This is a genomic window from Glaciecola sp. XM2, assembly GCF_018595715.1.
Taxonomy (GTDB): Bacteria; Pseudomonadota; Gammaproteobacteria; order Enterobacterales; family Alteromonadaceae; genus Glaciecola.
Window position 1 is genome coordinate 1 of the sequence record NZ_JAHEOJ010000025.1, and the last position, 57,671, is coordinate 57,671.

Consider the following 57,671-nt stretch of genomic DNA (forward strand, 5'->3'; position numbering starts at 1 on the left):
CGTTGTGGCGATGTAGCAGTGTACCACCCTGACTGTAAACAGAATACGTGATTTTTGTACTGCCATTGCTACTCACAACTTGCTTAACGCGGCGTTTGTGGCCGTCGTAGAGGTAGTTAGATACACCTGAGCTATGCGTCATTTGGGTAGGTTGGTCGGAGGTATCGTAAACAAACGCAACCTTACCTGAATTGAGCGTGTTTCCACGCGTATCGTATTGATAGCTGGCGGTAAATGGGGCAGACGTAGCGGTAGGCACACCAACGCCGGTGCTGCTGGCAGATGACACTCTGTTTAAGCTGTTGTAATGAATATTGACCGTACGAGAGCCTAAGCGTTTTTGGCGAATGTTGCCCAAGGCATCATACTCAAACGAGGCATTGCCAAACGGCCCGGTTGCTGAGGTTAAACGGCTAAGGCCATCGTACCCAAAACTGCGGTTGTTGGCGCTGCTTAGACCGTCAATGATACTCGTAAGGTTACTGCGCTTATCATAACTATGCGTGTAATTGACAGCGCTCGGTTTGGAGGCATGGCTGGTCCATAACTGCCTTGGAAGTAAACGGGCATCCAGACTTTGATGCAATGTATGACCATTGCCATATCGCATTTGCGACCATGCGCCATTGGCATGATAAGCCATATTATTGGCATATACTTGGCCATTTGACGTTGCACTGAGCACTTGGCCTAAGCCATTGAGGCCATAATCTATTTTACGTCTTGAGGGCAATGTGACTGAGGTCATGTGCATGCTGTTATTATACGTATAGTCAGTTTGCCACGTGTATCCGTCTAGTCTTAGCGTTTCTTGTGTGAGGTTGTACATATTGTCATAAACGTACGTCCAATTTATCCCTGCTCTGTTTAAGGTCGCAAGGTTACCCACCGGACGGTAAGTGTAAGTAGTATCGGGGGTGCTAGGATCAGCATAATCGAGCAGGGTTAAGCGGTTGAGATTATCATAATACGACGTCACTGCTGTGTTACCAGTAGGTGAGCCGCAACCATTTAACGCGGGCAGTCCTCTGGCAACGGTTTTAGTATGGCCCGTGGGATAATAGCTATACGCGGTATCACCGGTCTCGGGTGTACGATGGCGGCAAAGGCGCATAGCATTGTCATAAAAATAATATTGGGTCTGGTCTACCGTGCGGTTATGCTGTGTGCCATGCTGACGAAGGGTCAGCATGTTGCCCCATATGGCATAGGTCATTTGTGTGGTGACGTTGTGCGGGCTTTCAATCTTGATAGTGTTTCCATCATCTGGGTTGCCGTAACCTGAGCGGTAAGTGTTAGTCACATAGTTGTCTGCATCGGTCGTTTGGGTTACGTTTCCTGCTAAGTAAGCAGTGCGGGTTTGTGCATAGGGTGCCATATTATCCTGAGTCATCGTGACTCTTCCTAGACCATCGTAATAAGTATATGACCCTAAAGACGGGCTTGCATGAGGCGCAGGCTGAGAGGCAAAATGCGTGCGACCTAATGCGTCAAACGTAGTTTTCACATAGGTCGTTTGCCCACCATTATACAAGGCCTCATTTTTCACTAATATTGGGCGCAATAAATGATCTAGCGTAGTGGTGGTGCGTTTAGCGCCAGTGGTGCTCATCTGCGTAAGCCCCTGACCTAAGTTACTATATGTAATGCTGGTATCGTGCCATGGCGCTGGCAGGTCAATATCGGTCAGCCGCCCCACCGAGTCGTAACTATATTCAATCGTCAAACCTTCTGCATCGGTCTGTGAGAGCATTTGTCCAAACACATCTATAACGCGCTCTACCGTATGCCTGTCGGCGCGAGTGACCAATTGTGGCGTGCCGCTTTGGTAATTATCATAGTAGGTTGTATTGCTTTGTGCGTCTGTGGCTGAGGCGAGTGTTCCATCCGAATGATAAGTATTTGTCACTGCCCGCACACCAAATCGGTTTAGCCATATATTGTTACCCTTTGGATCATAACCATAACGTTCAAATTCTTTACTATTTAAAATAGAGCGATCAGGGAGGGCAAGTTTCCATATCGACTTCATATGTTGATAAGTTCGCTGGGTGATTCTTCTAGGCGTTTGCAATGTCGAAAACTGTTCAATTTGTACAGGGTTGCCATATGAATACAAAGACGACGACAAATTGGTATTGTAGGTGTTAATGGTTTTATAGGTATTGCCACCTTGCGTGATATGCACTTCGGCTAGTAAATCAGCTCTAATGTCGCCGTATTCGGGATTTAAGAAACGAAAGGTGTCTCCCATTATCGGGCCATATATGTACTTATAATATTCGGTACGAAGCAGTCCTGTGGCGTCATACGTCCATGTGTATTTGGCTTGCCCCTCGCCTGCACCTGAGCTGTAAAACTCCTGAATGGTGCGCATGTTCATGGGGTCAGTGATGGTGACCCTTGTGCCGTTGTAAGCATAATGCCAAGTACTCGTAGGGATATCTGGCGCACTGATGGTTTTAGACGTGACACTCACCGTCTCATAAACGCTATGCCAGCCGCTAGTGTAAGCCCAATTGGTGCTTGTGGGGTCGTATCTACATCGACTGTTGACCGATGTACCCCCTAGTCGTGAGGGGGCAACTCTGATAGTTTCAGCCAAATCAAACTCGGCTCTAGCGCCATCAGGATGAGTGAGTGAAACGCTAAAGTCAGGGAGCTTACAGGCTTGGCCGGGCATCGCTTCCCAATACAAATTTTGTAAGTTAAAGGTCCATGACCGGTTGTCAGGTAAAGTAACTTCTTTAAGCACCGCTGGGCGAACCGCAGTAGCAGCGTGATAATCGTATTGCCACGTGCGACCATGAGCAACGACCCTGTCGATATTATTGTTGTTGTAATAAATATCAATTTTTCTGCCATCGTTTGCGTCAATTTTAGTGAGTTGACCATCATTGGTGTAATGATATTTCACCCAATTTCCGTTAACGTCTGTCACTTGCGTCGCCAACAGCGTCGCGTGACTTGCGCCAGTCACACTGTAAATACCTACATTACCGCCTACAGCCATCCCTTTGGGATATACCATAATATAAGGTGCTTGTTTATAAACGAGTTTGTCGAAGCGCCATCTATCCCCATTCGGAGCAATGGCAATAAAGCCCTCTCCACCGCCAGAAATATTGGCAATACATTCAAACTTCCAATGATTTTTGGTGACCTTTTTAGGCGAACCATTCCAAATATTACCGCGGGGGGTGTCGAGTATTTCTTGGCTCCCTTGCCCAGGAATAGAAAGATGTGTGCCATCGGCATAGGTATGCTCATCGTAGAACCACTCTGGCACAATAACGTATGTGTTCCAGTTTGGATTGCTGCCAGCGAAGCCGCCGCTCGATGTGATCCAACGGTTAGGCCGCTGATAGTACATACCTTCAACATCTTTGCTTGAACAACGATCGGCGCGCCAAGAAGGCTCATCTCGTCCAAACTGCGTCACGATATTGCCAATCTGCTCTGTATTAGCAAAACCACTAGAGCTATACCTGACCGGCTGCGCCACTTTACGATGAATACGCGGGACGGCGATTTCCCAGTCCCCGAAGCCGCGCGATTGCTGCGGGTGATAGGTTGTCGCTTGGCTAACGCTGCGCCTAATTGCGACCTCAAGGTGCGAGTTACCGGGTAGCGATACGTCAACATGCGAAAAAGACAAGCCGCCGGTATAAGTATCTATATTGTCACCAAAAATACCAAAATCATGGGCGCGAATACTGGCATCAGCGGCAACCGCATCAGATGATTTAGCAATATTGGCGGCTTCTGCCATGCTCGGCGAGCCAAAATCAAAATCGCCAAAGCCACCAAAGCTTTGGGTATCAGCACTCAGCGGCTTTCTTAATAGCTCAGGGGGTTCGTCTTTATTCTTGGGCTCCTCATCTGATGGCGTGCTTTTTGGCGCTTGAGGTGTTTCTTCAGTGGATTGACTGGTGGCTTCTGAATTGCCGCTAGGCTTGTATACTTGTGATGCGTTCGCGGTTGTCGCCGATAAATTAAGAACAAATAATAAGGCTACGGCCGAGTGCTTGAGTGCTTGAGTGCTTGAATGCTTGAATGCTTGAATGCTTGAATGCTTGAATGCTTGAATCATCGCTTTTCCTTGCTTTTGATAATTGTTTTACTTCCATGTGTTTAAAAAATTAACTGACCGGTATGTTTCTGTCAAGCACTTAGTGTTAGCAAAGCATTCGTTTACAAACTTTATTTTTCAAAGCCACTTCAATTACTTAGTTAAACCTTGTCAATTGCTACCTTTCATGATTGCTGTTTGAGAGATACTTTTTTGATGTACACTNNCCCCCCGCGCTCTTAAAACCTCTACTTTGATAAGCAAACCTCAGACAAACGAAACACTCGAATGTCAAAATCAGCCGTGCAGACCTCTAGGCCACGGTATAAAAGCGCTTTATTATGTTGGGATATGCGCCAATAAAAAGGTGTCATTTCAAGAAGCTGCGCACGCTCCTGTTCGCTATTTAAGGGTACAGAAAAGGTCAGTCGATGCCTATCAACCATACGAAATACAGATGATTCGTCTTCGGCAATAGCGTGAGGCTGAGGGTTGTCATAAACGTATTGTTTCAATTCAATTAGGTGGTCTTGCGCGGGATTGACGGTGATCAGCACTCCATTCTCAGACAACACACGAGCGACTTCCTCGAGGCGCGATGGTGAAAACACTTGAATAACTGCATCCTGACTTGCACTGGGTAAGGGGATATTGAAAGTACTGGCAACAGCAAAATATCCGTGTTTGTTGGCTTTTGCTGCTTTTTGTATGGCGGGTTTGGAAATATCAATACCGCTTATGCGGATGCGCTGGGAAACTTCGTGCCAAAGCGTGTCGATGGTTCTTGTATAGTATGCTTCCCCGCAGCCGGCATCAAATAGCCGAAAGGGCTTATCAGTGTTTAAATCAGTTGCATGCGCTAGCAACAATGACGATAGCTTATGTGCCAAAGGTTTATAGGCATCGGTTGCCAAAAATGCCCGCCTAGCAGCAATCATTTCCTTGCTATCTCCCGGGGACTGGCTGTTTTTGTGTTGAGCAAGGAGCAGGTTTACATAACCTTCTTTGGCGCAATCAAAACTATGTGCTTGCTCGCAGCGCCAAGTCTTGCCATCTAATGCTAGTGGGCTTTCACATACCGGGCATTGCCATGTAAATTCTGTCGTCAATGCGAATTTCCTTGCTTGCTGGCTTACAATAACCAATGCTGGTCAATGGTTACAAAAGAATTGGCCGCATTCATCAATGCTTGAGCAGTTAGCGCAGGTACACCATAGGCTGTGGTTTTAACACCGTACCGCTCGGAGATGGTATCTAGCAAAATAGCAAAGTCGCCATCGCCGCTTAGCAAAATCACTTCATCAACCTCAGGTGCGATGGTCATCACATCTATCGTGATACCCACATCCCAATCGCCCTTTGCAGTGCCGTCGCTTCGCTGAATAAACGGTTTAAGCTTTACGTCAAAGCCAATATGCCTAAGCGCACTTTGAAACTTACGCTGCTGCTCATCGGCTTTGTCTATTGCATAGGCATTGGCAACGACTATTTCGCTTGTTTGCGATAACACTCGCCAAAACTGACGATAATTAAATTGTCCACCAAGCGCCTGGCGCGTGGTGTAGTAGATGTTTTGCACATCTACAAACACCGCAACCTTATTCAGTGGGGCTCTCTCCCGATGATGCATCCTTGGTCGGCTCAAGGTTTTCAACTGGCGCTTTTTGGATGACTTCAATGCCGTCTACACGCTGTAAACCACGTGGTAGTTTATTCCCGCGACGACCGCGCTCACCATGATAGTGAGACAGGTCATTAGGTGTTAGGGTCATTACGCGTTTACCCGCAACGACTTTCACACTGGCTTGGTCTGGCACAACACTCAAATGGGTTAAATATTCTTCGCGTGATTTTGCCTTTGCACCCGGTATGTTCATCAGCTTGTTACCTTTACCCTTGCCTAATTTCGGCAAATCTCGCATAGGGAATAGCAACATCCTTCCCTGATTCGAAATACACAAACACCAGTCAGATTCAACAGAAACAAGCTCTTGAGGGCACATGATTTGAGCGCCGACCGGCAACGATACAAAGGCCTTACCCGCCTTGTTCTTGGTTAACATGTCATCAAATGTGCCAACAAAACCATATCCGGCATCAGAACCAATCAAATAACTTTGAGTAGGCTGCCCCATGATGACGTAGCGTGCTTTTTCGCCTCCAACAATGGAGAAGCGACCGGTAATCGGTTCTCCTTGGCTTCTAGCCGACGGCAAGCTGTGCGAATCACACGAAAAGGTACGACCCGATGAATCAAGGAATACAGCAGGCTGATTACTGCGCCCTTTTGCACTGTGCAGATACCCATCACCTGATTTATAGCTCAGCGCAGCACCATCAATGTCATGGCCTTTAGCACAGCGTGCCCAGCCCATTTTCGACAGCACAACCGTAACCGCTTCAGAGGGCATTAATTCTTTTTCGGTAAGCGCTTTAGCTTCGCCACGCTCGATAATCGGCGAGCGACGCTCATCGCCGTAGGTTTCAGCGTCTGCCAATATTTCTTTTTTGATCAGCGATTTGAGGCGTCGATCGGATCCTAGCAACAGCTGAAGACCATCTCGCTCTTTACTCAGTTCTTCTTGCTCACCTTTGATTTTCACTTCTTCTAGTTTTGCTAAGTGACGCAATTTAAGTTCTAAAATGGCCTCTGCTTGAGTATCGCTTAAACCAAAGCGCTCCATTAGCACTGGCTTTGGCTTATCTTCGTTGCGAATAATGGCGATGACTTCATCAATATTTAAGAAGGCAATTAGTAAGCCTTCTAGGATATGCAAGCGCGCCAATACTTTATCGAGTCGATATTGTAATCTTCGTGTGACCGTTTCTTTTCTAAATACCAACCACTCGCTCAAGATAGTCTTTAAATCTTTCACTTGAGGACGGCCGTCCAAACCAATCATGTTGATATTGACGCGATAGCTTTTTTCTAAGTCTGTCGTTGCGAACAAGTGTTGCATGACCTGTTGCACATCCACGCGATTTGAACGCGGAGTCACTACCAAGCGGGTAGGATTTTCATGATCAGATTCATCTCTTAAATCACTCACGAAAGGCAGTTTTTTAGCCTGCATCTGACCCGCGATTTGTTCTAAAATTTTCGCGCCCGATGCCTGATGTGGTAACGCAGTAATAACTACCTCACCATTTTCTTCATGGTATACAGCGCGCATCTTGATGCTGCCACGACCGGCTTCATAAATCTTTTGAATATCGGCTTTAGGGGTAATAATTTCGGCATCAGTGGGGTAATCTGGGCCCTGCACTATCTCGAGTAAATCAGATAGCTCTGTTCTGCTATTGTCTAATAGCATCGCACATGCAGATGCTAACTCCCTGACGTTATGGGGTGGAATGTCGGTTGCCATACCAACGGCAATGCCGGTCACGCCGTTAAGTAAAATATGAGGTAGACGCGCAGGTAATACTTTTGGCTCTTGCAAGGTGCCATCGAAGTTGGGCGACCAATCAGCGGTACCTTGACCAAGTTCAGTGAGCAGTACTTCAGAGAATTTCGATAAACGTGCTTCGGTATAACGCATCGCGGCAAACGATTTAGGATCGTCTGGAGCGCCCCAGTTTCCTTGCCCATCAACCAAAGGATAACGGTAAGAAAAGGGCTGCGCCATCAACACCATGGCTTCGTAACAAGCCGAATCACCATGGGGGTGAAACTTACCTAATACATCACCTACCGTACGAGCAGATTTCTTGTATTTTGCGTTGTTGCTTAGGCCAAGATCAGACATCGCGTAAATGATTCTTCGCTGCACGGGCTTTAACCCATCGCCAATATGTGGCAAAGCGCGATCCATAATCACATACATCGAATAATTTAAATAAGCGTCTTCGGTAAAACGCCCTAGGCCAAGTTGTTCTATTCCATCACTATTTATTGTTATTTCGTTATTCATAAGCTTCGGTTCAATTAATGAATTCGCCTTATATACTTATTGCTGTGGAGACTTTATATTAAGGGCATGGTATCGCATTTTTCACAAAAGCATAACGTCTCATTGAATAAAGTCTTTCACATTTTTGGTGTTTTTGGCTTGCTGACCTTGTTGTTTACGTCAAAGGCGTTTGCCAACGGCCCGTTTGAAATTAAGCAAAGCGCTGAGCCTGTGCTGCTGACCCCTATTTTCAAGGTGTATGAAAGCACTCCATCGGAGTTAAGTTTCGAAGATTTTCGTAAACAGCGAGCGCAACTTGCCTACACAAAAAGCGATGGTTCTAACTTTGGCCTATTCGAAAATGGCCTATGGTTTTATGGAGAGCTTAAAAACACCTCCGAGTTAGAGCAGTGGATATTGTCGATTCGCTTTTCTCAGCTTAACAATGTTCAGCTGTATCTGTTACGGCAAGGAGAAATCATTTTTGCCGGAAATGACGGTGGCGACAATAAGCAGTCTAGCTACGCATTCCCCACTTTTAATCTGTCTCTACCGCAAGGTGAAACATTAGAAGTTTACCTATACATAGAAGCGTCAAGCCTGTCATTGCTTGCACCCATTCATTTGTACACACCACAGCAACACACCAGCACCGACCAAGCTGACTTTTTACTATGGGGTGGGTTTTATGGCCTTATCCTTATCTTATTTTTCTATGCATTAAGCTTTACCATTAACTACCCTCGGTTAAGCAACTTTTTGTTCTTTGGGCATGTGGCCTTGATTTTTGCCTGGCAAGTGACATGGAGCGGACATAATTATCTTATTCAACCAGATGCTGCCGCCTTTTTCTCTTTGCTGTTGCCTGAAGAGCTTATTTTGCTGCTATGTATCTCCAGTTCGGTGTTCACCTTTTCTATTTTGCCCATCTCTCAGCTTGCGAACACATTATTGAGAGCCTACCTTTTCTTCTTCGCTACATGTTTTACGACCTTTATTGCGATGCTCTTGCCCATTTGGAGCGTTGAGTGGCGCTTAGATCTAATGTACTTATTTAGTTTTGCTTGTCTTTTTATAAACATTTACGCGACATTCTATGCGTATAAACACGATTTTAAGCCTGCCAGACCCATTTTGATTGGTTGGCTGACCATGCTCATCGGCACAGTATTGAGCGTCATGTATATTATCGGCTATTTACCGACTAACACCTTCAACTCGCAACTGTTTCAGTTAGCGCTGAGTTTGCAAGCCGGTGCGTTTTTGCTCTCGATTGTGTCTCGAACGCAGTACGAATTAGAAACCGATTTATTGCAGGCAAGGGCCGACGCTGAAAACAACTTTATTACCGTTGAAGAGCAAAACGTAGTATTAAATATTGCGCGAAGAGACGCCATCAAGGCCAGTGAGATAAAGTCTCAGTTTTTGGCCAACATGTCACACGAAATCAGAACGCCACTCAACGCCATTATTGGTTTTAGCAAGGAGTTGGAGTCGGGTAGCAACGTTGAAGAGCGCGACGAGCATGTCAAAATCATCAATTCCGCCGCGACTGACCTACTCACACTAGTTAACGACATTCTCGATTTTTCCAAAATGGAGGCCGGGCAGCTCACCCTCAACAACAAAACGTTCAAGCCCAAAGAACTCTTTGAAGACATCGCCGCCACTATGTCAAAAACCGCTCACTTGAAGCAGTTGGAATTTGTATATGACATTGACCCGTTGCCCGATTATTTGCTCGGTGACATTTTTCGATTAAAGCAGCTCATTACCAACCTGATCAGTAATGCCCTTAAGTTCACTAACTACGGGCATATTGCGCTGCGCGCTAAGTTATTGGAACAAGATGGCGAAAAATGTCTTATTCAAATTACCGTGGAAGACTCTGGGATAGGTATATCAAATGACGAAATTGATAATATTTTCAAAGCATTCCACCAACTAGATGACGAACTTAATCGCTCATACCAAGGCACTGGTCTTGGCCTTGTGATCTGTCAAGAAATTGTATATCTAATGAATGGCGAAATTCGTGTCACAAGTCAACCACAGGTTGGCAGCACCTTTACATCCACCATTCCATTTAAAATTCAGCATAGACAGGATAACCTGTTGCCCCAGCAGCCGTTTAAAGGTAAGCACGCTATCGTGTACGATAAGTGGGGGGAATCAAGGCGTAGTATTGTCAAGCAGTTACAAATAATGGGCTTTACCGTCAGTAGTTTTGAAACCCTTGAGTTAGCGCGCAAATATATTCAGCCAGATATGTATTTATTTGTTGTGTTAGCACTTAAAAATGCAAGCAAACGACCACAAGTCATTTCTCGTTTATCGGGTATTGCGCCAGTAAATACTGTTATCTTATTTTCTGGTGCGCCATTGCCAACGCCTTTACTAAGCTCGATGCCCGCATCGATGAAAACCATACGTTTACCGTTGACCGCAAGAAAACTTGCCGCCCTAAATGCGCCAAATGCTTCACCACAAGACTCGCAAGTACAACGACAAATCAAACAACTGCCGCGAGTGAGAGTATTAGCGGTGGATGATATGAAGCTTAATTTACGCTTGCTAGAAACTTGGCTTAAGAACTCGCCAATCACCCTAGATCTAGCTTTTGATGGCCCATCGGCTATTAGTAAGTGCGAGCAAGTCGCATATGACCTCATCTTAATGGATATTCAAATGCCCAACATGGATGGCATAGAAGCCACAAAAAACATTCGCAAAACTAAGCTTAATTTTGGTACGCCCATCATTGCGGTGAGCGCCCATGCCCTTGAGCAAGAAAAACAGCACTTTTTACAATCAGGTCTTGAAGACTTTTTATCTAAACCGATAAAAATGGAACGCTTGTTTGAGCTTATAAATGAATGGTGTGAATTAAGTGAAACCGATACGGTAAAGCTACCCGAAAGCATTGATTGGGAGTTAGCTTTAAGTCGCTCTAATCATAATGTGGAGCTCGCGATGTCGTTTATGAATGAGTTTGTTGAGCAATTGCCTGAGCATTTAAACGCTATTGAAGCAGCCTTCAAGGACGACGATGACACAGCCCTTTTAGGCAGTGTTCATAAGCTTCACGGTGCGTGTTGTTACACCGGCGTGCCAAGGCTACAGGCGATGTGTAAAAGCATTGAAGAGGGATTAAAAAGTGCGGCATCACCAAAGCAGCAGGTGAGTATTGAAGACCTTCTTACCGAGTTGCGCTTGCTGGTTGATGAGTGGCCATCTCGTCGTCAACGTTTGCTATAAAGCTTTGTTCAACTCTTGTTGGACCGATTCGTGACAATCGCGCACTAAATTCACAAACTCTTGTGCACTGCGGTCGAGTTCATTTACCGAGATAAATACGTCATATCCTAACCCAGACTGCAATTTGCGCATGCGATTGGCAAACATAGCGGTGATACCTCTTAACTCAACACCGTCAGTGGTTTGATATTTGCCATCTTCAATAAGATCATCGCCATAGCACTTTCCGGTGCCACAGCTAGCGCGCTCGGCCTGCGTTACAAGAGGACGCTGTTCCATCAGCAGATGTGTGATAAGTCTTGGTGAGATAGTCGACAAAAAAGCTTCTGGCTGCTTAAGACGAAAGCCAACCATTTCCAAATCAATGTGCTCTAATCCTGAATGGACCCTTGGCACATCAACGCGCTGAATGTTGTGCCAGTCAATATGCCATTTGCCTAGACGATGATGATAGGTCAGACGCTCTTTGGTGATTTCTAGGCTGTACTTTGGCTCCCTGATCTTAAAAAATCCCATGGTAAGCGCAATGATGCCTGCGGCAATGATCAAGATACCCGCCAGAAAAAACAGTTCGGGCAACAGTGAAATGGTCATTCCACCCAAAAAGACGGCAGCAGCACCAATTAACAGTGTGGTTATGCCATTGTGCGAAGATATGCCGCGAATAAATATAGTTTCTGAAGATTCATTGCCAGACATAAAAATAAAACACCATCATTAAAATAGCCCATATTATGATATACCGCGTTTGCCTACAAAAAGCACAATCGGTATGCCACCACTGCTTTAATTGTTGAATGCTTTTGTCATAAAAGCTTTGCGTTTTTCTCGAAGACGACATAAGGCAGCCACAATTGTTGGCGTAAATATTAATGAAAGTAGCACAGAAAATCCAACTCCCCCAGCTAAAACCACCGCAAGGGGTGGCCAAAAGCTCCCTTCACTAAATAACAGTAAAGGAATAAGGCCACCAACAGTGGTAAATGTGGTAGAAAGTATATGACGAGAGCAGCTCATTGTTTCGTCTACTATGGCGCCTGCTTCTCCTCGCATCGCCTTAGGGTTACTCGCAATAGAAGCGATGACCACAATCGAACCATTAATCGCCACGCCTATCAAACCTGCACTTCCCAACAGTGGGTTAAAGCCGATGGGCAATCCCGATAGCCATAAACTCAAAAATCCTAAACCAACGGATAACACCGCCACCATCACAATGACGCCGGCAAATCGTACGCTAGAAAAACTCAATATCAAAGAGGTGATCATCAACACCAAAAGAACCGGTGCATATGTTGCTAACTGGCCAAGCGCTTGTTGCTGTTCATCGGCGTCGCCGGCCATCTTCAATCGATACCCTGGGGGTAAATCAATACCGCCATTTTCTAAAATTTCGCGCAGTTTTTCACTGGCTGTAATGGCGGGAACATCTGGCAAAAGATACGCTTGTACGCGGTTTAACCGTTCGCCATTTTTTCGGGTAATGCCACTGATGCTCGACTCAAGTACAAAGTCTCCCAGCGAAGCGACACCCAAAGGACCCGTATTGCTTACCTGACGACTGATCAGCGGCAGGGCTTCCAATGCCATTACGTTTGCCCGCTGCATATTGTCGATGCGCACTCGGATGGGCAACTCTTCGGTTCCCTCTAATATTGAGCCCCCTGTTGCCCCTGCTAACGCAGTTTGAAGCTGCGCAGCAATTTCATTGAGCGATAGCTGCGCTAAATACGACTGGTTTTCGGAAACTTTGTACTTTAACTGAGCCTCGTTCATAGTGATGCTCGCGGTGGACTGCGTGACACCCTCCACCCTGCTCATGGCTTGTCTAATTTGTTGGCCAAGTTGGTCGAGCACTTCCAAATCGGGGCCAAAGACATCCACCTCAAGCGGCGCGGCAATGGGCGGACCTTGACCAAATTTTCGCACCACAATTTTACTTTCCGGGAAGGCGTCTTGCATCTCAAAGTTAAGCGCTTTTGCTAGACGCTCAGCCGCTGCGACACTTGGCGTAGTAATCACCGCGTTAGCAAATTCTGGACTGTTATCGCGCGTCATCACTTGGTTATAATAAATAGATGGCGTTGAGCCACCGACTAACCATGTGAGTTGCACAACATCGTCTTTTTCACGCAAATAAGCGTCTATTTCTTGAGTAAGCTCATAGGTACGTTCGATGTTTGAGCCACTTGGCATGAACACGTACATTTCAAACTGGTCGCGATCTGCACTTGGAAAAAACACGTTAGCTAAGCTACTAGAAAGTACAAAACCACTTAGGCAAAAAGTCACAATCACCGGCAAGACCAATACCGGTTTACTGACCAATTTTTTCAACAGATACGCAAACGCATTAGACACAGAGGGAAGCTGAAAGCCTCTTCTATACCAAGCATGATCGACCGAGCTATCCCGCGGCAAATAGCGTGCAGCTAGCGCAGCAATCAACGTCAGTGAGATGGCCAGTGAACCAATTAAGGCCATCACTACACTAATCGCAATACCCCCAATAAAATCACCAATATTACCTATCAGCAAAAACACCGGCATAAAACCTAAAATAGTGGTGAGCGTTGAGGCAAGCAAAGGCGAAAATAAGTGAGACACACTTTTTTGTAAAACCTCGATTCGCGTCAGACTAGTATCAAGCAAGTTCAGGCGAATTTCGTCGGTGATCACAATGGCATTGTCGATTAGTAATCCAATGGCGATGATGATCCCGAATATCGACATCTGATGAATTTGCTGATTGAAAAAGCTCAAACTGAAGATCGCAAATGCGGCGCAAAGCGGCAGCGCCAAGCCTACAATCCAAGCGGCTTTTGCGCCCATAAAAAAGAGCACGACAAACATCACCACTACCGAACCCATTAATAAATTCTGGCTCAGCTCTGATAAGCGCTGCTCGGTGTATTGGCTTTGTTCAAACACTAAATTTGCCGAGAAACTGCCTGCAAACTGTTGGTTATAGCTTTGCGCTTTATTTTTAATCGCTTCGGTCCACTGGTCAACGCGCACGGTGGTTTGCATGCGAGCCGCGACAAAAATCGTGCGCTTGCCGTCGAGCAGCGCAATTTCTTTTGGCGGGTTGAGCTGCGTACGGTTAATTTGCGCAATATCCTGCAGGCGCAAATAATCGCCTTGCTCGGTCAAAAGTGGCGTACTCGCCACCACCGCAACAGACTCAAGGGGCTGGGCAACCTGCACTCGAATATCCCGAGATGGATTGTTTAAAACACCCGCAGGCAGTTTGGCATCTGACTGGGCAATACGTTGACTCACGTCTTCTATACGCATTCCAGAAAGGGCCAGCTGCTGTGCATTGAGGGTGACGGTGATTTCTTCTGTAGGAGCGCCGTAAATTCGCACCAGCTCGGTGCCACTTACGTTACGTAACTGGTCGGCAAATTCATCGGCCATGCGGCCGCTTAGCGTCAAATCAGTATTGTCAGGTACGTCTGCTTGTATCGCATACAAAACTGTAAATGCTGTTGCGCCGCGCTTGTCTTCTAAAATAGGGGGTTGCGCGCCTTCGGGGAATCGCTGAGCGGCATTGTCTAGGGCGTCACGAATTTTTGAAATGATTTGCTGATTGTTGTTGTTATCAACAGAGTCTTGTAGTTCAACAAATAAAGATGAAAAACCTGCTTTTGAGGTAGAGTCAATTTCTTTTATCTCAAACAGTTGCCGCAGTTCATCTTCCAAAACGTCTGTCACGAGGGCTTCAACACGTTCAGCAGAAGCGCCAGGGAAACTTGTCAAGACGATGACGTTACGCAAGTCAATGCGAGGGTCTTCAAGTCGCGGCAGGCTTTGAATGGCCGATAGACCCGCCACGAGAATAATAATAATACTTAAGGCGAGTAAGTGCCCCTTTCGGAAAAAGGCGGTATACCACGGCGAGCCAGATTGAGTCTCAAAGGCACCATTGCTCATGCTATTGCCTCTGTATTTGTTGAAGCTGCGCCATCACAACCGGATCAATTTGCTCGACGTTTGCGGCTTTTTGCCCAGGCGTTAGCCTATGCGTTCCGGAGGCTACAAACAGCTCACCCTCTTTTAGTGCACCTGATACAAAAGCATACTCGCCATCTAGGTGCTCTACAGCTACAGAGCGAGGCTGGATAATTTGTGTTTGAGCATCATAGGTAAACACTGTCCACAGCCCCCTGACACCGCTAGAAAGAGCATCTACGGGGATCCAAACACCGCGTTTGTCCACCTCAAACCCCACGCTAATGCTGACCAAATTACCACTTACCAAAGTGCGTAGCTGCAGTGGCGATAGCTGCGATTGGTCGATAGAAAACAAAGCGTTTAGCGTTCTTGTTGCTAAGTTTCGCTGTCTCGACACAGATTTCACTCTGGCATTAAAGCGCTCCTCACCCATGTTTAATTCATATTCATCACCTGGGGCAATCGCAAAACCGGTATTGTCGGGCAAGCCAAAACGCGCTTCTAAAGAATCTTGGGCGAGAATAGAAAACACCGCTTGTCCATTATTGAGGACGGTACCTTCGTCGGTATACAAACGCACAATTTGCCCGTCAAAAGGGGCGCGCAATATTGATTTATCTAATTCTACTTTCAGGCTAGCCAAACGCGCTTTTATTTCGTTTACAAACGCGTCGGCAGCTTCGACTCGCGCTTTTGACTCATCGAGTAATTGTTGAGATTCAAGGTTTGCTGCAACTAAGTTTTTTATGCGTTGATTAGACACTGCGGCTAAACGTGCGTCGGCTTGTGCGCGCATCACAGCGGCTTTTAGCTCAGTCTGTTGAGCAAGTAATCTTGCAGTGTCTAGAGTGGCTAACACCTGACCTTGGCTCACAAGTTGTCCTTCGGTGATTGCAATGCTGGAGATTACGCCGGCGATATCAAAGCCTATGTCAGATTGTTTGGACGCTTCTATGGTTCCGTAAACAATGCGTTTTCGCTCAAAATTGGGTTGGATAACAACTTTGCTCACTTGGATTTTGGCATTTTGCATAACCATTAATTGCTCTTGCGCATATGCTTGACCACCGCTGTTACCTGAAAATATCATCAGCATTACCAGTAAGACAAAACATGCCCCCGACATGAGTAGCATCAGCGCTAGCCCTTTGCGATGGGATGCAAAATTTCCTGACATAAATATAATCCTAAGTAAGACGTAAATATGGCACACTGATATGCACATAAAACATTAAGTGAGTGACATGCTAGAATATAAATACTAGACCGTCCAGTCTATTAATGTTAAATTTTGTTTAAATGTCGCAAAAAGGTTTGTATGACAGCTAAGCCAACTGCCCTAGCAGGTAGACCCAAAAGTAAGAAAAAGCGCGCACAGATTTTAGAAAGTGCGGCTGAAATGTTTTTGGCACACGGTTATGAGCGCACATCGATGGACGCCGTAGCTAAGCATAGCGGTGTCTCAAAACAAACCGTGTATTCACATTTTAAAAATAAAGAAGCTTTGTACAGTGCGGTCATAGAGCAAAAATGTATTTCGTATCAACTGCAAGAGTCCAGTGTATATAAGGACGATATGTCACTTGAAGAAATCTTGGCTGGCTTTGCACGTAAGTTCATTCAACTGCTTACCGATCAACATGTCATCTCCATGTATAACGTCGTTATTGGTGAAGCCCAACAAAACTTACAAATCGCTGAACTGTTTCATGATGCTGGGCCGGTGCATAGCATCGGGCTGATTCAACAGTTATTAAAGACTCATCCATCTAGTCTGTTGAACGACGAAGACGCTTACGCTGCTGCAGTCGACTTTTTCAACCTTTTAAAAGGTGATTACCACATGCGCAGTCTGTTGCATCTTCCTTGTGAGATTGAACAAGGCGCTATTGATAAACTCTCCGCGCGCACGGCCAAGACGGTTATGATGATCATCACCGATGCACAACAAGACATGTAAGGGAATTAGCACACCATAATCGCGTGTTCGATGTCCTCTTTTCGATAAAGTTTGTTACAATGCGCAAACTTTAAATAGGGTGTGAATTCAATATGTCAGACTTTACCGGTCAACATATCCTCAGTGTGAATCAATTTGACCGTGCTTCCATTGAGCGAGTGTTTTCAGTGGCAGATACTATGCAGGCTTATGCCTTGCGTAAAAAGCGCACAACGGTGCTCGATGGTGCGATTTTAGGGAATCTGTTTTTTGAACCTAGCACCCGTACCCGTGTAAGTTTTGGCACGGCGTTTAATTTGCTTGGCGGCGAAGTGCGCGAGACCACTGGTATGAGTAATTCGGCCTTAGCAAAGGGTGAGTCACTTTACGACACCGCTAGGGTACTAAGCGGGTATAGCGATATTATTGCGATGCGCCATCCTGCGTCTGGCTCGGTCACCGAATTCGCTCAAGGCAGTCGTGTGCCAGTTATAAACGGTGGCGATGGTGCTAACGAGCACCCCACCCAAGCTTTGCTCGACTTGTATACCATTGCCAAAGAGCGTGCATTCCACGGTAGCGGTATTGATGGGCTGCATATTGCAATGATTGGGGATTTAAAATTTGGCCGCACAGTGCACTCGTTGGCAAAAATGTTAACCCTATTTAAGAATGTTAAGTTCACGCTTATCTCACCAAAAGAACTATCAATGCCCAGCTATATTTGCGATAGCATTACCAATGCCGGTCACGAACTTGTGATCAGCGAGCAGCTAGAAGGTCTAGTGGAAGCTGATATTTGCTATCAAACCCGTATTCAAGAAGAGCGTTTTACTTCGCAAGATGAAGCGAATAAATATCGCGGCAAATTTAGGCTTAACCAACAAATTTATACGCAACATTTTAAATCCCAGACGGTGATCATGCATCCGCTTCCCAGAGACTCTAGAGCCGAAGCGAATGAGCTAGACAACGATCTCAACTTACATCCTAATCTCGCTATTTTTAGACAAACCGACAACGGTGTTTTAGTTAGAATGGCACTTTTTGCGCTCACCCTTGGTGTTGCCGATAAAGTCGCCGATTTTGACCGCCCCGTACATTGGTTTAGCAACAAGAGTTCAACATAACATTATGACAAAATCTGAAATACTTTTTGAACGTGCCCAACGCACCATCCCAGGTGGCGTAAACTCTCCAGTAAGAGCCTTTAAGGCAGTTGGCGGCACTCCTCGATTTATTGAACGTACCGACGGACCTTATATGTGGGATGTTGATGGGAATCGATACATCGATTACATCCAGTCTTGGGGGCCGATGGTCCTTGGGCATAACAATGCCACTATTCGTGAAGCGGTTATCGCAGCGTCTGAATTTGGGCTGAGCTACGGCGCACCCACTGCTGCAGAAGTAGAGATGGCAGAACTGGTAAGCTCAATTGTGCCGTCGATGGAAATGGTCAGAATGGTAAATTCTGGTACCGAAGCGACCATGAGCGCCATTCGTCTTGCGCGCGGCTACACCAACAAAAATAAAATCTTAAAATTTGAAGGTTGCTATCATGGGCACGCCGATTCTTTATTGGTTAAAGCGGGCAGCGGAGCGCTCACACTAGGCGTGCCAAGCTCACCTGGCGTACCAGACGACTTTGCAAAACACACCTTAACGGTCGAATTCAACAATCTAGAATCTGTTAAACAAGCCTTTGTTGAGCACGGGGATGATATTGCTTGCATCATCGTTGAGCCGGTGGCCGGCAATATGAACTGCATTCCACCGGTGGAAGGGTTCTTAGAAGGACTACGTGAGATTTGCGATACTCACAACAGTGTATTAATTTTTGATGAAGTGATGACCGGCTTTCGCGTATCTCGCGGCGGCGCGCAAGAGCGATTCAACGTCATCCCTGATTTAACCTGCTTGGGTAAAGTCATTGGCGGCGGCATGCCGGTAGGCGCTTTTGGTGGTAAACGTAAAATACTGACCCACATTGCACCCACTGGCCCAATCTATCAAGCCGGTACATTGTCGGGCAACCCTGTTGCAATGGCAGCTGGACTGGCAGCCATAAAACAAATTGCGGTGGATGGGTTTTATGATTCCATTTTTGAAAACACGCAAAACTTAGCTGAAGGTATTCAAAAACTCGCACATAAACATGGCGTGCCTATGAGCATTAATGTTGCCGGTAGCATGTTTGGGATTTTCTTTACAGATGTAGAAAAAGTTACTAATTATCAACAAGCTATCTCGTGCAACACCCATCAGTTTAACCAGTTTTATCATGCGATGTTAGCCAATGGCGTATACTTAGCGCCTGCTTCGTATGAAGCGGGCTTTGTATCTAAGGCCCATACTTCTGCTATTGTAAAAGATACGTTAGCCGCAGCAGACAAAGCGTTTGCTCAGATAGATAAATAGGATATGTACTTGTTGGAGATTTTGTTAGGCGTTGTAACGCTTTATGCTATTGGCGTGACGATCATTCTTTTTCGCACGTCATCCGAGGCAGAGGATGCTAAACAAGATCAAAAGGCTGAGTACAGTCGTCGGCAGGCGCAGTTAGATGCAACGATAGAAGCAAAAGCAGATGAAGCTATGCGCTTGCATCAAACGTTTCAAAAGTTTGTACCGCGGCAATTTGTTGAGCATTTTGCTAAGTCTGGCTCCGAAAGTCTTGAGCTTGGGCGCGCTGACGAGGACAATGTTGCGGTGCTGTTTTGCGATATACGCGGTTTTACCTCGCTATCGGAGCGCCTATCTCCGCAAGAACTCATGCATTTTCTCAATTCTTATTTTTTAAGGATGAATGCACCTATTCATCAAAATCATGGCTTTATCGATAAATTTATCGGTGACGCCATTATGGCACTATTTGACAGCCCGCAAGGGGACGATGCTACTAAGGCATCGGATGCGGTAAACGCTGCCCTAGAAATACAAACCGCGTTAGCACTGTACAATGATCACCGAGCCAATAGCCACTACCCTCCAGTAAAGAACGGGATCGGTTTGCACTTCGGTGACGTTGTGCTAGGTACCATTGGCTCAGATGACCGAATGGATACCACTGTTATTGGCGACACGGTAAACGTTGCCCAACGTATTGAAAGCCTCTCAAGTTACTTCGATGCGGATATTCTCGCTAGCGAGACGACAATTGTATTAGCCAACACAAAACGGCCTTACGAGTATCGCTTACTTGATGTGGTTAGATTTAAAGGGAAGTCGATAAACGTGCCTTTAGTCGAGGTGCTTTCTCATTTGCCCGACGTTCAAAAGGCACAAAAACTCAAAGCTGCACAAGAAATACAAACCGGGATGGCCCTAAGAGACAAAGGCGAATTAGACAATGCACTTGCCCACTTCACGTCATGTTTAAACGACTTTCCAGGGGATCAAGCGATTGTTCATCATATAAAAATATGTGAACAGGCACTTGCCGATAAATCTTGGGATGGCTTAGTCAGAATCTAGCGTTTGTAAGCTGGCCGGTGGCGTGCACTACTCACTGTCTTCAACTTCTTGTTGATTATCGTGTTCTGTTACCAGCGCCTGTTGTTTGATAAACGCAATCGATGGCGCAAAAAAAGCAGCACCTGTCTCTGCATTAGAATAGTCTAACAAGCGGTCATAGTGCCCGTTCTGATCACCGTAAATACGGCTATGCAAAAGGTTCTTAAAGGCATTTGGATGGCTGGCACACGATACAAAATACAGCCCCTGCACACTCATATTCCCATACGGCATGCTCTGATTGAGCAAGATAGGGTATTCACCATTTGCGCCGGTAATACGGGTACGAAAACTATGAGACGACAAGCCTGAATCAACCACCGGTAAGTTATGCTCTTTCGTACGCCCCATAATATCCTGTTGGCGTTTTTCAGACAGCGCCTGCCAACGTGTCATATCATGCCGATAGCGCTGAACATGAATATAGCTACCACCGGCAAATGTCGGGTCATCATCACCTACCGTGGCAATTTCAAACTTTTTCATACCTCGGGGATTATCGTCAGCAACAATGAAGCCGGTGAGATCTCGCCCATCTAGATATCGAAAGGCACGAATTTGTTCGACTAATTCGGTATGTAGCTTGAGCAACTCCATTACCCTAATACCAATGGCGTGGCATATATCGAGCCGGTCAGCGCGAATTTGTATAAATAAATCACACGGAATAACTGGCGCACAGCGGTCTTCACTTTGCATATCTGGGAAAGGAGCAAGTGAGCGAGGGGTAGCTTGGGGATATAGCTCTGACCAAAAGTTACTGCCAATGCCTATCACGCCCGAGACCATGGCTTCATAATGCTCTTCATCGAAGTAATCAAATAAGTCTAAACAGGCGGACAACTTGCTACGTACTGCTGGCATATCGTCGTCCACCACGTTAAACAATAAAAATTGAGCGTGTAGATTAGGTTCGGCGCAAATACCTTTTTGTGTTTGCGTCATAAGCAATGTGGTCTATTCAATGAGATCAATATCCTGCGGCTTGACCGTCTTTTCTCGATTCTGAAGCCCCATAGTATACCTGATGTTTTTGATCAAAGAGAATAGCTTGGTATCCACCAAATGCTCCATTTGCATCTCGAAGCACATGTCCCTTATTCATCAGCTCTCTGCGTGTCTTTTGTGAGAAGCCTGATTCTAGGCTGATATAGCCACCATCGGTCATAATATCTCCCTCTGGCGTGCTAGAGCCTGAATGGAGTATACGCGGTGCATCGCCCGCTTCTTGTAGGTTCATCCCAAAATCAATCATGTTAATGATAATTTGCGCATGCATTTGTGGCTGAGTGCCACCGCCCATGACGCCAAAGCTCATTAGAGGCTCATTGTTACGTGTCACAAATGCAGGAATAATGGTATGGAAGGGGCGCTTATTTGGCTCGTATTTATTAAAGTGACCTTCTTGCAGCGCGAACATCTCACCACGATTTTGTAACACAAATCCAAGATCGGTTGGGATCATGCCAGAGCCCATTCCGCGATAATTACTTTGTATCAGCGAGACCATGTTGCCAAATTTGTCGGCCACGGTTAAATAGATAGTATCGCCATCGTTTTTCCCTGCATCCACTCTCTGTGCCGCTTGGGTTGGTGAAATCAACTGCTGGCGCTGTTTTGCATATTCTTTTGAAATTAACCAATCCACGGGAATTTCATTAAAATTCGGGTCAGCATAAAACTTGGCCCGGTCTTCAAAGGCGAGCTTTTTTGCTTCAACAAAGGTGTGTACATATTCAGCCGAATCATGTCCCATCCCTTCTAGATCATATAACTCTAGTACGTTGAGTATTTGCAGTGCCGCAATTCCCTGACCATTTGGCGGTAACTCCCAAACATCGTAGCCGCGATAGTTGCTCGAAACCGGTTCAATCCAGTCAGAGTAGTGCGCTGCCATATCTTCATAACTTAAGAAACCGCCCTGCTCTTGCATAAACGCACCAATGGTGCGCGCAATATCGCCCTTGTAAAAGGCGTCACGACCACCTGTGGCTATTTTTTCGTAGGTGGCAGCAAGTGCTGGGTTTCGAAAAATCTCGCCTTTTCTGGGGGTTTGCCCATTAATAGTAAAGGTCTCTTCAAAGCCCGGATAGTCGCCAATACGCTTTTGGTTCATCTCAAAATAGTATGCAATAAGCTCACTTACCGGAAACCCTTCTTTTGCATATTGAATAGAAGGAGCGAGCAACTCTTGCATCGATTTTGAGCCAAAACGCTCGCTGAGCATGAACCAGCCGTCTACTGCACCAGGCACAGACACCGGTAATGGACCGAATTTAGGAATTTTATCGAGACCTTTTTCTTTAAAGTGCTCCATGGTTAAGCTTTGTGGCGAACGTCCAGATGCATTTAAGCCATACAGCTTGCTCGTTTCAGCATCCCACACGATGGCAAACAAATCGCCACCAATCCCGCAGCCGGTTGGCTCAACAAGCCCAAGCATTGCATTTGCCGCAATGGCAGCATCTATTGCATTACCGCCTGCTTTAAGAATGTCTAGCGCAACTTGGGTTGCAAGGGGCTGAGACGTCGCTGCCATGCCATTTTGAGCAATGACCTCAGAGCGTGTCGCAAAAGGCTCGCCGGTGATGCGGTCGTATGCGGATGAGGTTGAAACGCTCGCTGCGAATATAATAGAAACGGATACTAATTTAAGGCTCTGTTTAAAGCAGTGCTTGATAGAGGTCATTGGAAGCTCACTAAATTGTTGTTATTTGAACTAGGTTTGAGGCTAGTAATAGATACCCAAAAAACAACTATTCAGTTTACCTACCCTCGCAGTAAACGCAATAAACGCGACCACTTTATAATTTTCAATTACAGCTTGGTGCATTCTGCCGATACATTGAAATACATAGTTAGTGCGCAAGACAGCGCGTTACTTTCAATTTTTGCATGATTGAGGGCCAATGCGCCCATACAATAGGCTTTTAAAAACATGAATGTATGCAATCCAATGGCAAAACGCATCGCCTGTTTGATGCTTATGCTCCCTGTGAGCCTAAGCATCTTTGCTGTCGAAGATGAAGATAAGGTTGTTGTGATGACCGACAGCCCGTCATTCATTGAACAAGTAACAAACCAACAAGGCGTGGGCACCATCTCGAGCGTTTATAGCTTATTGTTTGCTGAGGTTGGCCTGCCTAAACAACTGCACTTAAAATCCTTTAACCGCCAAGCATTAATTCTTGAACAGAACGAATACGCTGCTTGCACCCCATATCGCTTCAAAACAAAAGAGCGTGCCGAACAGTTTTTGTTCTCGGATCCCATTTACTTTATGTTGCATTATAAGCTGTATCAACAAATGGACTTACCGCCACTTCCAAGGCAAGTGCTAGATGATAATGGACACGTGAAATCGTTAAACGCCATTGCAACTTATGAGCCCCAGGCACTTTTTGTTATTATTTCAAGCTTCTCTTATGGAGATACGCTCGATGCACAAGTTGCCAAATTACCCTCCTCATCGACTATCGAGTGGGAAGGTACGGTACCGCATAATGTATTGTCGAAACTGTTTTTTTACGGACGCGGACAGTATGCGCTTATGTTTCCAAGTGAGGTGCATGCTTACCTTCAAGACAATCCGACGGTTACTTTCAGACAATATCGCATGGCAAATTTAGAGAGTCATACAGTTGGATATATGATGTGTAATCGCCATCCCGACTCAGCGGACTATCTCAATAAAATAAACCAAGCAATCAAAGGGCTATACGGAAAAGAGGCGTACTTACAAGCTCACTTAGCACCCTATGCGGAATCAGAGTATGCAGAAATAAAAGCGGTTGTTGAAAGCTTGCAAGCAAACCAAATGTAGCGCGTTCAAACTTTAAACCTCAGCATTAAAAAACCCCGCAAATGCGGGGTTGTTTAATAGACCAACTGTCGTTGGCAACTTACTTAGCTGTTATTCTTATTTTTATTTTTTATTCTTATTGTCTTAAGTAAGTCATTGCTTAACTCGTCGCCTAAGAGCGCGACTGCGTAAAGTCTGGGTAAGCTTCTAGACCACACTCACTTAAATCAACGCCTTCGAACTCTTCTTCTTCAGAGACTCTGACGCCCATTACAAGTTTGATCACATACCAAACGATAAAGCTGGTTACAAATACCCATACAAATATAGTCAAAGCACCGATGATTTGGCCGCTAAATTTAGCACCTTCATTTGTGATTGGTACAAGTAAAAGCCCTAACAAACCAACAACACCGTGAACAGAGATTGCGCCTACTGGATCATCAATTTTCATTTTGTCTAAACCAACAATACTGAAGACTACCAAGATACCGCCAAGTACACCGAATATGGTCGCTTGTAATGCTGTTGGTGTTGAAGGCTCTGCAGTGATAGCCACTAGACCAGCCAAAGCGCCATTAAGGGCCATGGTTAAATCAGCTTTACCAAACATCACACGCGCTAGGATAAGAGCAGCTACTGAACCGCCTGCCGCTGCAGCATTAGTATTCATAAATACTACCGCTACCGAATTTGCTGATTCAACAGTCGCCGTTGCTAACACTGAGCCGCCGTTAAAGCCAAACCAACCCATCCACAAGATAAATGTACCTAATGTTGCAAGGGGTAAGTTAGCACCTGGGATAGCATTAATTTTGCCATCTGCAGTGTATTTGCCTTTACGAGCACCTAACACTAACACGCCTGCTAAAGCTGCTGCCGCACCTGCCATGTGTACAATACCTGAGCCCGCAAAGTCAGAGAAGCCTAAGTCGCCTAGCGTGTATAAACCAAACACTGCTTCGCCGTTCCATGTCCATGAACCTTCCATTGGGTAAATGAAACCAGTTAAAACGACTGCGAACAACAAAAATGACCAAAGCTTCATACGCTCAGCTACCGCGCCCGATACAATCGACATTGCGGTGGCAACAAATACTACTTGGAAGAAGAAGTCTGCTGAAGGCGCGTAAGTTGCTGGGTCTTCTGCAACGCCGGTAGCACCGTCACCCGTAATACCGGTTAGGAAAAATTCACCACCGTACATAATCGCATAGCCTGAAACCATGTACATAATGCAGGCAATTGAGTAAAGGGCGATGTTCTTAGTGAGTATTTCAGTGGTATTTTTCGCACGAACCAAACCGGCTTCGAGCATGGTAAAACCTGCAGCCATCCACATAACGAAAGCGCCGCAAATTAGAAAATAAAAGGTATCGAGTGCATACCCTAGTTCAAATGTGATTTCCATAGTATTTCTCCAAAAGGGTTAGCGTCTTACAACGCGTCAGAGTCAGCTTCGCCAGTACGAATACGTACTGCTTGTTCAAGGTCATAAACAAAAACTTTACCGTCACCAATCTTGCCGGTTTTGGCAGCGTTTACGATGGCTTCAACCAGTCTTTCAACTTGGTCATCTTGAATCGCTATTTCGAGTTTTACCTTGGGAAGAAAATCGACTTGGTATTCCGCACCGCGATAAAGTTCGGTGTGTCCTTTTTGACGTCCAAAGCCCTTTACCTCAGTCACGGTTAAACCATCTATGCCGATTTCTGAGATTGCTTCACGAACATCATCAAGCTTGAAAGGCTTAATGATTGCAGTGACTAGTTTCATAGTGTGCTCCTACTTTTTGAATGTATTGCTGTTTAGGTTGAATGTATGTGTATTAATGTGGTTCTAGGGGGAAGCAATACAAAAGCGATGCCAATTAGAAAACAGCATATATTTCATGGAGTTAATTAAATCAGCAGCGCCAAAAACAGGGAAACAAGCACCGTTTTGGTGCAAATGGTCCAATATAGGGATTGTTACATAACGGGTAAGCTTGGTTATCTACCAATCAAAGATTCGTTCTAACCATGAGCGCTTTTTCTTAGGCGGTGGCTTAGTGGCATTTTCTCGCGACTGAGCGCACTGTAGGCCAGGCTCTAAGGCAGACGCAATCGCAGGTACGCTCATGACATTAGCGCATCCAGGCTGCATGTTTGCGCCGCTGAGCTGATCAAAATGCGCGATGGTTAAGGTGCTAGGAAAGCGCCGAGACAATGATTTAGGTTTGTTTTGCTTTTGAAAATCGATAAAAATTTGCAGCGCGCCACTGGCACCAGACATATTGACCGGCGAGTTGTCATCATTACCGACCCAAACGCTAGTAACTAAATTACGGTCAAAACCAGCAAACCAACTGTCTCGATAATCATCTGTAGTGCCGGTTTTTCCTGCCATATTAATCGTCTTGAAGGTTTCACCAACTGCTTTTGCTGTGCCTTCTTGAGTCACTTTGTGTAGCGCATAGTTGAGGATATAGCTAGCGTCTTCATCGGCCCGGCGCTGCGAGACATCCTCGCGCTTCCATAATAATTGATCATCATGCGTGGTAACTGCACTTAGTGCGTGCAAGGGCTTTAATACGCCGTTGTTACTCATTACTTGATAAATTTGATTTACCTCCAAGACAGACATTTCAACGGCGCCAAGTGAAACCGATGGCAATGGCTCTACCGACTTGTTGTAACCAAGACGTTGTAAGGTAGCTACAACCACGTCAAAGCCCATTTCATCTGCTAACACCACGCTAGGCACATTGTACGATTGCGTCAGCGCTTCAAGCAGCGACACTTCGCCTCGAAAGGTTTTATCTGCATTTTGTGGTCGCCACTTTTGCCCTTCTTTATCGTCAAATTCAATGGGGCTGTCTGCTAAACGTGTGCCTAAATTATAGGTAAATGGATCTTCTAGTGCCGCAAGATACACCACCGGCTTTATTAAAGAACCAATGGGCCGATAGGCATTTAACGCCCGATTAAACCCTGCAAACTCTGGGCGCTTACCACCCACCATCGCACGAATCTCGCCGGTGGCGATATCACTCACAACCATCGCGGCTTCTAAATCAGGCAGCCCTCTGGCGATTGCTTTAGCTTGAACTTGCTCCACCAACGCCTTCTCGGCCCGCAGCTGAGCATTCACATCAAGCGTGGTAAATACTTTTACACCCGACAATCGCGTGGACACTTCAGGCACAACGTTATACAACTCATCTGACACCTTATCCATGAAGGCTGGATGTTCACCGGAGGCGAGAGACGGGCTTGACGACGTCACCAGCGGTTGCGCCAATGCACTGCGATACTCGTCTGAGGTTAGATATTGTTGATCAAATAAAATGCGTAACACAAGATCTCGGCGCTCGGTGCTTCGCTGTTTATGACGAATCGGATGGTAAAAACTGGGCCCCTTAACCATGCCTACTAACGTCGCGATTTCCACTAGTTCAAGTTCTTGAAGCGGCTTATTAAAATAAAAATGGCTAGCCAAACCAAACCCATGCACGGCAACCGCACCGTTTTGGCCCAAAAAGACTTCGTTTAAATACGCATTGAGTATTTCATCTTTGCTGTAGCGAGCATCTATTACCAATGCCATGGCTGCTTCTTTGAGCTTACGCGTATAGGTTTGCTCTCGCGTCAAGTAAAGGTTCTTTGCTAATTGCTGAGTAAGAGTGCTCCCGCCTTGGACTGTGCGCCCAGCCGAGATATTGGCCATCAATGCCCTAATAATAGATAGCGGGGCAATACCGTGATGCTGGTAAAAATCTTTATCTTCGACCTCTATCAGAGCAATTTTTAATAACTCAGGAATGTCTTCATATTGCATCAACATGCGATCTTCAGATAATCCACCCACTAGGCGAGAAATTAACCAAGGTTCAAGCATTACGCTTCGTGCTTGTTGCTGTGTGTCGAGTAATTCAAGGGAGGAAATACGCGCATCAGACCAGCGCACATCGAGCACGCGCTCTGGTGCCTGCATGTCGGCGTACTCAAACGCCCTTCTAAATACGGTTAATCGGTCTTTGCCTAGACTAAACTCGCCGACATTCTGTGCATCAGCAACTTGTCTATACCCAAGCAAGGCTAATTCATCTTGCACTTCGCTAGGGGTAATTTCTTGATTTAACGTTAACACAAGTGGCCGTGCATAGATTTGCGCAGGCACTTCCCACTTGTTGCCAGAGAAATGCTCTTTGACCTGTGCATCAATATAAATTAGGTAGCTTATCAGTACCGCCAAGATCACTAAGCTGAGTTTAACGAAATGACGCTTAATCCACCTAAATGGCGCAAATAATACAGCACGTATCTTCAAAATATTTTTAAACCTTTTGCCGGCATTGCATTCGCCTTATTTATTATTGATACCTTAGTCGATAAGACTAGACAATGGTGTGGCACTTCCTTAGTCTGAAAGTTCAACACATGCATATTAGAGGCTACCGATGAAAGTGACCGTCAATATTGAACTTTCCCCTGCTGAAGCACGCGAAATGTTTGGCTTACCTGATTTTAGCGATATCCATCAGTCATTAACAGAAGACTTATTAAATAAATGCCAACAAGATCCTCAATCTGCATTTGAAACGTTCATCAAGCCTTCATTAGAAACCGGAATGTCTGGCTTTACAGCGTATCAGAATATGATGGCGAATTTTATGCAAGGGCAAATGCAGCCTCAAAAATCCAAAGAATAAGCTATACAAACTGTGTGCAATAGCACCAAAGGACATATCATGGGAAGTGATGAAACCGAAGTACTCCATTATTTAGAAAAATACGCGACCGTATTCAATTCGATGGCGCAAGATATTTTGCATCGCTCTGGAGGTGACGGCGCAGCGAGTTACCCGAACCCTTTTAATCAAGAACGCTTAAATGAACTATTGTCGGGTGAAACCAAGATTGATGCAAACAAGCTGATGCAACATCAATTCTCTTACCTGCAAAAGCAATCTGAGCTATGGCAAGAAGCCAGCAGAGTAATGATGGGCGAAACCATCGAAAGCGCAGCCCCTAAAGGTAAAAAAGATAAGCGCTTTTCGCATCAACAGTGGGATGAGAACCCCATTTATCGATATATCAAAGAGTCGTACTTGATTAACGCAGAAATGCTTACCAATACCATCGACTCTATTGAGTTTGCTGATCCACGTCATAAAGACCAAGCGAAGTTTTTTACGCGTCAGTATGTAAACTCACTATCTCCTACAAATTTTGTGTTAACCAATCCCGATGTATGCGAAGAAATCTTGGCTACAAAAGGCGAGTCGCTTATTAAAGGCATGCAAGCCTATTTAGAAGATTTAGAAGAAAGCCCGCTTGAAGCATTTAAAATGCGTCAGACCGATGCCAGCGCGTTTACATTAGGGGAAAACTTGGCCTACACGCCTGGAGAAGTGGTGTATCGCAATGAACTCATTGAGCTGATTCATTATGCGCCAACAGGCAAGACACAACACAGTATTCCCGCACTTGTGGTGCCTCCATTTATTAACAAGTTTTATGTCATGGACTTGGAGGAGAAAAAATCGCTAGCGAAGGGCTTGCTCGACAGCGGCTATAACGTATTTATGATCTCTTGGGTCAATGCAGACTCTGAGTTAGGCGATAACGACCTATTCGATTATATGCGCAAAGGACCACTTGCAGCGATTGAAGCGGTCAAACAAATTACCGAACAAGACAAAGTCAATTTAACTGGGTTTTGTGTAGGCGGCACTCTGTCTGCCATGACCACCGCGTATCTTCGTGGCATTGGTGATGAGAGCATTGGCTCACTGACTCTACTGACGACATTGCTAGACTTTTCACAGCCTGGTGAAGTGGGTAACTACTTTTCTGAAGATATGTTGCCAATGATAGAACAAAACGCCGAAATTAAAGGAGTGTTTGATGGTCGCATCATTGCAATGAGCTTTAGTTTATTGCGTGAAAACTCACTGTTTTGGTCATTTTTCATCGACAATTACCTAAAGGGTAAAGACCCAGCGCCATTTGATATCTTATATTGGAACAGCGATTCAACCAATATTCCCGCAGCGTGCTTTAAACAATACCTGCGTCTGACCTACTGGGAAAATAAACTGAAAAACCCAGGAGAAATTGTTATTGATGGTGTGCCAATCGATTTAGGCAACATTGATGTGCCTACCTACTTCCTTACCACTGTCGCTGACCATATCGTATTATGGAAAAGCGCCTATGAGGGCACAAAGCTAGTCTCAGGAGATACTCGTTTTGTATTAGCAGGCTCAGGACATATTGCGGGTGTTATCAATCCAACCAATGGTGGTAAATATCCCCATTGGACAAACGATACGCTAGAAGAGACACCTGAAAAATGGTTTGAAGGCGTTACCGAACAAGCAGGTTCGTGGTGGCAAGATTGGCACAAATGGCTCAAGCCACACTCTGGTAAGCGCAAAGCTATGCCGGCCCCGGGCAGTCATGAAGACTTCCCAAGTTTAGGCGCTGCGCCAGGAAGCTATGTACTTAAACGTTTAGAATGATATGATGACCAACTAGGCAGTATTGTGCAGCGGCGCCGCGCGTTGAAGCAATACTGCCTAGTCAATTAACGCATAGTTAACGCATAGACTAAGGCCGCTGCCAAACATGATCCTAATAAAGAAGTACCCCAACCGTCGCCTGTACGACACCACAAAAAGCCAATACGTCAATCTCGAATTTATAAAAACACTTATCAATGAGCGTGACGAGTTTAAAATCATTGATTCAAAATCTGAAGCCGACATTACCAAAAGCGTTCTGCTGCAAATTATTAGCGAATCTGAAACAGACGAAACCCAGTCGCTGTTAACCGATGTATTGTTAAAGCAGTTGATTCGTTTTTACGACAGTGACATGCAGGTGTTTGTGCGCCAGTATTTAGAACAGAGCATCCTACAATTTATCGATCAACAAGATAAAATGCAGGGCATGATGAAAAATATGGTAGATAATTCTCCCATCGGTTTGTTTACTAAAATGATGGAAAAAAACATGGAGGCCTGGCAGTACGACAAAAGTCGTAAAAAGTAATAAATCCATATAATTCAATGCCTTAAGCATCAGCCAGATGCTTTTCACCCTTCAACAAAGAAAAAATGTTGCACTGCAACAAAATAATCCTTGATCTTTCTTCTGTATTGGCTATTATTTGAACATCAGCGATGTTGCAGTGCAGCAAAATGTGATTTCGCACTTAATTTAAATTTCAATGAGGTCAAGATCATGTTTGGTAACTTTTCAGAGCAAATGAAAAAATCTACAAAACCAGCGAACACTCTGCTAGAAATGAATGCGAAAACCCTCGAGCTAGTTTCTAAGCAACAAACCGTATTCTTTTCTGGCGTTATGACAGACAGCGTTAAATTACTTTCTGCATTAAATGACCAAACCGAATTAAAGGATATGCTAGCTGCACAATCTGTATACGCTGAATCGGTAAGAGAGCGCTTAACCAGCGCTTCTAAAACGACTTATTCTGCACTTTCTGCAATGCGTCAAGACGTAGCAGATGTAGTAAAAACGAGCTTCGCTGATGCGACTGAAGATGCTAAAGCGGTGGTTACCGAAGCGGTTGCTAAGGTAACGCCAGCACCTGCAAAAAAAGCTACTGTTGCAAAAAAAGCGCCTGCACCTAAAAAGGCAGCGGCTACCAAAAAAGCGCCAGTAGCTAAACAAGCGCCAGTAGCTAAAACCGCAGCGCCTAAAACGGTTACGCCACAGGCTACACCGCCTGTAGTTGAGAAGCCTGTTGCTACGCCAGCGGTCGAAGTAAAAGCACCTGTTTCAAAAGCACCTGCTAAAAAAGCAGCTGCAAAGAAAACTCCAGTAGCTAAAAAAGCTACTGCAGCACCCGCGGCTACCAAAGCGCCTGCCCCTGCTAAAAAAGTAGCGGCTAAGAAAAAGGTAGCTGAACTAAGCCCTGCGGATGTTAAAGCAGATTCCACTAAAAACGATTAATTTATACCTTAACTACTTTACTTTTAATTTTGGAGAAACATCATGTTAGAACAATTCAACGAACAATTTAAAGCATCACTTAAGCCTGTTACTGAACTTGCTACATTAAACATGAGCACGTTACAAGAACTTGCTGAAAAGCAAAATGCATTATTCACTACTTTGTTATCAAGCGGTGTATCTTTTGCAGAAACTGCTGGCCAGCAAAAAGACGTAATGAGCCTTGCTGAAGCGCAAAAAGCATATCTTGAAACGCTTCAAGAGACTATCACCGAATCTGCTAAAGAAACTTACACCTTAGTGTCTGGTGCTCAGCAAAAAGCCGGTGCAATGCTTAAAGATATCAGCGAAGAAGTAACTACTAAAATGACTGCAGGTGCTAAATAAGCTTAGGCTTAGCAATGCTCTCAATGTGTACTAGTATCTCTACGTTGAGTATACTGCAATAGAAACTTCAACCATTGAGCCTTTTGGCTTGTGGTTGGAGTTTTTTTATCCGCGCCTCTTTATTTGCGCTGCTAAATCTGAAATGTGTTAAATGTATTTTAGGAGACCAAAATGAATTATCAGGCCTACGACTATCTTGCCCGCACAGGACAAGTAATGAACGAAGGATTGAGCCTAGTAAACGATATTGTTTCACACCCGGCAAACCCACTCTCTCATACATGGACAGGCAGATTAACCAAAGCAACGCTTGAAACCGCGATGCGAGTCACTCGCAGATACGACAAGCTCGGATTCAATATTGAAGAAATAGAAAGTGAAGGCAAAAAATTCAGAGTCACTGAAGAAATAGTGGTTTCAAAGCCCTTTTGTGACCTTATGCACTTTAAGCGTATCGGTCATTCCAATAAAGATAAAGTGCTTTTAGTCGCTCCCTTATCTGGTCACCATGCCACCTTATTAAAGGGTACCGTTGAAGCCCTTATTCCAGATCACGAAGTGTACATCACCGACTGGGCAGACGCCCGCGAAGTGCCACTTGAAGACGGCCCGTTTAGCTTTGATTGCTATGTTTCTTACCTGATCGAGTTTTTAAACTTTTTAGGGGAAGACACGCATTTAATTGCAATATGTCAACCTACCGTACAAGCATTAATTGCAACGGCAGTAATGGCAGAAGAAAAAAGTGTTAACACACCAAAAACGTTGACGCTCATGGCCGGTCCTTTGGATACCACGAAAAATCCAACCCGTGTGAATGAGTTTGCGCACAGTCGTCCCATGTCATGGTATAAAAATGTTGCGATCATGCAGGTACCTGTAGGCTACCCTGGGCAAGGCCGCAAAGTATATCCAGGATTTATGCAATTAGGTGGATTCATTTCGATGAATCAAAAAGCCCATATGCAAAAATATCAAAACTATTTCCAAAACTTATTGTTTGGTGAAGATGAAGATGCGGATCGCTTCCGTGCATTTTATGATGAATACATGGCAGTCTTAGATATGCCGGCAGAATTTTATCTAGAGACTATTGAGCGCATCTTTAAAAACAATGAAGTTGCCAACAAAACCATTACGTATCAAGGCAAAGTGGTAAACTTTGACGCTATCGATAATACCCCTTTGCTCACCGTTGAGGGCGCAAATGATGATATTTGTGGTTTAGGGCAAACCGAAGCCGCGCAAGACATATGCAAGAACATTCCAAAGTCGATGCGTAAACACCACGTACAAGTTGGCGCAGGACACTATGGGATTTTCAGTGGTTCGATGTATCGCAAAAATATTCGACCCATCGTGACAGAGTTTATCCATAAATATGAATAAGGGCGAAAGCCCTTTTTCTTTGCGAATTTCATTTGTGCTGGTGAACGAGTTTCGCTAATCTGGCTCTAAAGTCATATTACACAAATGGTGGCGCTACTTTGAACATAAAACATATCGGTTGGATAATTGCGCTAGCGCTTTGTTGCTTAGAAACCCAAGCGAATGAGCTGCAACTTTATATCGCCCAGCAAAAATCTCAGTTCGATGCCTGTTTAACCGAAAAAAAAGCCGAAGCGATTGCAGCGGGTGTTACCTCACAGCGCGCTGAACAAGAGTTTGCAAATATGCAGTTCATCCCGCGCGTCATTGAACTTGACCGCTCTCAACCTGAATTTGTATCGACTTTCCCCTCTTACTTTTCAAAGCGCGTCAATCAATGGCGCATTGATAAAGGCCGTGAAAAATACGCAGAGCATAAAGCATTTTTAGCAACGCTTAACGAAAAGTACACAGTGCCTAGCCACTATCTTATTTCATTTTGGGGATTAGAAACCAACTACGGCGGATACAAGGGGAATATGTCTACCCTAGATTCGCTGGCAACCTTGGCCTGTGAACCTAGACGCGCCACGTTTTTTACCCAAGAACTCTTCTTAGCTTTAAAGCTGATGGATCGTGAAGGCCTAAGTCGCTCCCAAATGCAGGGCTCATGGGCCGGTGCGATGGGGCATACTCAGTTTATGCCAACAGCCTATACCAATTATGCGATTGATGGTGATGGTGACGGCGTGGTGAATTTGTGGGAAAGTGAAAAAGACGCACTCGCGTCAGCCGCTCATTTTTTATGGAAGTTAGGTTGGACTCCTGGTCAGCGTTGGGGACGAGAAGTAAAGCTACCAAGTAATTTTGACTATGCTTTAAGCGGTGGTCAGCGCAAAACCGTGAATGAATGGGCTCAGTTAGGTGTGACAAAAGCAGATGGTGAGTCACTGGGCGATAGCGACATTATGGCAAAGCTTTTGGTCCCCGCAGGCGCATCTGGGCCTGCGTTTTTAACCTATGCTAATTTCAATACCATACTGCGTTGGAATAACTCTGAATTTTATGGCATTGCGGTGGGCCAATTGGCTAACCGTATCATTGGTCAAGACGCCATCGTTGCTCCACTGCCTGATTTACCTACTTACAGCATTGCGCAAATGGCGAGTGTACAACGTCAACTCAATGCGCTGGGTTTTGATGTAGGAGGCGCCGACGGGATTATCGGTCCAGCCACTAGGAAGGGTTTACGCGCATTTCAAACAGCCAATAATTTGATTGCCGATGGTTTTCCCTCTCAAGAGACTGTCACCCTTTTGCGCGAAAAGTCTGCGCTTTAGTTGCAATAAATAACCAAACGCATAAAAAAGGCCCTCGCGCTTGAGGGCCTCTTTAATACTGCATATATCCAAGACGTTCGCCTTAGTACATGTGTTGTCCGCCATTGATAGATAACGTTGAACCGGTAATAAAGCCAGATTCATCATCCACTAAAAACGCAACACTATTGGCAATATCTTCAGGCTTACCTAATCGGCCAACCGGAATAGTTTTGATGATTTTTGCTAATACTTCAGGTGGCACGGCGCGAACCATATCGGTGTCAACATAACCAGGGGCAATCGCGTTAACCGTAATGCCTTTGCCTGCGCCTTCTAAGGCGAGTGCTTTTGTAAACCCATGAATACCCGATTTAGCTGCAGCGTAGTTAACTTGTCCATACTGACCCGCTTGCCCGTTGACGGAGCCTACATTAATAATGCGTCCAAAGCCTCGATTGCGCATACCGTCAATCACCGCGCGACAGGTGTTGAAACATGATGCAAGGTTAGTTTGAATAACCGCGTCCCATTGCTCAAAGCTCATACGATGCATGGTACCGTCGCGTGTGATGCCAGCGTTATTCACTAACACATCAACAGGACCATAAGTGCTCTCAATAGATTGAATGGCGGCTTGAACGGCCTCAAAATCAGAAACATCGAATTTTACCGCTGGAATGCCTGTGCGCTCAGTAAATTCTTGCGCTTTTACGTCGTTACCGCCATAGTTTGCGACAACAGTGTATCCTTTGCTTTTTAGGGTTGTACAGATGGCTTCGCCTATACCGCGAGTGCCGCCCGTAACGAGTGCTACTCTGCTCATTGCTATGTATCCTTTTAAAATATGCGTTATGTGTGCTTACCCGCTCATTTATAACGTGTTGCAATGACAGTTGTAATGCGACTTTAGTAGATTGCGTTAATTTGCATCTTTAAGGTTGATATTGATCACATTTATGCCTGAAACAACATGATCGGAACGTTATCAGTTCCGCTCTCAAGGGCAATTTGCAGGTCTTGGTCAGTAAACCCTGCATTAGTCAGTGCGCTGTAGGCGATTTGTCTTGCGATTATCGTCTGGCTTTGATCACAATATGTTTCTAAGGCATTTTCGATGTATGAGTTCATGCTATCAGGTTTTAATATGAGACTATAGTCTTACTTACGCAACAAGTGTGCCTAAGTTTAGTTTGTTTTTTGTACAATTTATAAGTCTATGATTTACTAAATTTTTTGGAGTATAAATAGTGTCATCTAGTATTCGTCTCGTGATCGACTGTCCGGACCAAGTAGGCTTAGTTGCCGCTGTTTCGGCATTTCTTGCCGCCCACCACGTCAGTATTCTAGAGGCTAGCCACCATACCGACCGGCATTTGAATCGGTTTTTCATGCGCCACGAAATTGATGCAAATTCACTCTCCATAGATTTAGAGGCACTCAAAGACGCATTTTCAGTACTTGCTGAGAAATATGAAATGACATGGTCTTTAACACACTCAGCCACCAAACAACGTATGGCATTGCTTGCCAGTCACGAATCGCATTGCCTTAATGATGTATTGCACCGCTGGCATAGCGATGAACTGCACTGTGATATTCCTTGCATCATTGGCAATCATAAAAGTATGGAGCAGTATGCAAAGTGGTATCAGGTACCCTTTCATTATATTGATTTTAAAGATAAGGCTGCCGCGTTTGTGAAAATTGAAGAGCTCCTAAGGCAATATGAAATTGATTTAGTTGTCCTAGCGAGGTTTATGCAGATTGTACCGGCATCGTTATGCCGCGCCTATGCTGGGCGCATGATTAACATTCATCATAGCTTTTTACCCTCTTTTGCTGGAGCAAGACCATATCAGCAAGCCTATGATCGCGGCGTCAAACTGATTGGAGCAACCTGCCATTACGTCACATCAGATTTAGATGAAGGACCTATTATCGAACAAGAAGTCATGCGTATTAGCCACAGTGACAGTGCACAAGATATGGTAAGAAAAGGCAAGCGTTGTGAAATCAACGCGCTTGCTAATGGGATACGCTATCACTTAGAAGAGCGCGTGATCATCTGCGAGCACAAAACGGTAGTGTTCGATTAAGCCTGCGCATGCTCATGGGGTAGCACCGGCTCAAGCACCTGAAGTGTCGCCTCAACCGCTCCGCTATTTCTTTCAAGCACTTCTTTTCCTTTCATACCAGCCTCGTTTGCAAGCGCTGGTTCAGATAGCCATGTCTTCAATACCTCTGCATGCTGAGACACTGATTCACCCACAAACAGCGCGCCTTGAGTCTGTAGGTATTGAGTGATGGATGGATTATTAAATGTACTAGGGCCCATCACCATGGGTTTAGCATACAGTGCGCATTCAAGGGCATTATGCCCGCCTTTAGGCGCAATACTGCCTCCAATAAAAGCACACGAGCAGAGCTCATAGCATGCCTTCAACCAGCCCATTTTATCAATCAACACCACATCCGCTGTTTGGTCTTTATCATTGACAGCAGCAGATGCACGTTGCACAGATAAACCTGCGGCCTTTAAGATAAGGTACACATCATCAAATCTATGAGGATGTCGCGGCACAACCATCATGCAAAGGTGCTCAAATTCTTTTCGTAAGGTTTTGTACACCTCAACCATAAACTTCTCTTCACCATCATGGGTACTTGCCGCTACCAGAATTTGCGCCTTGTCATCAAAAAATCGATGGCGAAGCTCCTGTGCTTTTTGTGTATCTGCGGCGTCCGCTGTTAAATCAAATTTCATATTTTGTGTCAGCCGAAGCTGTGGCTTGTACACCCCGAGGCTCAAAAAATTATCATACGAGCTTTGGCTCTGCGCGCAGACAAAAGTAAAATGGCGAAGCGCCGGGCGCATAAATGCACGATATCGCATGTATGTTGGTAACGATTGCGAGGATAAACGCGCGTTAATTAAACAAACGGGTATTTTGCGCTGACGGCATTTTGTTAGCATATTCGGCCAAATTTCTACCTCAGTCACCAATACTAATTTAGGCGAAAGAACCTTTAAAAAGCGCCCTATCGTAAAGGGCAAATCAACAGGCAAGTAATGATGCTGAACACCGTCTTTAAAAAGGTTAAAAGCATGCACTGCTCCGGTGGTAGAGCTAGTCGTAACGGTAATGGGCAAATGAGCAAAGTGCTTTACTAAATATCGCACTAGATTTTGCGCTGCATTGACCTCCCCCACCGAGGCACAATGTACCAAAATACCATTGGGCTTTATGTTTTTTGGCATTAACGCAAAACGCTCTTTAAATCGGCGATGCGCCATGCCTGAATGTGATACTGGCAGACGTAACTTTTTTCTCATCAATGCAAATAATAAGGGCAGACTTACAAGCAACATCGCTGTGTACATGTAACGAATAGCCGTAAAAATGAATGTTGGTTTGTAGGGCTTAATCATAAATTACGTAAGAGTATGTCCATCAGCTGTTTGTGGGTAAACGGTTTTATTAAGACATCTACCATGCCCACATCATAGCAGCGCTGTATATCTTCTTGTAGAGCATGAGCAGTCGCTGCAATGATGGTGTGCTGCCTGACTTTTTCATTTTTATGATGCTTAATCTTACTTGTGGCTTGATAACCATCTAAACGCGGCATTTGACAGTCCATGATGATCATATCAAAACACTCGCCGGTGTTAAGTAACGCTAATGCTTCTAGCCCATCGTTTGCCACTTTTGTCTTTATACCGAAACTCTGTAACATTTCATGGCATACGACCTGATTGATTTCATTGTCTTCGGCAATCAGAATGCGTTTACCCTCTAAGCTATTTATATTGACCTTACTATTTTTTTGATAATGATTGGCTACATTGACAATCGCTTGTTCGACCGATTTAGAAGAATCTTCGAACGTATGCTTGAGACTCGTCATTCTCCATTTTTGGTCTACATATGTGTTAGGCTCAGCTAATAACCAATACAGGCTTTGATGTTCACGCATCACACGTTTGACCGACGGTATCAACGTATCCATCGTCCATTTTGCAGAATCGCCAAAAATAGTCACGATACGCCATTTTTGTTCGCTTTTTAAAACAGAAATAAGTGCTCGGCCAGAGTCCACAAGTTTTATATCGAGGCGATAATTTTCGGCTAGCGCTTCCCACATCTTTCGCTGGGCTACATCAGCGATTAATACAATCATCGCGGGCAATTGCAATGAGTTTAAGGCGGACTGTTCACGAGATATCGCTTGCTCAATGGGCAGTGAGAAAGCAAACTCACTGCCTTGGCCCAATTGGCTTACCACATGGATTTTACCGCCTAATAAGGTGACTAATTGCTTCGTAATGCTCAGTCCTAAGCCAGTGCCACCATATTCGCGCGAAAAGCTCGAATCCAACTGCTCAAATTCATTAAATAGCTTTGAAATATCACTGTCAGCGATTCCCACACCTGTGTCGGTAATGCTAATACTTAGACTTTCTTCATCTGGCCGAGAAACATCGACCTTAATTGAGCCTTTTTCAGTGAACTTGATCGCATTACTGCATAAATTGTTGAGTATCTGCTTGAGACGTTCCTTATCGCTTACCATTAAATCTGGCACATCACTGTCAATATTTACCGTAAAGGTAAGCCCCTTCTTTTGCGCCGCGACCTTGTGAATGTAGAGGCTTTCTTTCATCAATAATAGCAAGTCAAACGTCGTATTCTTTAAAGATTGTTTATTCGCTTCTAGCTTGCTGAAGTCAAGCACTTGATTGACCAAATACAGCAGTTCCTCGGCGCTTCGTTGGATCATTTGTGTAAACTCTATTTGCGTTTGAGACAAGGATGTTTGTTGCAATAAGTCCGACAACCCCATAATGCCGTTAATGGGTGTGCGCAGTTCATGACTCATATTAGCTAAAAATGCACTTTTCGCTCGCATCGCCTGATTGGCTTTTAGTGCCGCAAGACGCATATGGGAAATATCCTGAAACGCGCCCTTAATTTTTACCGGTTGTTCATCCACATATTCAGCATAACCCACCGCTTTTACCCATATTTCGCGTTTTTTGGCGGTAATAAATGGCAACTCCAAATCAAAGGGTTCACCCGAGGTGATACAATCCTCAACAGCTTTTATAATCAATGGCTTTGCACTTGGCGCATAAAATTCAAATGCTTCTTCTACGGTAACGTGTGTGCCTAAGGGCAGGTCGTGAATATGATAAACATGATCAGACCAGATAACCTGATTTGTTTTAATATCAAGAGAATAAAAACCGAGGTTAGCGATACGCGCGGTTGCTTCAAGAATCTCATTGTTTTCTTGCAGGCGAGTTTCTAATTCTCGTTGCGCAGTCGTATCTTTTGCATAAATCACAAAACCTTGCAAATGCTCTTGTTCAAACATCGGATGCACAATGATTTGTAGCCAATACTCTTGATTGTCGACGGTGGTGCACTGCAACTCGGCGCTGTTCATCAAACCAGAATGAAGAGCAGATGAGACTTGCTCCCATTGCTCGACATCATTTGCGTGCTGTGAAAATGTTAAGAATGACTGCCCCAATTGCAAGCCAAATTGATCTTGAAAAAAATGTTCAGCGGTCTGGTTCAACCAAGTAATGTCTGCAACTTCATTTAACAACAATACCGATTCGTTAGCATTTGTAGCCACTGTCATAAGCTGGTGGTTTTGAACGGTGCGGTCTTTAAGCTTTTGTTCAGAGTTTCGCAGTGAGTTAGACATGTCATTAAACAATTCAGACTGCGTAATGGTCGCGACTGTATAATCCTTCCCATCTAAACTTAATGGCCTAAGTGCAATACACACGTGTACAACGTGTCCTAGTTTATGTAACGCTGGAAAAACATCGCCGCTCCCCATATCCCTAGGTATCGCAGAGGCTTGAAACGACTTTATATGCTCATGGTGATGCTTACGAAACTCTTGGGGTACAAGTATGGAAATGTTTTGTTGTAGCATATATTGAGGGGAGTAGCCCAAAAGGTTCTCTATTGCAGCGTTACAAAAACGGACTTTTGCGTCTGAATCTATCACTAAAATAGCGCTCGGACAGGCGTCAAATATTTGCGTAATGTGCGAGGCTAAGTCTGTCTGGATGGACAAAATGGTATTTCCACAGCGGTTGCGTGTGCAAATACAGTAAAACAAAGGTCACCACGAGTAAAGCCTTGCGCATAAATTATCAAATTCTTAAAGAAAACCGCCAGATATACCGATATAACTTAAATGATCCATTAGTAAAAGTAGTAATGAATCCCACTTACTCGGCACGCCAACATTTATTGAACGCAATCAGGCTTATCAGTGCCAGTGATTATGCGAAGTTTAGCGACAGCGGACCGCACTCAAAGGCGGCTTTTCATGTGGGCAACGCACCAAAAGATATTCAAGAAGAAGTCACTTTCAAAGAAGCTGATTTTGTTGCCGAAATTCATCATAGTTTTGCAGATTACCAATTTTCCTTTACGGTTCACAACGCACGCTACCTTATTGTGCAAGTTAATCAATCCGCTCACGGAGAGCTTGTACAAAACGAACAGCGCCGCACTAATGTTGTACAGATGTCATCACTTGAATCCGCCGAAATCATACTCATCTGTGAAGACGCTTTCCCGCTGTGGTTACAAGTACTGAGCCAGACATCAGAGTTAGAAGTGTTGTGCCCGATACAAAGGCACTTTTTTCATCAATGTGTTGCCCTCATCGCAAGTCATAAAATCTTTGAACAATTTGATGTGCTCACCGAAGATAGTTTAACTAAGTTGAAAAGTCGTACCGCTTTGCAACGATTTATCGACGGTGACCATGAGCTTACATCCAAGCATCTTTGTATGATCCACTGCAGAGACTTTCAGACCGTTAACCGTAAATTTGGCCAAGCAAAAGGCGATAGAGTGCTCACCGAAATAGCTGACATACTCACCCGGCACACCAGAGAAGACGACCTAGCTTGTCGTTTTGGGGGAGCGTTATTTGGGATTGCGTTTAGCAATGGTGATGAAAGTGACGTGCATGCGTTAGCGAAAAAACTACAAAATGAACTCCATGCCCGCCCCTATCTGGGTAACTCTACGCGACTCACGTTTAATGTAGGGGTCGCAAGTATTGCTGAGGCAGAAGTAACCGTAGACAACACTTCAGCATCAGCCTTGCTAATACAGCGCGCTGAGCTTGCACTAAAAGCAGCACAAAGCTCAGACAAACCTAGTATTGTAAGTTGGCAAGCAGATAAGTTTGCCCAAGATGAACAAGAATTTAATTACCTAGGCGGCATCTTCACTCCCGACAACATCACTAACTACAGAAATATGCTGCTACTTTGGGATATCACCTCGATCATTGCCGACGAATACGCATTTGAACGTTTACTCGCACAGGTCACCGAGCGATTGGCGTGTACATTTGAATTTTCTCATGCGGGCATTATCACCAATGCACCAAACAGCGTGATTGAACAAAACATTGCTATATCCGAAATGGCAGAAGTTGAAATGTTACCAAGTGCTTCCTTTGACCATCAAGACGCACTTTATGAAATGGCAAACAGTGCCTTGTCTTTGAAGGAACATGTAGAGCATGAATATGATGAATATCGTTGCTTGGTAATTCCAGTGGGTTCAGACCTCAATGCCTGTTTTTATTTTGCCGGTCTTCAAACAAGTTTTCAGCTTACGCATGATTCCACCATGCTCTTTGCCGGCTTCGCTCGACAAATGGGTAAAGCGCTTAAACGCAGTCAATTAGAAGATGAATTAAATCGGCAACTAGAGCAACAAAATGCGCAGCTTGAAGCAGAACTTAAGACCTTAAAAACTGGCTTACAGTCAAGTGCTTTGGTCTATCGCTCTGAGATTATGCAAAAAGTAGCACATCAGACACAGCGGGCAGCACAAACCGACACTACCGTTTTAATCACCGGTGAAAGTGGTACCGGCAAAGAAAAGCTTATCCATGCGGTGCATGCACTTAGCCCGCGTAGCAAAGCACCATTAGTGATTGTAGACTGCGGCTCGATACCCGAATCCTTGATTGAATCTGAGCTGTTTGGACACGTTAAAGGCGCATTTACAGGAGCACAAAGCCAAAGTATTGGAAAAATTTCCGCGGCCGATGGTGGTGTACTGGTACTTGATGAAATAGGCGAGCTCCCGCTTTCAATGCAGCCAAAATTATTGCGTTTTGTACAAGAAAAAAGCTATACGCCAATAGGGGGTACAAAATCCTTAAGTGTCGACGTCAAAATTGTTGCCGTAACAAACAGAGACCTTAATCAAGAAGTACGTCTTGGCAAGTTTCGACAAGACCTTTTTTACCGGCTAAACGTGCTGCATCTGCATAGTCCAGCATTACGAAAACGCTTAGATGACTTAGAATTGTTATGCATCCATTTTTTAAGCAAATTTGCCAGTCAGTTTGAAATGCCGCGTAAACATTTAACTGCCGATACGTTAGCTCGAATGCGGCAGTATTCATGGCCAGGAAACGTCAGAGAGCTAGAAAATAAACTGATGCAAGCCAGTCTGCTTTGCCAAGGTGATCTCATCGAATACGACGACCTAAATCTGGAGGTGACGCATAAAACGCATTTGGACACGCACAATGAAAAGGCCGATAACAATGTAGTCTATCCATTTGCAACAAAAGCTGAAAGCCCCGATATGGCGACGGCTACACAAGGCAACGGCGCTGCACAAACTCGCCCTGGTGAAACATATTCCAAACCTTTGGATGAAAATACTTGGCTTACGGCCCTTACATCAAGCTTAGAAAACGTCATTGATGAATTAAGCAATACCCCTCAGCATGGCGACCCAGAAGTGGGCGTATGGATGGAAAACTGCTTGTTTCAACACGCATGCCGAAGACTAAACACAAATAAAGAGATTGCGCTGTTGTTTCAGTTACCGATAAGTACAGCTCGACGCAAAGTGCACAAAGCACAAACCTTCCAACAAGACAGAGTCCCTAGCGCTTGGCCAAATGTGATAGAACTGCTGCAACAGGTTGCTGATGGCAAAGTCGCATTACATCAGCCTCTGCAAAGCATTAAGATGGCCTTACTTAGAGTTATTTTGGCAAAACAAACCATCAATATGACGCAAGCAGCGCAGTTTGTTGGGGTGAGTGAGCCGACTTTATACAAGCTGAAACGTCAGCTATAAACAATCCGCTCTAACTACTGATGACTTTGACGTGCTTTTGTGCGATCGCGTTATCTAGATTCAACGATAGGGCATTCATTACCGTAAAGGGCACCGGTGATTCAGATTGAAGAATACCTGTCCACATATCTTTGCCACCATCTTTCGAATGATACAGCGCATTGTCGGCGATTAAATGAACCTGCTCCCAACTTAACGAATCAGGCGAGTAATGACTGAACGGGTATACTGAAAAGCCAATAGAGGACGATAAGTGCATTTTTTGTGAAAGCCCAATATCAAAACCATGTTTGGCGATATGAATGCGGATCCGCTCAGCAAGAGCTGCTACCTCTTCAATTTTGTTGACTTCACCAACAACAAGAAACTCATCACCACCCCAACGAATCACAATATCGTTAATTCTACAGACCTCTTGCAGCAAGTGGGCAACCTGCTGGATCATTTTATCGCCTGCGTCATGCCCGTAAGTATCGTTAATTGGCTTAAAGCCATCTAAATCAAACATGAGGAAGAATAATCTCGGACCTATCTCATGGTCAGCCTTACCTCTTTGAAGCGCTGCAGTAAAGTTTTCAAACACTGCTTGTGACTTTTCACCAATAACATCGAAAAGATAACGACGGTTAAACAACCCTGTCAACTGATCGGTGATGCTGGCTTTGAGTAGGTTTTCGTTGGCAAGACTGAGTTCTTCGGTGCGCTTAGTGACCTCACGTTCAAGCGCTTTGCGATACTTTATGTCGGCATTTAGCTTCCTACAATAAGCTCGATAGCCCATGTAAAGCATCAGCATAATAATGCCAATATATGCGGTATAGGCATACACTGAAAACCAAGGCGCTGGTTTTACTAAAATGTCGACACTCGCAGGCTCATAGTTCCAGACGCCGTCGCCATTAGCAGAAATGACTTCAAAGGTATACTCACCAGACGGCAGGTTTGTATAGACTGCACGAGGGATCTCTCTAGCCCCTAACCACTGCTCATTAAATCCTAATAAGCGATATTTAAACTGATTTTTCTCAGGCGCAGCAAAATGTAATCCTACAAATTCAAAACCGATCAAATAGTCGGTATATTCGAGCACTAAGCGACCCATTTCATCTAATTGAGGTGCAATCCCTCCAACTTTGTCCAGACGCTGAAAAGCCGTGATGACCGTGCTCGGTGCATGCTCGTTTATACTGACATTATTTGGATAGAAACCCGTCACTCCACTTGAACCGCCAAATAGCATTCGGCCATCTGACATCTGCAAATACGAACCTGAGTTAAATTCGTTATCTTGCAAACCCTCTGCGTAAGTAAAGTTGGTAAAACTAAGCGTTTGCGGATTTAGCTTACTCAACCCGCGGTTGGAACTCACCCATAGCTGCTTGTTATCATCTTCCAAGATCCCAAACACAACGTTACTGGGTAAACCTCGGTTTTTACCTATGCGCTCAAAAGAAATATCGGCACGGTCTCGCTTTTCTGCCGTTAGCAGATTGATTCCGCCGCCATGTGTGCCTACCCAGATATTGTTGTGTGTATCTTCGTGGATAGTCCACACTAAATTAGCACTCAAACTGTTCTCGCTTTGAGCGTCAGTCTGAATTCTAAACGCTGACTCAGTAGCAGGGTTAAACACCGAGATACCGCCGTCCCACGTACCCAACCAAAGCTGACCGTCACGTGTTTCAGTTATAGACATAATGCGATTTGAAGAAAGCGTATAAATATCATCAGGGTCGGTTAAATATGTGGTGAAATCGTCTTGTGCACGATTGTAGCGACTCAACCCGCCCCCATAAGTCGCTATCCAAACCGTCTCTTGTGCATCAATATAAATGGCGGTAATGCCGTTTGAGCGTAGACTTCGCTCATCCAGTTCGTCGTTTGCCGTACGACGATATTGTACATATGTGTCGTCAAGCATATTGTATTTAATTAGGCCTGCAGTCGACGTTCCTAGCCATACCTCTGATTCGTTTAACGCCGCAGAAGACATCACCGTATAATTGCTTGCCGTTTCTGGCGTCGAACCCGGGACGACAATAGCTTTAATTTCGCCGCTTACTACATCCACGCGATCTAAACCCTGTAGGTTACTAACAAGCGCAGTCGTCTCATTTAGCTGACTGATGCCAGTGATGACATTGCCGGTCAAACTTCTACCTTCAGTGCCCGACACCCGGTAATGATCAAACTGTGTTGTTGCTTTGTTCCAACGATTAAGTCCTTTGAATGTGCCAACCCAGAGCACGTTAGAGCGGTCATGAAAAAGTGCAGAAACGCTTGAATCAGATAATGAATTTCTATCTTTTGCGCTATGGACCATTTTGTTAATGCTACCATCGCCCGTAAGGTAAGTAAGACCTTGCGGCGAACCAAACCACAACACGCCATCAGTATCTTGAATAATATCGGAAGACGTCACCGACTCCATACCTGGTAACATCGTCAAACTTTGGGCAGCGTTTTCAGGCTTATCCTGCGTTAAATCGAGGGTATAGGTGCCTAGATTTATCGTACCAATCCATAGCTTTTGAGTATCATCAATGTACAGCGAGCGGATCTCGCCAATCTTCAGTTCATTAGCACTTGGGAAAGTCGAGACAATGCGCGAAAAGCTTTCGTTTGTTGGTTCAAACCGATACAAACCATGCTCGTTACTGCCGAGCCAAAGCCCACCAGAAATATCTTCAGTGATCGCAAAAATGTCTACGCTCTTGCCGTCTTCGCCATTTAAGTTATAAGGTTTAAAGCGCTGCTCATTTGGTAAGTACTTATTGAGCCCTTTTCTCGTGGTCGCCCACAAGTCTCCCCTACTGTCTACCCAAACTTTGCGTACGATCCTATCGTTGATGCTGCTGTCTTGTCCGTCAGCCTTGAAATTGGTAAATGAATCTAGGGCTGCATCATACTTACTTAATCCGTCTCTTGTCCCAACCCAGATATTACCGTGACGGTCTTCAGTTATTGAGTTAACCCAAGAAAAGGCAAGGCTATTTTCGTCCTCAAAAGAAGGTGTGAATTGCAGAAAGTTGCGGCCATCAAATCGGTTTAATCCCTCTTGCGTACCCAACCAAATGAAACCATTGGAGTCTTGAAAGATTGCCGTAATCGATTGCTGAGACAAGCCCTGCTCTACAAAATAATGCTCAAAGCGTACATTGTCGATAGAAGCATGCGCCACGCTCACAAAAATCGCCATGGCGATAAACACTGCCGCTGCCTTGCGTATAGCATTGTCTGCAATTTTCATGATGCTTAATGATAATGTTTGCATGATGAGTTCATAATATCCGGGTTATGTAAAGATGTCGGCCTGCATGGGCTTTCCTTTAAAATAGCCGTCATAAGACGGCTATTTATATCGCAACAACAAGTAGCTGAGCCTATTGCCAAGTTACAGCGGGCATTTCTGGCTCGCCTGTGTGGTTGTCATTGCTAGCATCTGGCTCTAAGTCCTGTAAATGTGTGTTTGAGTCAGTACCAAGGAGCATCAAACTCTCATCCCCCCAATGTCCTCCGTGCAGTTTAAGAGATTCATTGCTCCAGTGGGAGCCTTGTAATCTTGTAGCAAGATTACCCCAATGAGCACCCTCGATAGAAATGATTTGTTCGCTCCAATGTGCGCCTTGTAATGTGAAAGTTTCCTCCCCCCAATGTGCACCTTGCAATGCCAAAATCTCCGTTCCCCAATGAGCACCATGCGACAATACTTTTCCGTTCGATAGTTGTATCGAAAACTCATCACCTTGCTTTGAAACAGGGCCATAAAAACCACCCGTTCCTGTCAAGTCTGCCACGATATCTAAACCTTGGTTTGAACAATTAGTAGCAGTTGAAGTCACTGCGTCAAATGCATTTACCGCACCGCTGCCCTGTTGCAGTGGTGAATATGCGTACGTTTCGTCTTTACGTGCAACCTTTGCCGCAGCAATCAGCTTACATTTGACATCGTCTGGACGAATACCTGGGTGTGCCTGCATGATCAAAGCAGCAATACCAGCAACTACGGCAGAACTCTGCGATGTGCCTGAAATAACAGAATAATCTAAGCCTGTTTCACTCGCTCGTAACGGCTGTGCAAAAAACTGCGAATCGAGTTTGACGGCAATTTTCGTTCCTGGCGCAACAATGTCAGGTTTTACAAATCCTTCATATGTCGGACCTTTTGCTGAGAAAGAGGCAACACGATCATCTTCCAAGAAAAAAGGCGTATCGTTATGCGTCGATGCGCCAACCGTGATCACATATGGATTATTACCAGGGACCGTAATCCCAAGTGATTCGCCGTTGTTTCCTGCAGAGGTCACCACCGTAATACCCTGATGCCATAATCGCATGACCGCTTGATTGATAGGGTCGTCCCAATACCTTGAATTCGCTTGCGCACCCAACGACATGTTGACGACTCTAATACGATACTTGTGTTGGTTGACCTCTATCCAATTAAGTGCGTCTAAAATATGAGAATATGTACTCCCACCTGTAGCATCAAATGCTTTAATCGAGAGTAAAAACACATCAGGCGCAATACCATTATATGTGCCGCTGCCGTCACTGAGGCTACTTGCGATAATGCCGCTAACATGCGAGCCGTGACCGTTATTATCATCGTTATACCAATATGTTTCTTGCCCTGCTAATGCATCGTATTTTAGCAGAGCTCGCTGTTGACCCATTGTGTTGTTGAATAAATATGAGCCAATTGGACCACCGTAGTTTGCTCCGCTATCGATAACAGCAACAGTGACGCCCCTGCCCGTGATGCCCATATTGTGAAGTCGGTTAGCCTCTACTTGCTTTGTGATTAAGGTATCAATGACAGGAGATTTAGGTGTCAAAGACATAGTAGAGAGCGCAGCAGATGAGGCCATTGTGCGCACCTCTCGGTCATCACTGATCCTTACGCCACTGGTTTTTTTTATCTGCTCTACTTGCGTTGATGTCATTGAAGCACTAACAGCGTTTATGATAGGAAATTGCTTGTTAACGTTACCGCCCGCGTTCTCAACGAGCTCAACGAGTTTCTGTGGATCAGAACCCTGCACAATATATGATTTTACTTCTGTGCTTGAAACGCTGCTTGAATCATTTAATGACGCTTGAGGACTGCAGCCAGACGAAAACATAGCAAACGTTAATGTGCATATGAGTGCAAGAGCAGCAACGAATGTAAATTTACCAGTGGTTGTCATGTAATACCTCTTTCGTAACCTGCTATATTGCAAGGCTTGGAATCTTATTGAGGTCGTGTTAGCAGGTAACATGCCAACTTGAAACAAAATTTAACCTTATGATTTTATTGATTTTTTAATCATGTAATAATTTTTTTGATCAAAAATAAAATATTGAACACTTTTTTATTCATTTATTAAGTTCAATATGTGTGTTCACCTTTTTATGTTGTTCATATTTTAAATTCATTTGTTCACTTATTATGCCGCTTACAAAATTTGAATATTTGTTTCAACGGTCGATATATACGTCAAAGGGGAGAATTGACATGCACAGAAAACATGCGTTGATGTTATCAGCGACCGCACTATTGGTTCTTGCGTATGCGCTCTTGTCGATATTTAGAACAGCTGATAGCCCTGAAAACGCTTATCACAGAGATGCTGAGATCTCATCTACTAGCGAACCCTATGTAAGCCTAGAAACCAATCGTTACGACCAAACTAATGACAACCAGCCCGACAGGTCAAAGACTTCAGAAGCTAAGCGTAACGCACTGACAACTAAAAATGATCTCGCACTGCCGCTAGCATTAAAGTTAATTGGCACCGACGGAGATACGCAAGCACTTATTGAATCGGCAGGCGTCGCTCAGCAATATCAGCTTCAAGAGCGAGTCTTTGGGCGTGAGATTGTGCTAATCGACGTTAATCAAGACAATGTCGTTGTGGAATATCAAAGCACTCCGTTCATGCTTAATCTAATTGGCCCCAATTTACTGGCTAACAAGGCAAATGACGCAGCGCCATACGTCGATGTCTTGAGCGCAGAAGAAATCGGAAATCGACCTAAACGGTTAGAACATATCGTCGCTCTTTCAACACCGAACACTCGTGCAGATGGCATGATTGCAATGCCCGGGGTGAGTCCAAAGCTTTTCACCCAGGCAGGTTTAAAAGAAGGTGACATTATTAATAGCATAAACGGGCTTAACCCGAATAACCCGCAGCAACTTGAACAACTGCAACGTATGATCCCAAATGCAGACACACTCATATTTCAGGTTAATCGAGATGGACGCCTCATCACCGTGTTTTTAGATATCCCCTCACCGGCGCTCCACATTCAATAATATACTTAGTACATTCACTTCTTAAGGCCAGTGCAGGCAGAGCATTAGTGCGCCTAAAACTTTAAGTATCTATGTGTTTTGTGTTATAACAAGTTCAAGCCAAGGGGTGATAACTGTGATAAATCCCTTCCAAATCTTAGAAGAATAAGCGCTGTAAAGGTGTAATAGGTGGGTCTATGACAACTTCTACTTCGATAAAAACAGAACAAAACGCCGAACAAATCATAGAAAAATTACTCAGTTTCAAACCGGTATTGGTAAATAAGCTTACGCAAATGGTTGAAGCTGCGCGTGCGGAAGATATCGCACAAGAGGCTTATTTGGCGCTCTACCTTAAACTGCAAAACGATAGGTTGGAGTCTCCCATTGCGTATCTGGTCACGAGTGCGAAACGTATGGCTATTTCTGCACTTCGCCACGATAAAGTTTGCCAAGCTTATTATGAAACACACAAACAGTCCGAATCCTATCGCACCCTTTCTATCGAAAAAGGCGCTATGGGCGAGCAAACCAGTGAGTTGTTGATACAAGCCATTAATCGATTGCCCCCCATATGTCGGCAAGTGTTTATTATGAGAAAAATTGAAGAAAAATCCCACAGCGAGATTGCTGACATGATGTGTATTTCTAAAAAGACCGTCGAAAACCATTTGGCTAAGGGCTTGCAACTTTGCCGCAAATACATGGTCGAAAGCAGCACGAAGACAACAAGAAGACAGGTCGGCTAATGTTTATCGAAGAATGGGCTGGTGCAAGAATTCCTCAGCGCGTCATTGATGATGCGTCATCTTGGATTGCAAAGTTTGATGATGAGGACACGCAACCTGAAGACTATCAAGAGCTGAACGAATGGCTGATGTCTGATGCGAAACATCGTCAAGCCTTTGAAGAGCTCTCTTTGTTGTGGGCGCAATCTTCCGTTATTAAAACGATGGCGGACCGTATTGAGCGCTCTCAAGTTATTCAACTACCTCAAAATATAAAGGGTATGGGCGCTACATCGCAGCCCAATAACGGCATTTTAAATTGCTCCGAAAATGTCGGGTATGCACAGGTATCTCCGCCTTTGCTGTGGACAGTCATAGCGACTATTTCTGTTGGTTTCCTCTCCTTGTTGTTCTAATTTCCACTGACCGTTAAAATCCGGTTGTAAATTTTTTGTAAATATCAATAGGGGTTTTTTGCTCTAGGTGCGTCATGTATGCATAACTAACAATAAAAACGAGCAATAACCATGAAAAAGTCCTATACCAAATTTCCCCTTAAGCCGGTTGCTGCCTTTGTTGCAGCTGCTTTAATTGCGCCACCTACATTGGCGCAGCAAAGTGCTGCTGGCGCTCAAGAAGATGAAGCGGTCGAAAAGATCCAAGTTGTCGGTACACACATCAAAGGCGGCCAAGTGGCAGAAGCCCTTGCGATATCTGTACTCGATGCCGAAGCTATTGAAATACTAGGTGTGGACTCTCTCGATGAGCTTTTAGAGGCGATCCCAGAAAACGGACAGAATTTTTTTAATGAAGCAGAAAACATCGGCGGCGGTGTCAACGCGGCGCGCGGTGATGTGGGCGCTTACAACCTGCGTAACTTAGGCACAGGTAACACCTTAGTGTTGCTAAATGGCAGACGCATGGTAAATGCCGCCTCCTATCAAACAGAAGAAGTTGGCGGAAGCTTCGTGCCTGTCAACTCAGTCAATGTGAATACTATCCCTACTGCAGGCCTGCAAAGAGTTGAAGTACTCAGAGACGGTGCATCTGCCATCTATGGTGCAGATGCGGTATCGGGTGTTGTAAACCATGTAGTGGATTCAGACTATGTCGGATTCCAAGTGTCGGGTCGATGGACTGAATTTGATAATATTCCAAGAGATACGCAAACCCTTAACTTAAAGTGGGGCCAAGATTTAAATGACGGTCGCACCAACGTCAGCGTATTTGCAAATTACTATCAACGCGACCGAGTAAACTCTCAGGACGACCCACGCTGGGCAGACTCAGATTTTAGAAGGTTGTTACCTGAAGGCTCACCATATGCAGACACCACATTGTTTAGAAACGATAGCGCCAACTCACTATTTGGTCAGTTTGACCTAGTCACAAGAGCCTCGAGCGCAGGTTTGTCTGGAAACCTTACCGACAGCGCAGGCGAGTTTGAGGTTTTTCCTGCTGGAGATCCACGCTGTGAATACGCAATTAACGCCAACGTTTGTGGCGCAGCAGATGGCAACGGCACGGTTCGCTATAATCTAAATGAAAATAGGGATTTGAGTTCAGAGTTAGATAGGACTAACCTTTTCTTATTTATTAACCATGACTTCGATAACGGCGTACAGAGCTTTACTGAAGCATCTTACTATCGCTCGAATACTAATTTAAATCGTCATCCGACAGCATCGTTTACGACATCTAGACTGCGTGTTGGCGCAAACAATTTTTATAATCCACTTGGTCCAATCGGCTCTCCTAACCGTCTGGACGCATCTCTTATACCCGGCGTGCCTGACGAAGGCTTAGAATTGACTATTGATAATTATCGTTATGCTGAGGTGCCGCGCATTGTCGACAACAACGGTACGACTATTCGATTGTTACAAGGCTTTAGAGGCTCATGGAATGATTGGGACTGGGAGACCGCACTGACATATTCAAAGGCGGACAAGGAAGATATTACACGCAATAGAGTATCAAACACTCTGATGCAAGAAGCCCTAAATGATCCAACCGCCGCGGCATATAATCCCTTTAGCGGTGGCGTGAATTCTAATATTGAACGCGCGCTGATAGACGTGCGAAGAGATAATGAAACCGATTTAAAAATGTTTGATATCAAATTTGCAAACAGCGACATTTTTGAGTTACCTGGCGGTCCTGTTGGCCTCGTGATTGGTTTTGAATATCGTGAGGAATCGTTCATCGACAATCGTGACGACCGACTAGATGGCACCATCGCATTTACTGATTTTGAAGGTGATACCTTTCCGTTCGTTTCTGATGTTGTTAACTCAAGTCCTACGCCCGATAGCAGCGGTGAACGTGAAGTAACGTCACTGTTTACTGAATTACAAATACCTGTGTTAGAGAATCTAAATATACAAGCGGCATTGCGTTACGAAGATTTCTCAGATGTGGGCACTACCACCGTTGGTAAAATTGCCTTTGGTTGGCGTCCGCTTGAATCGGTGCTGTTAAGAGGCTCATGGTCAGAAGCATTTCGCGCCCCTAACCTGATCACGATTAATGAAAGTATTGTTGCTCGAAACAATACGCGCGACGACTACGCCTGTCAGTTCGCAGCGCTTAATGGTGGCGACCCAGATGAAAATACCCTTGATTGCAGAAACTCTATACAGCGTATTGCACAAGGCTCGCAGAACCTTCAACCAGAAACATCGGAAAATATCTCATTGGGTATCGTGCTCACACCAACAGATGATTTTACCGTCACTTTGGACTATTGGTCTATTGAGAAAGAAGACACAATTGGCTTATTTGGTGAAGAAAACCACACCTTGCTTGATTTGTTGTTGCGCATAGAAAATGGCAATACTAACTGCGACAGCACCACCTTCAATCCTGCGGTAACGCGAGCACCTGCTGGCGAAGATGAAGCGGCGATTTACAATGCAGCAGGCATATGTCCTGCGGGTGACATCGAGTTTATCGATGACCGATATGCGAATTTAGATAAGCGTACTGTTGCAGGATTCGACTTAGGCGTGTATTGGGATTTTGAAACACAAGTCGGTGACTTTGGATTTAGCTATAACGCTTCTCTATTAGATAAATATGAGCAAGAAGCCGGTGGCGATGCTGCTCTTCTAGTAGCTGCACAAGAAAACGGCGTACTTCCCGCAAGCTTCCCAATCGATGGCTTTGCCGATTTAATTGGCCGAGATGGTAACCAAGAAAAGCGGCAGACAGCCAGACTGACTTGGCGTCAGAATGACTTTGGTGCATCCCTAAGTGCGACTTACGTAGGTGACTTCTACCAAAGCTCACTCACTTTAGATGATGGCACCTTGTACACGATCCCATCGATGACAAGATACAATGCAACGTTTGACTATCGCTTTGATTCGTTCCAAGACAGCAGAGCACGATTGCGTTTTGGTGTGAGAAACCTTACGAATGAACGCGCACCGTTAGCAGACCGCTTCTTTGGTTTCTTCTCAGATGCTCATAACGATTTCGGACGCAGTTACTATGTCGATTTACGCATGACCTTTTAGCAGGTTTTAATTGTTGAAACACAAAACACCGCGGTAAACTCCTACCGCGGTAATTTTATCAATTAACATAAGGTTATATATGACGACTGCCACTGCAGAGCATCGTGGTCGATACCAAGATATTGGCTTGGTATTAGGCCCACTATTGTTTTCGATAATGATGTTGTTTGGTGACTCGCAAACAACTATGGATGCAAGCGCTTGGCGCGTTGGTGCAATTGGACTTTGGATGGCAACTTGGTGGGCGACCGAAGCGGTCCCCGTACCTGTCACTGCCTTTTTGCCCATTGTCTTGTTTCCATTCTTAGGGATAGCATCGATGTCGGATGCTACCGCACCCTACGCCAATCCTATTATTTTTCTGTTTCTTGGTGCATTTTTACTGGCTTTAGCGGTAGAGAGATGGAACCTACATACGCGTATCGCCCTACAAATACTGGCCTTCACAGGCACTGATGGAAAGCGATTAATCGCTGGGTTTATGATAGTCGCAGCCCTTTTATCCATGTGGATGACAAACACCTCTACAACAATGATGTTGATGCCTATCGCACTGTCGGTGGCCAATGTTATCGTCGATAACAACTCTAGTTTAAGTAAAAAACAAATAGCGAGCTTTAAAACGGCCATGTTGCTTGGACTTGCCTATGCTGCAACCATTGGCGGGTTAGCAACCCTTGTGGGCACACCGCCTAACGCTTTGCTTGTGGCATTTTTATCAGAAAACTACGGCATCCAAATATCATTTGCTAGTTGGATGCTGGTAGGCGTGCCAATCATGTTAGTCATGCTACCGCTAGCTTGGTGGTCACTGACGCACTTTTCGTACAAGGTCAATATCGCGGCAAACGCACAAGTGCAAACACATTTGGACCAGTTAAAGACCGATTTAGGGCCGATGAGTGACGCGGAAAAGCGCGTTGCGGTTATCTTTGCGCTTGTCATCATTTTTTGGATGATAAGACGTCCATTATCTGCATGGCTTGGCATAGATTTTTTATCAGATACCGGCATCGTTATGGCGGCAGCGGTATTGCTGTTTTTAGTCCCTAGTGGTGACAAAGCACAATCCCAGCTGATGGTTTGGCAAGACACACATCGCCTACCTTGGGCAGTGCTCATCTTATTTGGGGGCGGATTAAGCCTTGCAGCAGCGGTATCGGGTTCTGGGCTTGCCCAATGGTTAGGGAGTTCATTAACACCTCTTGGTGGCTTAGGTATCTTTGTACTCGTAGTAGGCGCAACCGCGCTGGTGATTTTTCTTACTGAGCTAACATCAAACGTTGCTACTGCGGCGACCTTCCTACCCGTCATGGCAGCGGTCGCTTTGGAGTTAGACGTGTCTCCTTTGTTGCTATGCATTCCTATTACACTAGCGGCAAGTTGCGCGTTCATGTTACCGGTCGCTACACCACCAAATGCCATTGTATTTGCGTCTGGTGCACTTAGCATACCGCAAATGGTAAGAGCAGGGTTCGTGCTAAATATGATTGGCATGTTGCTATTGAGTTTGGTTGCTATTTATTTAGCTCCGTGGATATTTTTATAGGTCAGAGGTGATTTGTATGCTCAAATATCGTTGTATACCGCTACTTGCACTATTGCTATTAGGTAATGTCAGTCATGCTCAAACAAAAGAGGCTGTCTTAGATAGCGAATTGCCAAAACCTAAGGTCGTAACTACGCCAATCAATCCCCACAATGCGTTATTTGTGGGTAATAGCTTTAGTTTTTTTAATGATGGCATACACAATCACCTTGGTTCACTCATCCGCTCACAAGGCGCGTGGCAAAGAGGTAAGCATCGCTATCGCCTACAAACGCTATCTGGGGCCCGAATGCATGAACATGAAAGCATAATTGAAGACGTGGTAGATGCGAAAGAATGGCCGACTGTGGTGCTCCAAGGGCACAGTAATGAACCGATTGATGCGAAACGAGCAGAACAATTCATTATGTCTACGGCTCAATACGTCAACACCCTAAGACGTAATGACATTCAGCCCATCCTCTTTATGACATGGGCCTATGAAAATGAACCAGAGATGATTAACGACTTGGCCAGAACCTATATCGCACTGGCAAATCGTTTGGACGTGCAAGTGGTTCCAGTGGGGATAGCATTTCACAACGCTATGCAACAGGCGCCTAGTATTTCTCTTTATACCGCCGACGTTCTAAGCGCTAATGAAAAGCGTGAAATAACTTATCGCAAGGATATTAAACATCCGAGTAGAGCTGGCACGTATCTGGCGGCGTGTGTCTTTTATGCAGCGCTTTATCAAAAGTCCCCCGTTGGCATCCCCTATATCGCTGATTTAGGGCCACAAGAGGCTGAGCAACTTCAGACCATCGCATGGAATACGGTGGCAGAGTTTTATGGTTGGCAAAAAAATAGCTCGCCCTAATCTACTGATTCATCTATAAAGATGAAAATCTTATTAACTGAGTTGACTGTTCGATGATAAAACCTATTTTTGGCATACTCGTACTCATATCC

General features: G+C 44.9%; 40 protein-coding genes (1 of these 40 running past the window's edge). 22 read left to right on the forward strand and 18 right to left on the reverse strand.

Annotated elements, in window-relative coordinates; all coding sequences use genetic code 11:
- The 4 genes from KJ365_RS12065 to parC form a co-directional block, all read right to left on the reverse strand.
- Positions 1-4,093 (reverse strand): RHS repeat domain-containing protein (locus KJ365_RS12065; RefSeq protein ID WP_214451925.1); only part of this gene is annotated, 4,093 nt, incomplete at its 3' end.
- A gap of 227 nt (positions 4,094-4,320) precedes the next feature.
- Positions 4,321-5,181, reverse strand: a complete 861-nt coding sequence (locus KJ365_RS12070; protein WP_214451926.1) for a putative RNA methyltransferase — start codon at positions 5,179-5,181, stop codon at positions 4,321-4,323.
- A gap of 23 nt (positions 5,182-5,204) precedes the next feature.
- Positions 5,205-5,678, reverse strand: coding sequence for an NYN domain-containing protein (locus KJ365_RS12075; protein ID WP_214452203.1), 474 nt, complete (start codon positions 5,676-5,678; stop codon positions 5,205-5,207).
- Positions 5,671-7,986 carry a DNA topoisomerase IV subunit A gene (gene parC / locus KJ365_RS12080; RefSeq protein ID WP_214451927.1) on the reverse strand — a complete coding sequence of 772 codons (2,316 nt, stop codon included), beginning with the start codon at positions 7,984-7,986 and terminating at the stop codon, positions 5,671-5,673. Before parC ends, KJ365_RS12075 begins: the two co-directional genes overlap by 8 nt.
- Before the next feature lie 102 nt (positions 7,987-8,088).
- Between parC and KJ365_RS12085 the strand changes: the two genes are divergently transcribed.
- Positions 8,089-11,223 carry a hybrid sensor histidine kinase/response regulator gene (locus KJ365_RS12085; RefSeq protein WP_214451928.1) on the forward strand — a complete coding sequence of 1,045 codons (3,135 nt, stop codon included), beginning with the start codon at positions 8,089-8,091 and terminating at the stop codon, positions 11,221-11,223.
- Here the strand turns inward: KJ365_RS12085 and KJ365_RS12090 are convergent.
- From KJ365_RS12090 to KJ365_RS12100, 3 genes are all read right to left on the reverse strand, one after another.
- Positions 11,218-11,922: a DUF2982 domain-containing protein gene (locus tag KJ365_RS12090; RefSeq protein ID WP_214451929.1), complete on the reverse strand. Its 705-nt coding sequence runs from the start codon at positions 11,920-11,922 to the stop codon at positions 11,218-11,220. The genes KJ365_RS12085 and KJ365_RS12090 overlap by 6 nt on opposite strands.
- 87 nt (positions 11,923-12,009) lie before the next feature.
- A complete protein-coding gene (locus tag KJ365_RS12095) occupies positions 12,010-15,159 on the reverse strand; it encodes an efflux RND transporter permease subunit (RefSeq protein ID WP_214451930.1) in 3,150 nt (1,049 codons plus the stop codon).
- A gap of 1 nt (position 15,160) precedes the next feature.
- Positions 15,161-16,357, reverse strand: a complete 1,197-nt coding sequence (locus KJ365_RS12100; RefSeq protein WP_214451931.1) for an efflux RND transporter periplasmic adaptor subunit — start codon at positions 16,355-16,357, stop codon at positions 15,161-15,163.
- 141 nt (positions 16,358-16,498) lie between these two features.
- Here KJ365_RS12100 and KJ365_RS12105 point away from each other — a divergent pair, with 141 nt between their 5' ends.
- The 4 genes from KJ365_RS12105 to KJ365_RS12120 all read left to right on the forward strand — a co-directional run bounded on the left by KJ365_RS12105 (position 16,499) and on the right by KJ365_RS12120 (position 20,596).
- Positions 16,499-17,140, forward strand: a complete 642-nt coding sequence (locus KJ365_RS12105) for a TetR/AcrR family transcriptional regulator (protein ID WP_214451932.1) — start codon at positions 16,499-16,501, stop codon at positions 17,138-17,140.
- Positions 17,141-17,232: 92 nt separating this feature from the next.
- Positions 17,233-18,249, forward strand: coding sequence for an aspartate carbamoyltransferase (locus KJ365_RS12110; protein ID WP_214451933.1), 1,017 nt, complete (start codon positions 17,233-17,235; stop codon positions 18,247-18,249).
- A 4-nt stretch (positions 18,250-18,253) separates the two neighbouring features.
- Entirely contained in the window at positions 18,254-19,540 is a 1,287-nt protein-coding gene (hemL, locus tag KJ365_RS12115) for a glutamate-1-semialdehyde 2,1-aminomutase (protein WP_214451934.1), read from the forward strand.
- A gap of 3 nt (positions 19,541-19,543) precedes the next feature.
- Positions 19,544-20,596, forward strand: a complete 1,053-nt coding sequence (locus tag KJ365_RS12120) for an adenylate/guanylate cyclase domain-containing protein (RefSeq protein WP_214451935.1) — start codon at positions 19,544-19,546, stop codon at positions 20,594-20,596.
- A 27-nt stretch (positions 20,597-20,623) separates the two neighbouring features.
- Here the strand turns inward: KJ365_RS12120 and KJ365_RS12125 are convergent, their stop codons facing one another.
- Both KJ365_RS12125 and ggt read right to left on the reverse strand, forming a co-directional pair.
- Complete coding sequence (locus KJ365_RS12125; RefSeq protein WP_214451936.1) at positions 20,624-21,580, reverse strand: Dyp-type peroxidase; 957 nt, start codon at positions 21,578-21,580, stop codon at positions 20,624-20,626.
- Positions 21,581-21,605: 25 nt separating this feature from the next.
- Positions 21,606-23,324 (reverse strand): gamma-glutamyltransferase, encoded by a 1,719-nt coding sequence (gene ggt, locus KJ365_RS12130; RefSeq protein WP_214451937.1) that lies wholly within the window; start codon positions 23,322-23,324, stop codon positions 21,606-21,608.
- A 249-nt stretch (positions 23,325-23,573) separates the two neighbouring features.
- Between ggt and KJ365_RS12135 the strand changes: the two genes are divergently transcribed.
- A complete protein-coding gene (locus tag KJ365_RS12135; RefSeq protein WP_214451938.1) occupies positions 23,574-24,458 on the forward strand; it encodes a hypothetical protein in 885 nt (294 codons plus the stop codon).
- A gap of 151 nt (positions 24,459-24,609) precedes the next feature.
- Here the strand turns inward: KJ365_RS12135 and KJ365_RS12140 are convergent, their stop codons facing one another.
- From KJ365_RS12140 to mrcB, 3 genes are all read right to left on the reverse strand, one after another.
- Positions 24,610-25,848, reverse strand: coding sequence for an ammonium transporter AmtB (locus KJ365_RS12140; protein ID WP_214451939.1), 1,239 nt, complete (start codon positions 25,846-25,848; stop codon positions 24,610-24,612).
- A gap of 26 nt (positions 25,849-25,874) precedes the next feature.
- Positions 25,875-26,213: a P-II family nitrogen regulator gene (gene glnK / locus KJ365_RS12145; RefSeq protein WP_214451940.1), complete on the reverse strand. Its 339-nt coding sequence runs from the start codon at positions 26,211-26,213 to the stop codon at positions 25,875-25,877.
- 219 nt (positions 26,214-26,432) lie between these two features.
- On the reverse strand, positions 26,433-28,748 hold the full coding sequence (gene mrcB, locus KJ365_RS12150) for a penicillin-binding protein 1B (RefSeq protein ID WP_214451941.1): 2,316 nt from the start codon (positions 28,746-28,748) through the stop codon (positions 26,433-26,435).
- A 130-nt stretch (positions 28,749-28,878) separates the two neighbouring features.
- On the opposite strand from mrcB, the gene KJ365_RS12155 reads away from it, so the two are divergent.
- The 7 genes from KJ365_RS12155 (at position 28,879) to KJ365_RS12185 (ending at position 35,499) form a co-directional block, all read left to right on the forward strand.
- Positions 28,879-29,130, forward strand: coding sequence for a DUF6489 family protein (locus KJ365_RS12155; protein WP_214451942.1), 252 nt, complete (start codon positions 28,879-28,881; stop codon positions 29,128-29,130).
- A gap of 39 nt (positions 29,131-29,169) precedes the next feature.
- Positions 29,170-30,945 carry a PHA/PHB synthase family protein gene (locus KJ365_RS12160; RefSeq protein ID WP_214451943.1) on the forward strand — a complete coding sequence of 592 codons (1,776 nt, stop codon included), beginning with the start codon at positions 29,170-29,172 and terminating at the stop codon, positions 30,943-30,945.
- 106 nt (positions 30,946-31,051) lie between these two features.
- Positions 31,052-31,477, forward strand: a complete 426-nt coding sequence (gene phaR, locus KJ365_RS12165) for a polyhydroxyalkanoate synthesis repressor PhaR (protein ID WP_214451944.1) — start codon at positions 31,052-31,054, stop codon at positions 31,475-31,477.
- Between the two features lie 192 nt (positions 31,478-31,669).
- The gene (locus tag KJ365_RS12170) at positions 31,670-32,404 is read left to right on the forward strand and encodes a phasin family protein (protein ID WP_214451945.1); all 735 of its coding nucleotides are present in this window, start codon (positions 31,670-31,672) and stop codon (positions 32,402-32,404) included.
- 42 nt (positions 32,405-32,446) lie between these two features.
- On the forward strand, positions 32,447-32,791 hold the full coding sequence (locus KJ365_RS12175; RefSeq protein WP_214451946.1) for a phasin family protein: 345 nt from the start codon (positions 32,447-32,449) through the stop codon (positions 32,789-32,791).
- Positions 32,792-32,962: 171 nt separating this feature from the next.
- On the forward strand, positions 32,963-34,180 hold the full coding sequence (locus KJ365_RS12180; RefSeq protein ID WP_214451947.1) for a polyhydroxyalkanoate depolymerase: 1,218 nt from the start codon (positions 32,963-32,965) through the stop codon (positions 34,178-34,180).
- Positions 34,181-34,278: 98 nt separating this feature from the next.
- Positions 34,279-35,499, forward strand: coding sequence for a lytic murein transglycosylase (locus KJ365_RS12185; protein WP_250884205.1), 1,221 nt, complete (start codon positions 34,279-34,281; stop codon positions 35,497-35,499).
- An 82-nt stretch (positions 35,500-35,581) separates the two neighbouring features.
- Here the strand turns inward: KJ365_RS12185 and phbB are convergent, their stop codons facing one another.
- Together phbB and KJ365_RS12195 are read right to left on the reverse strand one after the other, a co-directional pair.
- Complete coding sequence (phbB, locus tag KJ365_RS12190) at positions 35,582-36,304, reverse strand: acetoacetyl-CoA reductase (RefSeq protein ID WP_214451948.1); 723 nt, start codon at positions 36,302-36,304, stop codon at positions 35,582-35,584.
- A 131-nt stretch (positions 36,305-36,435) separates the two neighbouring features.
- The gene (locus KJ365_RS12195; protein WP_214451949.1) at positions 36,436-36,609 is read right to left on the reverse strand and encodes a hypothetical protein; all 174 of its coding nucleotides are present in this window, start codon (positions 36,607-36,609) and stop codon (positions 36,436-36,438) included.
- 119 nt (positions 36,610-36,728) lie between these two features.
- Between KJ365_RS12195 and purU the strand changes: the two genes are divergently transcribed.
- A complete protein-coding gene (gene purU, locus KJ365_RS12200; protein ID WP_214451950.1) occupies positions 36,729-37,577 on the forward strand; it encodes a formyltetrahydrofolate deformylase in 849 nt (282 codons plus the stop codon).
- Here purU and KJ365_RS12205 read toward each other — a convergent pair.
- Both KJ365_RS12205 and KJ365_RS12210 read right to left on the reverse strand, forming a co-directional pair.
- On the reverse strand, positions 37,574-38,911 hold the full coding sequence (locus tag KJ365_RS12205) for a 3-deoxy-D-manno-octulosonic acid transferase (protein WP_214451951.1): 1,338 nt from the start codon (positions 38,909-38,911) through the stop codon (positions 37,574-37,576). The two genes, purU and KJ365_RS12205, sit on opposite strands and share 4 nt — an antisense overlap.
- Positions 38,908-41,580, reverse strand: coding sequence for an ATP-binding protein (locus KJ365_RS12210; RefSeq protein WP_214451952.1), 2,673 nt, complete (start codon positions 41,578-41,580; stop codon positions 38,908-38,910). The genes KJ365_RS12205 and KJ365_RS12210 overlap by 4 nt, the downstream gene beginning before the upstream one ends.
- 146 nt (positions 41,581-41,726) lie before the next feature.
- Here KJ365_RS12210 and KJ365_RS12215 point away from each other — a divergent pair, with 146 nt between their 5' ends.
- Positions 41,727-44,639 carry a sigma 54-interacting transcriptional regulator gene (locus KJ365_RS12215; RefSeq protein ID WP_214451953.1) on the forward strand — a complete coding sequence of 971 codons (2,913 nt, stop codon included), beginning with the start codon at positions 41,727-41,729 and terminating at the stop codon, positions 44,637-44,639.
- A gap of 10 nt (positions 44,640-44,649) precedes the next feature.
- On the opposite strand, the gene KJ365_RS12220 is transcribed toward KJ365_RS12215, so the two are convergent.
- The gene (locus KJ365_RS12220) at positions 44,650-47,913 is read right to left on the reverse strand and encodes a ligand-binding sensor domain-containing diguanylate cyclase (RefSeq protein WP_214451954.1); all 3,264 of its coding nucleotides are present in this window, start codon (positions 47,911-47,913) and stop codon (positions 44,650-44,652) included.
- 109 nt (positions 47,914-48,022) lie between these two features.
- Complete coding sequence (locus KJ365_RS12225; protein WP_214451955.1) at positions 48,023-49,831, reverse strand: S8 family peptidase; 1,809 nt, start codon at positions 49,829-49,831, stop codon at positions 48,023-48,025.
- 308 nt (positions 49,832-50,139) lie between these two features.
- On the opposite strand from KJ365_RS12225, the gene KJ365_RS12230 reads away from it, so the two are divergent.
- The 7 genes from KJ365_RS12230 to KJ365_RS12260 form a co-directional block, all read left to right on the forward strand.
- Positions 50,140-50,943, forward strand: coding sequence for a hypothetical protein (locus KJ365_RS12230; RefSeq protein WP_214451956.1), 804 nt, complete (start codon positions 50,140-50,142; stop codon positions 50,941-50,943).
- A 176-nt stretch (positions 50,944-51,119) separates the two neighbouring features.
- Positions 51,120-51,671: an RNA polymerase sigma factor gene (locus tag KJ365_RS12235; RefSeq protein ID WP_214451957.1), complete on the forward strand. Its 552-nt coding sequence runs from the start codon at positions 51,120-51,122 to the stop codon at positions 51,669-51,671.
- Positions 51,671-52,066, forward strand: coding sequence for a FecR/PupR family sigma factor regulator (locus KJ365_RS12240; RefSeq protein WP_214451958.1), 396 nt, complete (start codon positions 51,671-51,673; stop codon positions 52,064-52,066). The genes KJ365_RS12235 and KJ365_RS12240 overlap by 1 nt, the downstream gene beginning before the upstream one ends.
- Positions 52,067-52,177: 111 nt before the next feature.
- The gene (locus KJ365_RS12245) at positions 52,178-55,171 is read left to right on the forward strand and encodes a TonB-dependent receptor domain-containing protein (protein ID WP_214451959.1); all 2,994 of its coding nucleotides are present in this window, start codon (positions 52,178-52,180) and stop codon (positions 55,169-55,171) included.
- Between the two features lie 79 nt (positions 55,172-55,250).
- Positions 55,251-56,720 (forward strand): SLC13 family permease, encoded by a 1,470-nt coding sequence (locus tag KJ365_RS12250; protein ID WP_214451960.1) that lies wholly within the window; start codon positions 55,251-55,253, stop codon positions 56,718-56,720.
- 16 nt (positions 56,721-56,736) lie between these two features.
- Complete coding sequence (locus tag KJ365_RS12255; RefSeq protein WP_214451961.1) at positions 56,737-57,579, forward strand: SGNH/GDSL hydrolase family protein; 843 nt, start codon at positions 56,737-56,739, stop codon at positions 57,577-57,579.
- 53 nt (positions 57,580-57,632) lie between these two features.
- Positions 57,633-57,671, forward strand: the beginning of a protein-coding gene (locus KJ365_RS12260; protein ID WP_214451962.1) for a M14 family metallopeptidase. Its footprint extends 1,116 nt past the window's final position; only the first 39 of its 1,155 coding nucleotides appear in the window; it begins with the start codon at positions 57,633-57,635; its stop codon lies beyond the right edge, outside the window.

Bases quoted from the DNA above. Each gene is read 5' to 3' on its own strand.
- parC (WP_214451927.1), bottom strand. From the start codon at position 7,986: ATGAATAACGAAATAACAATAAATAGTGATGGAATAGAACAACTTGGC.
- KJ365_RS12090 (WP_214451929.1), bottom strand. From the start codon at position 11,922: ATGTCTGGCAATGAATCTTCAGAAACTATATTTATTCGCGGCATATCT.
- KJ365_RS12095 (WP_214451930.1), bottom strand. From the start codon at position 15,159: ATGAGCAATGGTGCCTTTGAGACTCAATCTGGCTCGCCGTGGTATACC.
- KJ365_RS12100 (WP_214451931.1), bottom strand. From the start codon at position 16,357: ATGTCAGGAAATTTTGCATCCCATCGCAAAGGGCTAGCGCTGATGCTA.
- KJ365_RS12105 (WP_214451932.1), top strand. From the start codon at position 16,499: ATGACAGCTAAGCCAACTGCCCTAGCAGGTAGACCCAAAAGTAAGAAA.
- KJ365_RS12110 (WP_214451933.1), top strand. From the start codon at position 17,233: ATGTCAGACTTTACCGGTCAACATATCCTCAGTGTGAATCAATTTGAC.
- hemL (WP_214451934.1), top strand. From the start codon at position 18,254: ATGACAAAATCTGAAATACTTTTTGAACGTGCCCAACGCACCATCCCA.
- KJ365_RS12120 (WP_214451935.1), top strand. From the start codon at position 19,544: ATGTACTTGTTGGAGATTTTGTTAGGCGTTGTAACGCTTTATGCTATT.
- KJ365_RS12125 (WP_214451936.1), bottom strand. From the start codon at position 21,580: ATGACGCAAACACAAAAAGGTATTTGCGCCGAACCTAATCTACACGCT.
- ggt (WP_214451937.1), bottom strand. From the start codon at position 23,324: ATGACCTCTATCAAGCACTGCTTTAAACAGAGCCTTAAATTAGTATCC.
- KJ365_RS12135 (WP_214451938.1), top strand. From the start codon at position 23,574: ATGAATGTATGCAATCCAATGGCAAAACGCATCGCCTGTTTGATGCTT.
- KJ365_RS12140 (WP_214451939.1), bottom strand. From the start codon at position 25,848: ATGGAAATCACATTTGAACTAGGGTATGCACTCGATACCTTTTATTTT.
- glnK (WP_214451940.1), bottom strand. From the start codon at position 26,213: ATGAAACTAGTCACTGCAATCATTAAGCCTTTCAAGCTTGATGATGTT.
- KJ365_RS12155 (WP_214451942.1), top strand. From the start codon at position 28,879: ATGAAAGTGACCGTCAATATTGAACTTTCCCCTGCTGAAGCACGCGAA.
- KJ365_RS12160 (WP_214451943.1), top strand. From the start codon at position 29,170: ATGGGAAGTGATGAAACCGAAGTACTCCATTATTTAGAAAAATACGCG.
- phaR (WP_214451944.1), top strand. From the start codon at position 31,052: ATGATCCTAATAAAGAAGTACCCCAACCGTCGCCTGTACGACACCACA.
- KJ365_RS12170 (WP_214451945.1), top strand. From the start codon at position 31,670: ATGTTTGGTAACTTTTCAGAGCAAATGAAAAAATCTACAAAACCAGCG.
- KJ365_RS12175 (WP_214451946.1), top strand. From the start codon at position 32,447: ATGTTAGAACAATTCAACGAACAATTTAAAGCATCACTTAAGCCTGTT.
- KJ365_RS12180 (WP_214451947.1), top strand. From the start codon at position 32,963: ATGAATTATCAGGCCTACGACTATCTTGCCCGCACAGGACAAGTAATG.
- phbB (WP_214451948.1), bottom strand. From the start codon at position 36,304: ATGAGCAGAGTAGCACTCGTTACGGGCGGCACTCGCGGTATAGGCGAA.
- KJ365_RS12195 (WP_214451949.1), bottom strand. From the start codon at position 36,609: ATGAACTCATACATCGAAAATGCCTTAGAAACATATTGTGATCAAAGC.
- KJ365_RS12205 (WP_214451951.1), bottom strand. From the start codon at position 38,911: ATGATTAAGCCCTACAAACCAACATTCATTTTTACGGCTATTCGTTAC.
- KJ365_RS12215 (WP_214451953.1), top strand. From the start codon at position 41,727: ATGAATCCCACTTACTCGGCACGCCAACATTTATTGAACGCAATCAGG.
- KJ365_RS12220 (WP_214451954.1), bottom strand. From the start codon at position 47,913: ATGCAAACATTATCATTAAGCATCATGAAAATTGCAGACAATGCTATA.
- KJ365_RS12225 (WP_214451955.1), bottom strand. From the start codon at position 49,831: ATGACAACCACTGGTAAATTTACATTCGTTGCTGCTCTTGCACTCATA.
- KJ365_RS12230 (WP_214451956.1), top strand. From the start codon at position 50,140: ATGCACAGAAAACATGCGTTGATGTTATCAGCGACCGCACTATTGGTT.
- KJ365_RS12235 (WP_214451957.1), top strand. From the start codon at position 51,120: ATGACAACTTCTACTTCGATAAAAACAGAACAAAACGCCGAACAAATC.
- KJ365_RS12240 (WP_214451958.1), top strand. From the start codon at position 51,671: ATGTTTATCGAAGAATGGGCTGGTGCAAGAATTCCTCAGCGCGTCATT.
- KJ365_RS12245 (WP_214451959.1), top strand. From the start codon at position 52,178: ATGAAAAAGTCCTATACCAAATTTCCCCTTAAGCCGGTTGCTGCCTTT.
- KJ365_RS12250 (WP_214451960.1), top strand. From the start codon at position 55,251: ATGACGACTGCCACTGCAGAGCATCGTGGTCGATACCAAGATATTGGC.
- KJ365_RS12255 (WP_214451961.1), top strand. From the start codon at position 56,737: ATGCTCAAATATCGTTGTATACCGCTACTTGCACTATTGCTATTAGGT.